Genomic DNA, 55,501 nt, shown 5'->3' on the forward strand with positions numbered 1-55,501 from the left:
GTCCCGGGCACGGCTTAGGGTGGAGCGGTGAAGGCAGACCAGTACGTGACGGTGGCCCGGGAGGGCGTGCACGAGGCGGAGATCAACCGCTCGCGGTTCCTGTGCTCGCTCGCGCCCGCCGCGACGGAGCAGGAGGCGCAGGAGTTCATCGCGCGCGTCCGCAAGGAGCACCCCACCGCCACGCACAACTGCTTCGCCTACGTCGTCGGGGCCGACGCCTCCGTCCAGAAGGCCAGTGACGACGGGGAGCCCGGCGGCACCGCCGGGGTTCCCATGCTGCAGATGCTGATGCGCCGGGACGTGCGCTACGCCGTCGCCGTCGTCACCCGCTACTACGGCGGCGTGAAGCTCGGCGCCGGCGGGCTCATCCGGGCCTACGGGGGAGTCGTGGGCGAGGCCCTCGACGCGCTCGGCACCGTCACCCGCAGGCGCTACCGGCTCGCCACCGTCACCGTGGACCACCAGAAGGCAGGCAAGACCCAGAACGACCTGCGCTCCACCGGCCGGACCGTGGTGGACCTGCGCTACGGGGCCGCGGTCGAGATCGAGGTCGCCCTGCCCGAGGCGGACCTGCCCGCCTTCGAGGCCTGGCTCGCCGACACCACGGCCGGGAGCGCCACCCTCACCCTAGGCGGGGAGACGTACGCGTCCTGAGGACGTGGCCCGGGGGCCCCGGTGACGCGTTAGCGTAGAGGGGCTCAGTGAGCGGGAGACGACCGGGACGACCAGGGGGACGGAAGAAACATGTGCGGCGAGACGTCCGGCGGGGCCGGCGAGTGAGGCTCCTGCACACCTCCGACTGGCACCTCGGCCGGTCCTTCCACCGCGTGAACCTGCTCGGGGCCCAGGCCGCGTTCATCGACCACCTGGTCGAGACCGTCCGCGAGCACGAGGTCGACGCCGTCCTCGTCGCCGGAGACGTCTACGACCGGGCCGTGCCCCCGCTGCCCGCCGTCGAGCTGTACGACCGGGCCCTGCACCGGCTCGCCGACCTCGGCGTGCCCGCCGTGATGATCTCCGGGAACCACGACTCCGCCCGCCGGCTCGGCGTCGGCGCCGGGCTGATCGGCCGGGCCGGGATCCACCTGCGGACCGACCCCGAGGGCTGCGCCGACCCCGTGGTGCTGGCCGACGTACACGGGGAAGTGGCCCTGTACGGACTGCCGTACCTGGAGCCCGCCCTGGTGAAGGACCGCTTCGGCGTGCGGAAGGTGAGCCACGAGGCCGTGCTGGGCGCGGCCATGGACCTGGTCCGGGCCGACCTCGCCACCCGCGCCCCCGGCACCCGCTCCGTCGTCCTCGCCCACGCCTTCGTCACCGGCGGGCTGGCCAGCGACAGTGAGCGCGACATCGCCGTGGGCGGGGTCGAGGCCGTGCCGGCCGCCGTCTTCGACGGGGTGGACTACGCGGCGCTCGGACACCTCCACGGCTGCCAGACGATCAACGAACGGGTCCGCTACTCCGGTTCCCCGCTCGCCTACTCCTTCTCCGAGGCCGATCACCGCAAGACGATGTGGCTGATCGACCTCGGCCCGGCCGGGGAGATCACCGCCGAGCGCATCGACACGCCCGTGCCGCGCCCGCTCGCCCGGCTCCGCGGGCGGCTCGACACGCTGCTGGAGGAGGCCGCGTACACCGCGTACGAGGACTCCTGGATCGAGGCCACCCTCACCGACCCGGTGCGCCCCGAGGACCCCATGGCCCGGCTCGCCGCCCGCTTCCCGCACACCCTCAGCCTCGCCTTCGACCCCGAGGGCCGCGAGGAGTCCGGCGCGGCCTCGTACGCCCAGCGCCTCAAGGGGCGCAGCGACCAGGAGATCGCCGAGGACTTCGTCGCCCACGTGCGCGGCGGCGGGGTCGCTGACGAGGCCGAACGGGCCGTGCTCCAGGGCGCCTTCGAGGCCGTACGGGCGGACGACAGCCGGCAGGAGACCCGCCGATGAGGCTGCACCGGCTCACGATCACCGCCTTCGGGCCCTTCGCCCAGCCCCAGGAGATCGACTTCGACGCGCTGTCCGGCGCCGGGATCTTCCTGCTCCACGGACCCACCGGCGCGGGCAAGACCTCCGTCCTCGACGCCGTCTGCTACGCCCTGTACGGATCGGTGCCCGGCTCCCGCCAGGCCCCCGGCACCAGCCTGCGCAGCGACCACGCCGACGCCGGGATCCCGACCGAGGTCACCCTCGAACTCACCGCGGGCGGGCGGCGCCTGGAGATCACCCGGCGCCCCGAGCAGGACCGGCCGAAGAAGCGCGGCACCGGCACCACCAAGGACAAGGCGCAGAGCTGGCTGCGCGAGCACGACGGGGAACGCTGGCAGGGACTCAGCCGTTCCCATCAGGAGATCGGCGAGGAGATCGAGCAGCTGCTCGGCATGAGCCGCGAGCAGTTCTGCCAGGTCGTCCTGTTGCCGCAGGGCGAGTTCGCCAAGTTCCTGCGGGCCGACGAGGCGGCGCGGGGCCGGCTGCTGGGCCGGCTCTTCGACACACGCCGTTTCGCCGCCGTCGAGCAGCTGCTCGCCGAGCGCCGCCGGGCCGCCGAGGCCAAGGTCCGGGCCGGTGACGAGAAGGTGCTCGGCACCGCCCAGCGGCTCGCCCAGGCCGCCGGGGACAGCGCCGACCTGCGCGCCTGGCCGCTGCCCGGACACCAGCCGGGCGACCCCGGGCTGGCCGGGGCCATCCGGGCCTGGGCCGCCGTCGCCCGCTGCGCGGCCAGGGAGCGGCTGACGGTCGCCGAGTACGCGCTGGCCGCCGTCGAGGGCCGGCACGCCGCCGCCCGGCGGGCCGCCGGGGAGGCGCGGGAGCTCGACCGCCTCCAGCGCCGCCACGCGGAGACCTCCCGCCGCGCCGCCCTGCTCGCCGAGGCGGAGCCCGAGCGGGAACGGGTCCGCGCCCTGCTGGACCGGGCCCGCCGGGGAGCCCTGGTGGCCCCCGCCCTGGAACTGCGCGGAGCCGCGTCGGCGGCCCACCTGTCCGCCGCCCACGCCGAGGCCGCTGCCCGCGCGGAACTCCCGCCGTCCCTCGCCGAGGCGGGCACCGAGCAGCTGTCCGCCGTGGAGCAGCGGCTGCGGGAGGACCTCGGTGCGCTCGGCGCCGCCCAGCGGGCGGAGCAGCGCAGCGCCGAGATCGGCCGCGAGCGGGCCACCCTGGAACGGGAGGCCCGCGACGCCGAGGAGCAACTGCGGGACTCCGCGGACTGGCTCGACCGCTGGGAGGCCACCCGGGCCGCGCTGGCCGAGCGCGTGGACGCCGCCCAGCAGGCCGCGACCTTGGCCGAGCAGCTCGCGGGCCGGCTGGAGCCGGCCCGGATGCACCTGACCGCGGCCCGTCGCCGGGACGAGCTGGACGGCGCCGCGGAGCGCGCCGAGGGCGAACTGCTCTCCGCGCGCGAGGAGTCGACCGCCGCCCGGGAGCGCTGGCTGGAGCTCAAGGAGGCCCGGCTGCGCGGGATCGCCGCCGAGCTCGCCGAGGCGCTGGTGGCGGGTCAGGCGTGCACGGTGTGCGGATCGGCGGAGCACCCCGCTCCGGCGCGGCCGGCCCCCGGGCACGTGGACCGGGCCGCCGAGGACGCCGCGCACGGCCGCTACGAGCAGGCCGAGGAGCGGCGGGCCGCCGTCGAGCGCAAACTCGCCGCCGTCCAGGAGGCCCGCGCCGAGGCCGCGGCCGCCGCGGGGGAGTCCACCACCGGTGAACTGCTCGCGCTGACCTCGGACCTGAGCTCCCGGCACGCCGCCGCCCATGCCGCGGCGGCCGGGCTGCACTCCGCCCGGGAGCGGCTGGCCGGCGCCGAGCGGGAGCACGCCGTACGCAGCTCCGACCGGCTCGACGCCGAGCGCCGGGCGGCAGGCAGGGCCTCCCGGCGCGAGGCCCTGGACCGGGAGCAGGCCGCGCTGGAGGCCGAGCTGGCCCTCGTACGGGGGGACGCGCCCACGGTGGCGGCCCGCGCCCGGACCCTGGAGGACCGGGTCCGGATGGTCACGGGCGCCGCCGCCGCGCTGCGCCGGGCCGAGGACACCGCCGCCCGGCTCAAGGAGGCCGACGCCCAGCTCGCCGACGCCGCCTTCAAGGCCGGCTTCGACACCATCGAGGCCGCCGCCGACGCGGTCCTCCCGGACTACGAACGCACCGCGCTCCAGCGGAGGCTGGACGCCTGGCAGGCGGAGGAGGCCATGCTGGCGGACCGCCTCGGCGAGACCGACACCGCCGCGGCCGCGACCCTGCCCCCGGCCGCGCCGGACGCCGCCGAGGCGTACGAGGCCCGGGCCGCGGCGAAGCTCCGCACGGCAGGATCCGCCGTGGACGCGGCCCGAGTGCGCTGCGCCGAGCTGGACCGGCTCTCCCGCCAGACGGAGCAGGAGCTGCGCGCGCTCGGCCCGCTGCGCGAGGCGTACGACCGCGTGGCCCGGCTGGCCGGACTGACCGCGGGCACCTCCGCGGACAACGAACGCAAGATGCGGCTGGAGGCGTACGTACTGGCCGCCCGGCTGGAGCAGGTCGCCGCCGCGGCGACGGTACGGCTGCTGCGGATGTCCGGCGGCCGCTACACCCTCGTCCACTCCGACGCCAAGGCGAGCGGACGCGGGCGCTCTGGCCTCGGGCTGCACGTGGTCGACGCCTGGACCGGCAGCGAGCGGGACACGGCGACGCTCTCGGGCGGCGAGACCTTCTTCGCCTCCCTCGCCCTGGCGCTCGGCCTGGCCGACGTGGTCACCGACGAGGCCGGCGGCATGCGCCTGGACACCCTCTTCATCGACGAGGGATTCGGCAGCCTCGACGACCAGGCGCTCGACGAGGTGCTCGACGTACTGGACTCGCTGCGCGAACGGGACCGCAGCGTAGGCATCGTGAGCCACGTCGCCGACCTCCGGACCCGCGTCCAGGCCCAGTTGGAGATCGTCAAACAACGCGGCGGCTCACTGGTCCGCCACCGCACCGCGTCCCTCACGGACTGAGCGGGCGGCGGGAGAGCGGCGAGGAGTAGACGATGCTGGTGGTGACGGAGCCGAGGCCCGCGATCCGGCCCGCGACCTCCTCCAGATGTCCCATCGAGCGGGTGGCGACCTTCAGCACGAAGCAGTCGTCGCCCGTGACGTGGTGGGCCTCCAGGATCTCCGGGGTGGCCTCCAGCAGGTCGTGGAAGGGCTTGTAGTTGCCGTGCGGATAGCGCAGCCGGACCAGCGCGAGGATGGACTTGCCCAGCTTCTCCGGATCCACCACGGCCGTGTACCCGGTGATCACGCCCGCCTCCTCCAGACGGCGCACCCGCTCGGTGACCGCGCTCGCGGACATCGAGACGGCGCGTGCGAGATCGGCGAAGCTGGCCCGGCCGTCCTCTTGGAGGGCGGTCAGAATGCGCCAGTCGGTGGCGTCAGGGGAATGATCGGTCATGAGCGAGGTGTAGCAGTGGAATCCCCGGTCGAACAAGAGGAAGGCCGGGGAAAGGCGCTTCCCGGGATGATCGGCGGCTCGTAGATTCGGAGCCATGACGACGACACCGAACAGCGCCGCCCCGGCCCCCGCCCCCGCCGCCACCCCCGCTCCCGCCGCCAACCCCGTGCTCCGGGTGCCCCCGGCCGCCCCGGCCGCGGCCGCCGCCTACTTCGCCGCGAGCCTCGCCTTCCACGCGGACGTGTCCGACGTCGCCGCCGCCTTCAAGGCCCACCGCGAGCAGGGCGCCGAGCTCGGCTTCCAGCTCGTCGACTCCCGTTCCACCCCGGCCTGGGACCAGGCCCACGTGCCCGGCGCGGTCCACCTGCCGACCGCCCTCATCCCCGAGCAGGCCGAGCGGCTCCTCGACAAGACCCTGCCCGTGGTCACGTACTGCTGGGGCCCCGGCTGCAACGGCGGCGCCCGCTCGGCGCTCGCCCTGGCCCAGCTCGGCTTCCAGGTCAAGGAGATGCTCGGCGGCATCGAGTACTGGATCCGCGAGGGCTTCGAGGTCGAGACCTGGCAGGGCAGCGAGCAGCGCGCCGAGGCGGACCCCCTGACCGCGCCGACCGACTCCGGCGACTGCGGCTGCTGAGGACGCGCTCCCGCGCCGGGAACGCCGTACGGGCCGCCCGCTCCCTCCACGGGGAGAGGGCGGCCCGTACGCGTGAGCGCAGCCGGTCAGAGCTTCGACAGCTCGTCCACCAGATCGTCCAGACCCAGCGAGCCCTGCGACAGCGCCGCCATGTGCCACGCCTTCAGGTCGAAGGAGTCCCCGTGCGCGGCGCGGGCGTTGTCCCGCCCGAGCAGCCAGGCCCGCTCGCCCAGCTTGTAGCCGATCGCCTGGCCCGGCATCGACAGGTAGCGGGTCACCTCGCTCTCGATGAAGTCCGCCGGCCGGCCGCTGTGCAGGCCGAAGAACTCCTGGGCCAGGTCCACCGTCCAGCGCTCGCCCGGGTGGAACGGCGAGTCCGCCGGGATCTCCAGGCCCAGGTGCATGCCGATGTCCACGATGACCCGCGCGGCGCGCATCATCTGGCAGTCCAGGTAACCCAGGCGCTGCTCGGCGTCCTTGAGGTAGCCCAGCTCGTCCATCAGGCGCTCCGCGTACAGCGCCCAGCCCTCGCAGTTGGCGCTGACCCAGCCGACGGTGGACTGGTAGCGCGAGAGCTGGTCCGCGACGTGCGTCCACTGCGCGAGCTGCAGGTGGTGGCCGGGAACGCCCTCGTGGTACCAGGTGGAGACCAGGTCGTACACCGGGAAGCGGGTCTGGCCCATCGTCGGCAGCCAGGTGCGCCCCGGACGGGAGAAGTCCTCCGAGGGGTTCGTGTAGTACGGGGCCGCCGCGCCGCCCGGCGGGGCGATCATGGACTCCACCCGCTTGACGCGTTCGGCGAGCTCGAAGTGGGTGCCGTCGAGGTTCTCGATGGCTTCGTCCATGAGGCCCTGGAGCCAGGCCCGGACCTCGTCCACGCCCTCGATGTGGGTGCCGTGCTCGTCGAGGTGGGCCAGCGCCTCCCAAGGACCCGCCCCCGGAAGAATCTTGGCGGCCTCGGCCTTCATCTCGGCGAGCAGCCGGTGGTATTCGGCCCAGCCGTAGGCGTACGCCTCGTCCAGGTCCAGGTCCGTTCCGTTGAAGTACCGCGACCAGCGGGCGTAGCGCTCGCGGCCCACCTGGTCCGGTGCATCGGCGACGGCGGGCGCGTACACGTCGCGCATCCAGTCGCGGAGCTCGGCGACGGCCGCCGTGGCTCCGGCGGCCGCCTCCTCCAGCCCGGCGAGCAGCGCTTCCGGGCCGCGGGACGCGAGTTCGCCGAAGAAGGCCTCTCCGCTGCCGTCCGCCCCGGCGCCGCCCTCGCCGTCTTCGCCCGCCCAGGTGGTGAGCTGGTCGATGAAGGTGGCGGTGGCGCGCGGACCCCCGTACAGGCCGCGCTGCAGGCCCAGTCCGAGGCTCTCGCGGTAGCCCGCGAGGGCGGCGGGGACCGCGCGCAGCCGCTCGGCGATCGCCGCCCAGTCCTCGTCCGTTTCGGCCGGGGTCAGGGTGAAGACGTCACGGACGGCGTGCGCGGGCGAGTGGATGTTGCTGACGGTCCGCAGGTCCTCGTCCGCCTCGTACACCGCGAGTTCCGCGGTGAGGCGCTCGCGCAGCAGGCGGCCGCAGCGGCGCTCCGCGTCGCTGTCCGCGCCGGGCAGCCGCTCGGCGGCGTCGAGGCGGGCGAGGGTGGAACGGGACAGCTCGGCGGCGGCCGCACGGCCGGCCGGTGAGAAGTCCGGGAGCCGGCTGGAGCACGCGGCGACACCGAGATAAGTGCCCGTGATCGGATCGATGGCAATGAGGTCGTCGACGTATGCGTCGGCGACCTGGCGGGGCAGCCGGGAGGCGCTGTCGCTGCGAAGGGTCTCTGACATGCCGCCATCTTCGTACGAGGGAAGGCCCCGCGTCATCACCGTTCGCTGTCAGCCTCCTGACGTGCACGGGAGCGGCGGAGCCCGGTTCCGCTCCCGTGCGGTCAACGGCGTTGGTCGGGGGTTGGGTTCACGCCGGCCGGCGGATCCCGGGCTTGGCCGGCTCAGCGCGGGTGCCGGCCGCCGTACGACTGCTGCGCGCGCGGGGCCTCGTACGGGCTCCGGGAGGCGACCGGCTTCGCGTCCAGCCGGGCCGTGATCACCAGAGTGCCGTCCTCGATCTGGTAGTCGAGGGGGAGGCCGAGGCCGCGCATCGCCGCGACCATGCCGGTGTTGGCGGCCTGGGTGACGGCGTACACGCTGTTGCAGCCGGTCTCGACGGCCATCGCGATCAGGCGGCCCAGGAGTTCGGAGCCGATCCCGCGGCGCTGCCAGTCGTCCTCGATCAGGAGCGCGACCTCGGTCTCGTCCCCGTCCCACAGCAGGTGACCGAGGGCGACGAGCTTGCCGGACGCGGTGGTGGCGGCGAGCGTACGGCCGAACCGGGGGCTCAGCAGGTGGCCGAGGTAGCGGTCGGCGTCGGCCACGGGCCCGTGGTAGCGCAGGCCCAGGGTGCGCTCGGAGCAGCGGTCGTGCATCGCGCGGGCGGCGGCGAGGTCGGAGCCGTCGGCCCGGCGGACGGTGATCTCGTTGCCCTCGGGCAGGGTCAGCACGTCCTGGCTGCGCGGGACGCGGGGGCCGAGCCGCGCGTCGAGCTCGACCAGGGCGCGGGCCCGGGCGAACTCGGTCGGGGTGAAGGGCAGGTAGGGGCGCTCCACGGTGATGGCGCCGCCCGAAGGGTCGCGCAGCCGCATCACCGTGGCCTCCAGGACGCCTTCGACCGGGGCGTCGGCGCCCGCGTTGGGGCGGCCGGAGAGGGTGGTGGCCGGGATCGAGTGGATGGTGCAGCGGCCGAGCAGCTGGCGCAGCGCGAGGGGCAGCTCGGCGGCGTCCAGGGCGGTGCGGGTGGCCAGGCCCAGGACGCGGGTCGGGGTGTCGACGAGGTCGTGCGCGTCGGCGCGTTCGATCCACGTGCTGCGGCCGCCGGACCCGGCGATGGCGCGCGAGAGGTCGGCGGCGGCCAGCCGCTGCGGGGCGCGCAGCAGGAACTCGTCGACGGTGCCGCCCTCGGGGAGCGGATGGGTCTGGAGGGTCAGGATGTCGACCTCGTGACGGGCGAGGGCGCTGCAGATCGCGGCCAGGCTGCCGGGCTCGTCCCGTACCGTCGTCCGCATCCGCCACAGGGAGGTCGTGGCGGCGGTGGCGCTCTCGGAGCCGGACTCCGACGCGTCCCCGGACGCGGCCGGGACGGCGCCCGGGGCCGGATCGGAGGTCGCCGTGGTCGGCGGCGGGGCGTGGCTGTTGTGGCGGCGTGCCCACCAGGTGTGGAAGGCCGTCGTGACGAGGAGCGCGACCGCCGAGGCGATGAGCAGGACCGGACCGTGGGGGCCGTGCGCGACGAGATTGGCGATGCCGTCGGCGACCGCGACGGCGCAGAACAGCGCGGCCAGTTCGACGAGGTCGCGGCGCCAGTGGTGGCGGTGGTGGCGGTGGGCGGCGGCGTGGTTGCGTTCAGTCATGCATGCCACTGTGACGCAGGGGTGTTGCGTGATCACGAACGATCTGTGTCCGCCTGGTTAAGTATCCGTCTGGCCGATTTCGCCCGGTTTTCGAGTGCGGTGCAGGCATCCGGAATCCGTGCGGCGGACGGTGGCCGGCGGATGCCGGCCCGGGTCCGGCGGCCCCGGGAATGCCGGGCCCCGGACGGGCGTCGCCGGGGTCCCGGGCAGGTCCAGGAGCCCCGGGACCGGCGGCCGTTACTGGCCCACGCGTCCTGGCTGCAGCGAGGTGGTGAAGAGTACGCCGCCTGACTGGCGCCGCAACCGGACGGTGAGCTCCCCGCTCTCGCCGTCGATCTGGATCTCCCCGTAGTACGGGGGGTTCTCGGACGGTGACATGTTGGCGAGCGGAGCCGACTGGACGTACGCGGTCTCGGGGCCGAAGGTGGCGTCGAGCTTCCCGGCGGGGAACCCGCCCGCGCCGATGGGACCGGAGACGAACTCCCAGAACGGCGCGAAGTCGGTGAACGCCGCCCGCTCCGGGGCGTAGTGGTTCGCGGCCGTGTAGTGGACGTCGGCGGTGAGCCAGAGGGTGCCCGTGATGCGCTGGTGCTTGATGTGGCGCAGGAGTTCGGCGATCTGGAGCTCACGGCCGAGCGGGGCGCCCGGGTCGCCCTGGGCGACGGCCTCGAAGTCCTCGGTGCCGTCGGCCACGACGATGCCCAGCGGCATGTCGGAGGCGATGACCTTCCACATGGCGCGCGAGCGCGACAGCTCGCGCTTGAGCCAGGTCAGCTGCTCCTGACCGAGGATGCCGATCGGGTCCACGGTCTGGCGGCCGGGGGAGTTGGGGTCGCGGTGGGTGCGCATGTCGAGGACGAAGACGTCGAGCAGCGGCCCGTACCGCATCACCCGGTACATCCGGCCCTCGGCGCGGCCGCCGCGGAGGTCGGTGACCGGGAAGTACTCGCCGAAGGCCCGGCGGGCGCGGCTCGCGAGGGTGTCGACGTCGCGCACGGTGTAGCGGGGGTCGTCGATCACCTGGCCGGGGTACCAGTTGTTGCGCACCTCGTGGTCGTCCCACTGGGCGAGGACCGGCACCTGGGCGTTGAAGTCGCGCAGGTTGCGATCGAGCAGGTTGTAGCGGAAGTTCCCGCGGAACTCGTCGAGGGTCTCGGCGACCTTGGCCTTCTCCTCGGTGGTGATGTTGCGCCAGATGCTGCCGTCGCGCAGGGGGACGGAGGCGAGGATCGGTCCGTCGGCGTAAATGGTGTCCCCGCTGAACAGGAAGAAGTCGGGGTCGCGCTGGCGCATCTCGTCGAAGACGCGGTAGCCGCCGAGGTCCGGGTTGATGCCCCAGCCCTGGCCCGCGAGGTCTCCCGACCACAGGAAGCGCACGTTGTGGCGCCGGGATGCGGGGGTGGTCCGGAACGTGCCGCGGACCGGCTCGCTCGTGCGGCGCGGGTCGTCCGGGTCGGCCAGGACCACCCGGTAGTGGATCTGCTGCCCGGGCGGGAGGTCGCGCAGGGTGGTGGTGCCGGTGAAGTCGGTGGCGGGGCCGAGGAACGGGCCGCCGTGCCGTCGCACGCCGTAGCGGAACGACTCGCTCGGGGAGGTCTCGGCGTACATCCGCGCCGGCCGGTCGGAGCGCGTCCATACGGTGGCCGAGTGCGCGGTGATCTCACCGGACTGGGTACCCCACGGCGCGCTCGGGCGCCCGGAGCGGGTGAACGCCGCGGCGGCGGTGGGCGCGGCGAACGCGGGCGCGGCGAGCGCCCCGGACAGGGCGAGGCCCACCGGAACGGCGAGTGAACCGCCGAGCAGGGACCGTCGGGTGTGCGGAATCGGTGCCATCGGAGCGTCTCCAGGGGCCGGCGGGGACGGGTCGGACCAGTGTGCCGTCGCACATCGGCCCGCCCGCGTCGCCCAACCGAACCGTGGATGAACAGCCGTCAGCCGCTCAGGCCGATTGGCCGGTTGTGGCGCGCACCGTGTCCAGAACCACCCGGCAGACCAGCGCCGGGTCGTCGTTCATCGGTACGTGGCCGCAGCCGCGCAGCCGGATCAGCCGGGCGCCCGGGACCGTGTGCTTGGCGCGTACGCCCTGGCGGGGCAGGAGCAGCCGGTCGCGGGAGCCCCAGGCGATGGTGACCGGCAGGCCGGGCACGTCCGAGGTGAACCGTACGGAGCGGCCGGCGGCCAGAGTCTCCTCGAAGCCGGTGGCCTCGCGCAGGGCGAGGGTCTCGGCGACCACGGCCTCGGGGGAACGGCGGGCCGGGTGGGCGTAGATGGTGCCGGTGAGCGCGGCCCGGCCGGCGGCGCTGCGCGAGAGCCGCTCGAGCGTGGAGTGGGGCAGCGTGAGCGCGCCGACGCGCATCGCGCGCAGGGTGGCGAAGGCGTACTTGCGCTCGGCCTCGGTCCAGAAGCCGGCGGGGGAGAGCGCGGTGACCGAGCGGGCCAGGTCGGCGCGGCCCATCTCGAGGGCGAGGAGCCCGCCGAGGGAGTTGCCCACGACGTGCGGGCGCTCGAGGCCGAGGGCCGCGCAGAGCGAGCCGAGCGCGGGGACGAAGGTGCTCAGGCTGTACGGGACCCCCTGCGGTAGCGGCTCCGAGGCGCCGAAGCCGGGCAGGTCGACGGCGATGACGTCGTGCTCGGCGGCCAGGATGTCGGTCACCGGGTGCCAGGCCTGGAGGTGGTGGCCGATGCCGTGCAGCAGGAGAAGCGGAGCGCCGGCGCCTTTGCGCTCGTAGGCGACGGTGGCGGTGCGGGGGCCCAGCGGCGATTCGATCGGGAAGGAGACCGTGGCGGTCATGCTGCTCCTTGCTCCTCGTGTGAGACAGGCTGTCAGTAATGACTACCGTCCGGTAGCCCGGCGGGACAAGCCTCTGGCGCGTGTCGGACGAGCGAGAACATCGCATGAACGGCTTGATACGTATGCCCGATGTGCCCGGTAAAGGGGTGAGGATTGGTCTTGACCAAGGGGGTGCGCCGTCCTATCGTCGCAGGGATAGTGCAGGAACCTTTAATAAACAAGGGCGCGGAACTGCCGCTGGAACACGGCGATTGCAGCGATGGCAGGAGGAGTCAGGGTGGGGACCACGCAGCTCGAAACGGTGCCGGAGCCTAAGTACTGGCACCTCAAGACCGTCCTCAGCGAGGCGCTCGACCAGGACTTCGCGGTGGGCGAGGTCCTGCCGAACGAGCGTGAGCTCGCCGCCCGCTTCGGAGTCGCCCGCGCGACCCTGCGCCAGGCTCTGGAACAGCTCGAACTCGAAGGACGGCTGCAGCGCCGCCGCGGGGTCGGCACCACCGTGGCCCCGCCCCGGGTCGGCGTGGCCGTCGCCAGCGCGGGACAGAGCTGGCCCGGCGAGAGCGCCGACGGCTGGGAGGTCGTGGACGCGGACGTGACCGACGCCGCCCTGCCGTCAGCCGCCGTCCTGAAGCTCCTGGGCGGTGCCGGCGCCGACCAGCCCGTGCACACCGTGCGGCGGACCCGGGTCTCCCACGGACAGGCCGTCGCCGCCGAGCTGCTGTACGTGCCGGCCGCATCCGTGCCCGGCCTCTCCGCCATCGACGCCCCGGCCGGACCGGCCCGCGCGCGGGCCGTGCTGCGCGAGCTCCAGCGGCTCGACCTGGACGGGCAGGACCGCTCGGTGGAGCTCGGCTCGGCGCGTGCCGACGACGCCAAGGAGCTGGACCGGTTGCCGGGTGCGCCGGTGCTCGTCGTCACCACCCGGTACTTCACGGCCGTGGGAACGGCCGCCGTCTCGGTGGCCACGTACCGCGCGGACACCTGCCGCCTGACCTTCGGCGACTCGGTCGACGTGGAGATAACGCACGAAGCCCGTGTAGCCTCCTGATCCCTGATCTCCGCGGCGGCCCCGCCCCGCCCGAAACGGCCCGTCCCGGCTCCGGCCCGGGCCGGGCCGTTCGCGTGTGCGGCTGACGACGGGGAAGGAGCGCCGCGCCGAGCAGGGGACGCCGTGTCCGCCGGGGAGGCGCAGTACCCGGCCGGCGGATCATGGCCGCGGGGGCGGCGCCTGGCACGGAGCCTCGCCGCGTTGCCGAAACATTCCGACAGCTCTGCTATCGAGACCGCTCCGGCGCCTGGCGACGCACCGGACCGGACGTCGCGACCTACCCGGGCCTGATCCGCCGGACGGCACCAGCCCGCGGGAGCCGGCCGCGACGCGATCGGCGCCGGGCAGCGGCCCGCACACGCCGGTGGCAGTGGCCGGATTTCGCCGGGGCGGGTCAGCGGCGGCGGGTCGTGACCGTCTTCTCCACCGCGAAGAGCTCTTCCTCCACGTGGTCCAGCGCCAGGCGCAGGGCTCCTGTGGCCACCGCGGCTTCGCCGAGCAGCGACTGCGCCACCCGCGGGGGGCGCAGGCAGTAGCGCTCCAGCTCGCGGCGCAGGGGGTCCAGCACGCCGGACAGGCCGGCTGCCCACCCGCCGACCACGACGAGCTCCGGATCCATGGCCAGGACCAGCGCCGCCACGTCGTGCACCAGCCTCTGGATGAAGCGCTCCACCGCGGCCACCGCCCGCTCGTCACCCCGGCGGGCCATCGCGAAGACCTCGGCCACCGCCTGCTCGTCCAGCGGGTGGAGCGGTTCCCCGGTCGTGGACAGCAGCTTCTCGGGCGTGACGTCGCGGCCCAGCAGGTGCAGGGCGCCGATCTCGCCCGCCGCCCCGCCGAACCCGCGGTGCAGTCGGCCCCCGATCAGCGAACCCGCGCCGGGGCTGAGCCCCGCCATCACGAACACGATGTCGTCGGTGTCCTGTGCGGCGCCCTTCCAGTGCTCGGCGACCGCGGCCGCGTTGGCGTCGTTCTCCACCCGCACCGGGCAGCGGAACGAGCGCCTCAGCCGCTCACCGAGGGGCAGTCCGGTCCAGCCGGGCAGGGCCGTGCCCAGGCGAACGGTGCCGTCCGCCTCCACGATCCCGGGGCTGCCGACGCCGACCGCCCGCAGGGAGTCCCGCGGTACGCCGGCCCGGCGCAGCAGATCCGCCACCGCCGCCCGCACACGCTCCAGCCGCTCGTCGGCGGAGGCGGTCTCGGCGACCTCCTTGGTGCCGGCGCCGATCACCCGCCCGTCCAGCCCGGACAGCAGCACAGCGATCCGGTGCGAGCCGATCTCGATGCCGAGCAGATGGCCCGCCTCGGCCCGGAACCGGTAGCGCCTGGCCGGCCGCCCCTGGCGCCGCGCACCCTCCTCCGCGCCGGCCTCGACGACGAGGCCGGTCCCGATCAGCCCCTCGACCACGCCTTCGACGGTGGGCCGGGACAGCCCGGTCACCCGGGTGAGGTCGGTGAGGGTCGGCGATTCGGCCGCCCGCAGTGCGCGCAGCACCACGGCCGAATTGATCCGCCGGAGCAGAGAGGGATCCCCGCCGGTCAGCTGCCCCAACGTGTGTCCTCCCAGCTAGCGAGCTTGTCTGCCGGATCGTACTGTGCCCCCGGGGTCACTGCGAGACGCAGCCCCCCATCGGCCGGAACCGGCCCCTCCCCTCAGGCCGGGGCAACGAATCCGGACTCGTAGGCAGTGATCACCGCCTGGGTCCGGTCCCGAGCCCCCAGCTTGCCCAGAATCGCGCTCACGTGGGACTTCACCGTCTCCGTGCCGACGATCAGCTCCTTGGCGATCTCGACGTTCGTCAACCCGCGCGCCATCGCCCGCAGCACCGCCTCTTCGCGCTCGGTCAGCGCCGCCTGCTTCAGCACCGCCCGCGCCTGCCGGTTCCCGTACTCCGCGGCCAGTGCCCGTACGGCCGCAGGGAACAGCAGCGTCTCGCCCTCGGCCACCAGCCGCACCGCGTGCACGATCTCGGAAGGCCGGGCCCGCTTCAGCAGGAAGCCGTCCGCCCCGGCCCGCAGCGCCTGGTACACGTACTCGTCGTTCTCGAACGTGGTCACCACGAGGATCTTCGGCGGGGAGTCCACGGTCCGCAGCACGGCCCGCGTTGCCTCGATCCCGTCGAGCAGCGGCATCCGAACGTCCATGGCCACCACGTCCGGCCGCAGCTGCCGCACGAGCGGGACCACGGAGGCCCCGTCGGCCGCCTCACCCACCACTTCGATGTCGGGCTGTGCATCCAGGACGGCGCGCAGACCCGCGCGCACCAGGGGTTCGTCATCGACGAGCAGAACGGTAACCGGCATCCCGTCAGCGTATTCGCTCCAACGGAAGCCGGGCGCGCACCCTCCAACTGCCCTCGAACGGCCCGGTCTCGGCCTCCCCGCCGAGCAGCGCGGCCCGCTCCCGCATGCCGCGCAGCCCGCTCCCGCCGCCGGGGACATAGGTGGGTCCCTCCGGCAGCGGGTTCGTGACCTCCATGTCCAGCCTGCCGACGGCCATCTCCACCCGGACCCGGACCGGCACCGGTCCGCAGTGCCGCAGCACGTTCGTGAGCGCCTCCTGCAGGATCCGGTAACCCTCCCGGGTGACCGGGCCCGGCAACTGCTCCAGCGGCCCCGTCAGTTGTGCGTCGACCTCCGACCCCGAGGCCCGGGCCGACTCCAGCAGCCGGTCGGCCTCCGCGAGCGTCGGCCGCTGGGAGACGGGCCGCGCCGACTCCCGCAGGACCAGCAGGACCCGCTCCAGGTCCTCCAGCGCGGCCCGTCCCGTCTCCTCGATCGCGCTCAGCGCCCGGTCGGTGAACTCGGGATTGCCGGCGGCCCGGGCCGCACCCGCCTGCACCACGGCCACCGTCAGGGCGTGCCCGATCGAGTCGTGCAGCTCCCGCGCGATGCGCGTGCGCTCCAACAGCTGCTCGGTGCGGGCCTCCAGGACCGTGAGCCGCTCGGCGGCCGAAGGCCCCAGGAGCCGGCGCGCGACCGCGGTGACCAGCTCGCCCAGCAGCACGACGATGACGATGAGAAGGACCAGGGGCACCGGAACGAGCAGTGCGGCGGCCCAACGCGGCGGAGAGTAGGGGATCATGAGGTCTGAATTGAGCGGATGCCCGAGCGCCGCCGCGACCAGTTCGACCGTCGCCACCGGGAGCCACACGGTCGCGGCCATCGCGGCGAGCGCGATGACGAGCCGGGCCTCGAGCCAGAGCAGCGTCCGCCACCGGTCGCCCCACCGTGCCGACGGCGCGGCACTGATGCCGCTGTCGGGGTTGCCGTGGCCGTGCGGGGTGAGCAGGAACTGGGCCTGCAGCCCCTCCGCCAGCCGTACCCACGGCACCAGGCCGAACGGTATGACGATGACCAACGGCATCCACGGCCACGCCGGCTCTATGAACATCCACAGGGCCAGCAGCAGCACGGGCACGCACAGGTGCAACCAGCGGGAGTAGGTCACCGGTTGGAGCGGGGCACGGAGCAGTCGGTACATGCCCCCATCGTGGCAGTGACCGGCCCGGACGCGTCTCCCCCACGTGGGGGAGACGGGACCCTCGCATGGGGGAGGAAGGGGGGTGGGGCGGGCGGCGAGTCTTGAGCCATGAACAGCATCGAGATCCGAGAACTGACCAAGGAATACGGCCGCACCCGGGCCGTGGACCACCTCACCTTCGATGTCCTGCCCGGGCGGGTCACCGGATTCCTCGGCCCCAACGGCGCCGGCAAGTCCACCACGATGCGCCTGCTGCTCGGCCTGGACCGGGTCACCTCCGGGACGGCCACGATCGGCGGGGCCCGGTTCACCGACTTCCCCGACCCGCTCCACCGGGTCGGCGCACTCCTGGACGCCCAGGCGGCCCACGGCGGGCGCACCGCCCGGGACCACCTCCGCTTCCTCGCCGCCGCCAACCGCATCCCGGTGCGCCGGGTCGAAGAGGTACTGGAGCAGGCGGGAATCGCCTCGGCGGCGAAGCGGCGGATCAAGACCTTCTCGCTCGGCATGCGCCAGCGCCTGGGCATAGCGGCCGCGCTGCTGGGAGACCCCGCCGTGCTGCTGCTGGACGAGCCCACCAACGGGCTCGACCCCGAAGGCATCATCTGGATCCGCGAGCTGATGCGGGGCCTCGCCGCCGAGGGCCGCACGGTGCTCGTCTCCAGCCATCTGATGTCCGAGACGGCGGCGCTCGCCGACCATCTGGTCGTGCTGGGGCAGGGCAGGCTGCTCGCCGACTCCTCCATGGAGGAGTTCATCGAAGCCCGCAGCACCCCGAAGGTGCGCCTGCGTACGTCGGACCCCGTACGGCTCCGGGCGGCCCTGGCCCGGGACGGCTTCGAGATGGCGAGCGCCGACGACGGGCGCTGGACCGTTGAGGGCATACGGGCCGAGCAGCTCGGCGGCATGGCCGCCCGCGAAGGCATCCCCGTCCTGGAACTCTCCGACGAACGCGCCTCGCTGGAGCGGGCCTACCTCGACCTCACCGCCGATCACGCCCAGTTCGCCGCCACCCACTGACTTTCCCCCACCATCCAAGGAGGCTTCGCCATGAGCGCCGCTCTGCCCACCGTCCCCGTCCTGCACTCGGAATGGATCAAGATACGGTCCCTTCGCGGCACGTTCGGGGCGCTGATCGCCATACTCGTGGCCACGGCCGGGATACAGGCCCTCGCGGCCGCAGCCGTGGGGCAGGCCGAGGCCGGCAGCATGGGGGAGGACCCGCTTCTCGGAGCCTTCTACGGCATCAACTTCGGCCAGATAGCGGCCTTCACCTTCGGGGCGAGCGCGCTGTCCGCCGAATTCCACAACGGCGCCCTGCGCACGACGCTGACCGCGGTGCCGAACCGTACGCGTTTCTACCTGTCGAAGATCGCCCTGATCGGTGGGCTCGCCTTCCTGATGGGCCAGGTCACCGGAGTGCTCACCTTCGTCCTGGGCCAGGCGTTCATGGGCGAGTACGCCCTGTCGCTGGGGGACCCGGGCACCCTCCGTGCCGTCTTCGGCAGCGGTGTGTACCTCATGCTCATGGCCCTGTTCGCGGCCGGTCTGACGGCGGTGCTGCGCAGTGCGGCGGTCGTGCTGAGCGTGCTCATACCCTTCGTCGTCATGGTGCCGTTCATCGTCGGCCAGGCGGCGGGCGGTGTGGCCGAGTTCCTGCCGGACCAGGCGGGGCAGCTCGTGATGCATCTGGAGTCCACGGGCCGGCTCGGTCCCTGGAGCGGTCTCGGGGTGCTGGCGCTGTGGGCGGCGGCCGCGCTGGCCGGCGGCTGGCTGGCGGTGCGCCGGCGGGACGCGTGACGCCGGGCCAGTTGTCAGACCTCGACGCGATACTGACGGCATGACCACGGCAGAGCATCTCGACACGATCGACCGGCTCCGGACGCGTGCTTTCCCCGACGTCCGGGGCAGGTCCGAAGTGGGCACCAGTGGGCCCGGCTACCACCTCGCCGAGCTGGGCGGCAGCCGGTGGTACGGGGACGAGGACGCGGTCGATCGGCTGGGGCACGAAGACCAGGTGGCCGCCGAATTCGACGCCCTGGCGCACCGGTTGGAGGAACGCTGGGGCAAGCCGGACCGGTTCACGCTCGACAGCCTGACACTGCGCACGGAGGCAGGGGAGGTCGCGCAACCGTGGCAGGAGATCAGCGACACCAGCGACCACCTCCACCTGTGGCGGGCGGGAGAGCGCTGGGTCGCCGTCTACGAGGCCCGGTGGGGGGCCGACCACTCACCGCAGCTGATGGCCGTGGTGACCGTGATCGACCCGCCCTAGGGGGTGTCCGGGCTCTGGTCGGACGTCGATTCGGCGGCCGTGCGGAGGCGGGCGTACTCCTGGGCCATGGACTCCGCGGTCCAGTGCGCGTTGAGGCCGCTGGGGTTGGGAAGCGCCCAGATGCGGGTGGAGCCGATGGTCCGGTCCTGGGGGCCGATCTGCGCCCTGCGTTCGCCGAAGGCCGTGCGGTACGCGGTGACTCCGACCACCGCCAGCCACTGCGGGCGCAGCAGTTCCACCTTGGCGGTCAGGATGCGGCCGCCCTCGTGGAACTCCTCGGCACTCAGCTCGTCGGCCCGGGCCGTGGCGCGGGCGACGACGTTGGTGATGCCGAGCCGGTAGGTCAGCAGCTCCTCCTGCTCCGCGGGGTCCAGGCGGCGCGGAGTGAAGCCGGACAGGTGCAGGACCGGCCAGAAACGATTGCCGGGGCGGGCGAAGTGATGGCCCGTCGCGGCGGAGAGGAGACCCGGATTGATCCCGCAGAACAGCACACGCAGACCGCCCGCGACCACGTCCGGGAGGACGCGGTCACGGGCGGCGCTCAGCTCCTCGGGGGTCAGAGGATCGACCCCGGCGTGTACCCGGCGGCCTCAGGGTGCTGCTTGGCGATCGCCTCGATACGGGAGACCACGGCGGCCACCTGGTCACCGGCCGCGCCCGTGAAGGACAGCTTGTCGGCCATCAGGGCGTCGAGCTGGGCCCGGTCGAGCGGCATCCGCTCGTCGGCGGCCAGCTTGTCCAGCAGCTCGTTGCGCTCGGCGCCCTGCTCGCGCATGGCGAGTGCGGAGGCCACCGCGTGCTCCTTGATGACCTCGTGGGCGGCCTCGCGGCCGACACCCGCCCGCACCGCGCCCATCAGGACCTTGGTGGTCGCGAGGAACGGCAGGTAGCGGTCCAGCTCGCGGGCCACGACGGCCGGGAAGGCGCCGAACTCGTCGAGCACCGTCAGGAAGGTCTCCAGCAGGCCGTCGAACGCGAAGAACGCGTCGGGCAGGGCCACCCGGCGGACCACGGAGCAGGACACGTCGCCTTCGTTCCACTGGTCGCCGGCCAGCTCGCCGGTCATCGAGGCGTAGCCGCGCAGGATGACCATCAGGCCGTTGACGCGCTCGCAGGAGCGGGTGTTCATCTTGTGCGGCATCGCGGAGGAGCCGACCTGGCCGGGCTTGAAGCCCTCGGTGACCAGCTCGTGGCCGGCCATCAGGCGGATCGTCTTCGCGATCGACGAGGGAGCGGCGGCCAGCTGCACGAGGGCGGTGACCACGTCGTAGTCGAGCGAGCGCGGGTAGACCTGGCCGACGGAGGTGAAGGCCTGGGCGAAGCCGAGGTGGGTGGCGATCCGCTGCTCCAGGTCGGCCAGCTTCGCGGCGTCGCCGCCCAGCAGGTCGAGCATGTCCTGGGCGGTGCCGACCGGGCCCTTGATCCCGCGCAGCGGGTAGCGGCCGAGCAGGTCCTCCAGCCGGTCGTAGGCGACGAGCAGCTCGTCGGCCGCCGTCGCGAAGCGCTTGCCGAGGGTCGTCGCCTGCGCGGCGACGTTGTGGGAGCGGCCGGCCATGACCAGCTCGGCGTGCTCGCCGGCCAGCTTGCCGAGGCGGGTGAGGACGGCGACCGTACGGTCGCGGGCCAGCTCCAGGGAGAGTCGGATCTGGAGCTGCTCGACGTTCTCGGTGAGGTCGCGGGAGGTCATGCCCTTGTGGACGTGCTCGTGGCCGGCGAGGGCGTTGAACTCCTCGATGCGGGCCTTCACGTCGTGCCGGGTGACCTTCTCGCGCTCGGCGATGGAGGCGAGGTCGACCGTTTCCAGGACGCGCTCGTAGTCGGCGAGGGCGGCGTCCGGGACCTCGATGCCGAGGTCCTTCTGGGCGCGGAGTACGGCGAGCCACAGCCGCCGCTCCAGCGTCACCTTGTACTCGGGGGACCACAGGACGGCGAGCTCCGCGGAGGCGTAGCGGCCGGCCAGGACATTGGGGATGCGGGGCTTGGCTGTCACGTGTAGGGAGTTTACCTGTCGTCCGTGGAGGTACGCACAATTCCGTGGCGACCATGAAAGTGCAGGTCACGAGGCCATTACGAAGCCCCGCACGCGTATGACTGTGAGACGAGTGTGAGACGTCCGTCGTAGCAACAAACGAAGGCCCCGCCGGACGTCCGGCGGGGCCTTCGTTGCGTTCACGCGGCGAGGACGCGGAACCATCCTCCGCCCTTCTCGTCGAGTCGTCGCTCGCGGACCAACCCCAGGAAGGCGTCCCTGGCGGTGGCGGGAGCCACGTCCAGCGCCCGGGCGACGCGACTGGACTTGATCGAACCGCCGGCCTGTAGGCGGCCCGCCTCGATCTCTGCGAGGACATGGGAGCGGACGGCGTCGCGGCCTGCGCTGTCGTCGATCCGTAGCCGCGGAACGGTGTGCTGGCCCTTGCCGAGACGTGCGGTCTGGTCGTAACGCGGGCGCTCCTCACGCGAGGCCCGCACCTCGGCCTCCTTGGCCTGCTCGCGCGTGTCGAACCACTCCACGGTCTTGGCGGCGACGAGATGCCACCACTTCTTCTGCATCGCGTGCTGCGTCCACCTGGCCTCCGGGTAGTGAGAGATCCCGGCATACAGCAGTGCGCCCTTGGCGTCCCATAAGCGGTACAGGGCGGTACGCCCGGGGCTGTGGTTAGAGGTCACCGTCTGCGCTCGCCTTCACGATCCGCCGGACCTGCTGACGGGTGTAGCCGGTGGCCTCGCACATGTCCTTCTGAGGCACGCCATCGGCGTCCGCCTCGCGGATTGCGGCCGCCAGCTCCTGCCGCAGGATCTCGGTCCTGAGCTCGGCCTCTCTGAACCGCCGCGCCAGGTGCTCCAGTGATCGCTTATCCATGACACACAGTGTCCCATTCAGGTTCATGGAACATGACGTTACCTAGATGCGGCGCGATTGACTAGGTCGCAGGGCGTTGACAATGGAACACGATGTTCCCTACGGTGAGTGCATCGCCTCGGAAACGAGGACGGCCCCGGGAGGCGCTACCAACGCCTGTCCGGGGCCTGCGATCCGAACCCCTCCGCAAAGGGAGTCGAACCATGAGCAACACCGTACCTGCTTCCGTCCGTCCGACGCTGCCGGCGATGCCGGCCCAGCCGACGGCCCGCCAGCGTGAGGCCCTCCCCGCCGACCGGGCGGACCGCCTGCACATGACGGCCACGCGGGTCCCCGTCGAGCACAAGACGTTCGACTACATCTTCGAGACCGACCTGGACGCCCTGCTCGCCGAGTACGAGACGCGGGTCGTCGTCGCCGACGAGCTCACCGACCCCGCGTTCTTCGGCTGCGTCGTGGTCCGCACCAGCAGCATCGCCATACTCCTGTCCCCGAACCTGAGCGAGTACGAGCGGGACTTCTTCCCGCGGTACCTGATCTGCCAGGCCCTCGGCCTCGACCTGACCCCGCTCCCGACGCCGTTCGCCGTCAAGGTGACCGACATGACCGAGGCGGCGACCGCGTGAACGCCTTCGACTTCTCCCGCTGGGCATTCTTGTCCGAGCCGCTGCCGGCCGTCTTGGCCGAGTGCGGCGCGGTCGTCGAGGAGACCAGCGATGGCGGCTGGTTCATGGGTGGTATCCGGCCCGACACCGCCCGCCTGTCCGTGGTCATCTCGGACGAGGTGCAGGGCGTAGAGCGCGACCTGGTCGTGCGCGGCCTGCTCGCCGCCTGGCACTACGTGGACGTCTCCGACTGGCCCGTCCCGATGTTCGTCCAGGGCGGCCAGTCGTGAGCGCCCCGCGCATCGTGTCGGTGCGGACGGTGGACCACGGTGTGGTCGAGCTGCCGGAGCCGGCCTGGTGCGTCAAGGTCCACCGGGACGACGTGTACCGGGCGGACATCCACCACCAGGGCGTCGAGCAGTCGGCCGTCGTGGATGTCCCCGGTACCGGCCCGGTCCGCTTCCTGACGGCGTTCCTGTCGCAGTACCCGTTCGCCGAGCACGGTCACCGGAATGTGGCTGTCGCCGTGGAGATCGATGGCGAGCACTACGAGTTCGACCCGGCCGGCCTCGGCGACCTGGCCGCCACCCTCACCGCGCACGCCCTGTACACGCTGCTGCCGCTGCGGGCCCGCCTGCAGTCGCTCAGCGAGGAGCTGTGAGCTCGCACTGGCCGATCCGCCGGCCGACGGAGAACGCCGCGCTGCGTTCCCTCGGCCGGTCGGCCCGGCCCCTCCCCGGCGTCCCGGCCCTGATGGCCGCCCTCATCGTCGCGAACCGTGCCGCTGACCGGCACGGCGCCAACCTGGCCGCCCACCGCGTGGTGCGCGTAGCCGAAGGAGTCACCGAATGAGCCTGCCTGACGACCTTGAGCCCGACGACCGGTCCTTCATCTGGGTCTTCGGCGACCTCGACGACCCGCAGCCCGACACCGAGCCGGATGGAGAAGAGCAGTGAAGTTCCTTGAGGAGGTCCGGACCCGTCTGGTCGACCGCACCATCGACGGCACCACGAACCAGGTGTCGGAGCCGTACACGGTGCGGATGCCGAAGTTGCCGCGGGACAAGGACCAGATGGCTCTGATCGGCGTCTCCGGCCTGGTCCTGGCTCTCACCCTCGTCGCGATCATCTGGTCGACGCACAGCATCGGCACCCTGCTGGGCGGGGGCGTCGGCTACGCGGCCGGTGTCGTCTTCGACGTCGCCTGGCTGGCCGTCCTGCTGCTGGAGTGGATGGCCCGCTTCGATCCGGCAAAGCGGGAGTTCCCCCGCAAGGTCGGCTGGGGCCTGGCCCTCGTTGCTGCGGGCGCCATCTTCCTCGAGGGCATGCTGGCCGGCGGCTGGCAGATGGCCACGGTCGGAGCAGCGGTATCCGTGGTCGCCAAGATCCTGTGGTGGGCCGTGTTCAAGCACATCGACAAGGACCTGTCGCCGGCGGACTCCCAGTGGGTCGCCGCGGAGATGAGCAAGGCGAACGCGAAGCTGGCGATCGCCGGTGTCCGGCGCCAGGCCGCGAAAGCGGAAGTGGCAGCGCGCCTCGAGCTGCTGGCCGCCGAGCGCGACCTGAACGAGATCGCAGGGCTTGATCACTCTGCGGGTGCCCATGAAGTGATCGGGGCCGAACAGGTCCGCGAACACGACCAGGCTTCGCGGCACCGGGAACCCGAGTTGAACAGGGCGAACACGGTTCACGAACCGGCCGAACAGGCGCCGTCGCTCGCCCACCTGGCCCGGGTGGAGCTCACCTCGGGGGCCTCGAATCCCGACGCGGTCGAGGCGATCCTGCAGCGCGTCCCCACCGCGAAACCGGCCTCGGTAGAGGCAACCGTCCGGCGTGAGCGGAACCGACTCGACAGTGCGGGGTACCGGTAATGGCCGATCCGAAGTTCACCCCGGGGGAGATCGCCAAGATCGCGTGGCTGACGGCCCGCATGGCCAAGCGTGGGATCGCCTCCCAGACCGTCCACCTGGGCGACCTCGAGCGGAAGGTCGACAAGGTCATCGACGGCGCCCGCAAGCGCGAGGAACAGCAGCGCAAGCCCAAGTAGCCCGCCCGGGGCGGCCGGATGCCGGCCGCCCCCTCGATCAGGAGACAGCACCATGACCGACACCATCGTCGGCCCGGTCAACGGCCACCGGATCGTCAACCTCCTCAAGCCCGTCCCCGTCCCCGCCCCGACCGCTTCGGAGCGCCCCGAACCGCCCGCCCCCGTCGTCGAGGCCGTCGACCGCCCCGACAACCCCCTCGCGGACTGGCTGACCGTCCCCGACGTGCCCGTGCTGCCCGCATGGGCCCGCACCCCGGCGCTGCTGAAAGCCAACGCGGTGGCCCTCGGCCGGCTGTGCTGGTGGCACACCCGCTTCCACGGCATCCGAGTCCCCAAGTACGCGGTGAAGACGGCGTGGCTGGCCTCCCGCGGCTTCTACCGGGCCACCGTGGGCCTGTGGCCGACGCTGTCGGCACAGGACCACACGGCCGCCGTGAAGGCCCTCAAGGCGCAGGCCAAGCTGAAGCCGGAAGACGTCGACCTGGCGGTCCGGCTGCAGATGGCCCACGCCGCCCGCACCCAGACGCGCCGCTGGCGCTTCAGTGCCGCCGCCGTCGGTGTTACAGCCGCCGCGCTCGGCTTCTACCTGGCGCCGCCGCTGCTGCTGACCGGCATGACCGGTGCCGTCGTCACCCCGCTCGCCTACCTCGGCCGCGGCGACAAGACGCAGCTCCTCGACCACGGTGTCCCGCCGCTGCGCGTCGACATGAACGCCCAGCAGCTCAACGACGCGCTGCGCGCCGCCGGCCTCCTCAAAAGCGGCAAGGGCGACGAGGAAGGACCCAAGGTCACCTGCGTCATGGGCCCGGTCCGTGACGGCCGCGGCTGGGCGGTGGTCTTCGACCTGCCGAAAGGCGGCGGGAAGACTGCTGCGGACGTCCTCGCCAAGCGGACCACCCTCGCCGCCGAGCTCGGCGTAGACGAAATCCAGGTGGTCATGTCCCGCGTCCGCGCAGCCCAGGGCGGCAACGCGTCGCGGGTGTCGATGTGGGTGGCCGACGATGATCCGTACCTGGCCGACCCGACACCGTCGCCGCTGGTCAAGCTGGACCGGTTCTCCGTGTGGGACGCGGTCCCGTTCGGGCAGGACGCCCGCGGCAACCGGGTGGCCGTACCGGTGGTGTGGCAGTCGATGTTCTTCGGCGGCCTGCCCCGCCGCGGCAAGACGTTCACGCAACGCCTGCTGACGGCGGCCGGCCTCCTCGACCCGTGGGTGCGGCACTACGTGGCCGACTTCAAGGGCGGGCAGGACTGGATGCAGATGCGGCAGGTCGCGCACCGCCTGGTCCTGGGCGCCGAGGACGACGCGATCGAGGCGTTCAAGGCGATGCTGCAGGAGCTCCTCGCGGAGATGGAGCGCCGCTTCGCGATCCTGCGGGAGCTGCCCACCTCGATCTGCCCCGAGGGCAAGCTGACCCCGTACATCGTCGAGCACTACAAGATGCCGTTCGTGTTCTTCACCGTCGATGAGCTGCAGGAAGCGTTCATCGCGATCGGCGACGAGAAGGAACGCAAGCAGGTCATCGACGACATGGCCCGCATCGCCCGCCGCGGCCCGGCCGCCGGGTTCATCTCCAACTACGCCAGCCAGCGCCCGGACGCCGAGTCCGTCCCGACGAAGCTCCGCGAGATCATCACCATCCGCGCCTGCACTCAGGTCACGGACCAGACGTCCTCGGACATGGTGCTGGGCAAGGGCAAGGCCTCGATGGGCGCGGACGCGTCGGTCCTGTCGGAGGACCACAAGGGCGTCGTCGTCCTGGTCACCGGCCCGGCCTCGTTCGCGACGGTCAAGAACGACCTGCTGACCACCGCCGAGTTCAACGCCATGTGCGCCAAGGGCCGCGCCATGCGGAAGGACATCGGCCAGCTGACAGGGGACGCAGCAGGCGACGTCGTCACCGGGGCCGAGGAGCTGGGGTTCCGCGTGCCGGCGATCATCTCCGACGTCCTCGAGGTCATGAAGCACTCACCGCGCATGTTCACCCGGGACCTCCTCGACCGCCTCGCGAACATGGACGAGGACACCTACGGCGACTACGACGCCGAACGCCTCGCCAAGGAGCTCGACCAGGCGGGCGTGAAGCGCTCCAGCAAGCAGGTGAAGATCGAAGGAGTCAACGGCGCCGGCTACCAACGCCGCGACGTCGAAGGCGCCGTGCCCTTCACCGGGTAGCGGGGAGGGGCCCTACTTCACCCCCGGGCCGGGCCTGCGTTACACAGGTCCGGCCCCCTTCCGGGAGGGCCCCAAAGTAGCGGGACCTCTTTACCCCGGTAGCGGGGCGGGTGGAGGCCGCTGACCTGCAAGGTAGCGACGGTAGAGGGGCCCCGTGGCAGTACGCCACGAGGCCCCAGGGTTGAGGGTCTAGCCAGCTTTGCCGCGGCTCGCGGGAGGCAGGAAACCGCGTAGCCGCGCCTCACGCACCCAGCCGTGAACCGTCGGCGACTTGACCCCGGCATCCGCTGCCATAGCCGCCACGGGGTGGGCGACGATGGCCGCCCAGGCCTTGTAGTGCTCAGCAACAAGACGGGCGAACTCTTCAGGGGTACGCCCTTCCCGAATCAGCTTGGGGAGGGCTCGGATGTCCTCGCGAGCATCAGCGTTCCTCGTGAGACTCCAGCTGTTCTCTAGCGCCCGCACAGGAACCGACTTGAGTCGGTCCGTTGTGATCGCGTCATCGAGCACGAGCAGACCGGTCATCACCAGCCGCCCGTCCTTCCCCTCGGTGAACTGTGCGACCGACCGCCGGAACGGCGCCTTGTCGGAATTCCAGGAGCGCCAGAGTCCGCCGAACTGCTCGGTGAGGGTCTCCTCGATCTCGCCCTCATTCATGTCCTGCCAGCGATCAGCCATGCCCGCACCGTAGGCCCGTCCGGCATGTTGCGTCAACGTCCGTGAAGACAAGGATGAATCCCCGTGGACTTACACATGACACTCCGTGTACTCTGCCGATCAATCGCACAACAGGCTCCGTGGACTCATGGGAGGTCCGCAGTGCACGTGACCAACGAGTTGCTCAAGGCGCCCGAGGTTGCCGACCAGCTCCGGGTTTCCGTCGGAACTCTCGCCAACTGGCGACACCAGGGCATCGGCCCCCGGTACATCAAGCTCTCTCCGAGCGGACGGGTCCGGTACATGCGGGCCGACGTCGATGCCTACCTGAACCGGACTCAGGGAGACGTGGCCGCATGACGAAGCCCTCTCAGCCCAGCTTGGCCGACATCCGCAAGTGGCCCGCAACCGTCAGCATCCCGCAGGCCGCCCAGGCCCTCGGGTGCAGCAAGTCCTACCTGCACGAAGCCGTCAAGCGGGGCGAGTCGCCCGTCAAGACGATCCCGTTCGGCAGCCGGCGCGTGGTCATCACAGCAGACCTTGTTCGTCTGCTCTCCGGGGAGGAGCGGGAAGCATCGTGACCCAGAACGCAGAGAAGCCCCGCGGCCTAGGCGGGGCATCTCAAGAAGTCTCCGCGGCTGGCGGGTGGACTGCATCCACCGTAGCTCAGTCGCAGCCCCCGCGTGTAGAGGGTCGGCTCGACACCTATCGCTCGCGGTCCTGGAAGTGGCACCGACAGGTCAAGGTGGAGCGCTGCCCCGGCTGCGGATATCCGCACCTGCATCGCGCGCCCCTTCCGCTGGTCCGTTCCGTCCTCAAGACCGCCCCATGCGGAACCACGTACATGGTGGTCCTGCGGACCGATCCGGCGGTGGCCGCATGAGCGCATACGGGCGCGTCATCGACGCGCTGAACGCCCATGGCAGCAAGGGCAGGGGCAACGCGTGGCAGTGCGTCGCGCACGAGGATCGGTCCCCCTCGCTCGCCGTCACCAATGGCGCCAAGGGCGTCGTCCTCAACTGCCACGCCGGTTGCGCGCCCCAGGACGTTGTCGCGGCCCTCGGCCTCACCATGGCGGACCTCTTCGACGAGCCGCTGCAGAAGCGGGAACGGCCCCAGGTCGTCGCCGAGTACCCGTACACCGACGAGCAGGGGGAAGTGCTGTACGTCGTCCGGCGGATCGAGCCGGGCTACAACGGGGAGCGCAAGACGTTCCGGCAGTTCAAGCCGGACGGCACTCCGGGCGTCGCCGGCATCCGTCGAGTGCTCTACCGGCTCCCCGAGGTGCTGGCTGCTGCCGCAACCGGCGGCCCGGTGTTCGTGGTCGAGGGCGAGAAGGACGCCGACAATCTGCGGGCCACGGGCGCTACCGCCACCTGCAATGTGGGAGGGGCGGGTAAGTGGAGCGACGAGTACACCCGCGCTCTGGCCGGCGTCTCCGAGGCCATCGTGATCCGGGACCGCGACGAGCCCGGCGCCAAGCACGCTGCGGCCGTAGCGGCGTCGCTTCAGGCGGCCGGGATCCCGTTCCGGGTGCTGGAGCCGGCCCGGGGCAAGGACGTCTCCGACCACTTGGCGGCCGGGCTCGGGTACGAGGAGCTGCTCACCCCGGATTCGCATCCCACAAATCCCACAATGACGGTGCCGCCTCAGGGGTCGGGACCGGATTCGAGTTCTGGGATTTCTGGGACGCAGATCCTTGATGGGGGGTGGGACGAGCCGGTCTCGCTGGCCGCCGCCCCGGTGCCGCCCTTTCCTGTGGCCTCCCTGGGCAGCCTAGGGGAGTTCGTCACTGCCGCGGCCGAGTCCCTGCAGGTGCCAGTCGACCTCGTCGCGTTCGCCGCACTGGCCACCATCAGCACGGCGACCGGCGGCCGGCGGCGCGTACAGGTGAAGTCCGACTGGCAGGAGTCGACGGCCCTGTACCTGGCGGCCCTGGCGGACTCCTCTGAGAAGAAGACGCCCGCCCTGAACGCCGCCGCGAATCCTCTGCGCGAGATCGAGGAGGAGCTGATGGAGGCGGCTCGTCCCGACGTCGAGGCGACCGCCCAGGAGATCCGCATCACCACGGCCCGCATGACCAAGGCCGAGCAGAGCGCCGCCAACTCCGACAGTGAGAAGCGGCTCTCCGCCGAGGCAGACGCCGAAGCGGCTCGGGTGAAGCTGCTGGAGCTGGGGGACGCTCCCGAGCTGCCCAGGCTCCTGGTCCGCGACATCACCCTCGAAGCCCTCGCCAAGCGCATGTACGAGCAAGGCGGCCGGATCGGCTCCCTCGCCTCCGAGGGCGGCCTGTTCAAGGTCGCGGCGGGCCTGTACGGCAACAACGGCAAGGCCAACACTGACCTGCTGCTGGAGGCGTACACGGGCGGCCCGTACACCATCGACCGCACCGGCCGTGCGTCCGCGCGCATGGCGCACACGTTCCTGGCGCTCGGGCTGATCGTGCAGCCCGGCATCATCTCCGGGCTGGAGAAGCAGAACCCCGAGTTCAGGCAGTCCGGCCTCCTGGGGCGGTTCCTGTACGCCAAGCCCGCCCCCACGGAGGAAGACACCTTCGATAGTCCGCCGATCCCCTCCCACGTCACCACGACCTACGACCACCGGATCCGCGACCTCATCAAGCAGGTATGGGCCAGCCCCGACGTGCTCACCATTGAGCTGTCGGCACCCGCCAGGACTGCCTTCGGCGAGTTCTACAACGCGTTCGCCAAGCGCCGTAAGCCCGGCGGCGACCTGCACGACCTGGCGGACTGGGCCGGCAAGCTCCGCGGCCAGCTCATCCGTGTCGCCGCCTGCCTGACCCTTTACGAGGACCCTGGCGCCCGGGAGATCAGCCACCAGCGCATCACGGACGTCCTCGCCATGGCCCCGTACTTCATCGCTCACGCCCGAGCCGTGTTCGACCTCATGGGTAAGAACCGCGAAGGCGCGGTGAAGCCCCTCAGGGACGTCGTGGCGTGGCTCAAGGGCCGCAGTAGCCCCGGGGATTCCTTCTCCGCCCGCGATGCCTGGCAGGCCCTCAAGGGGCGCGAGTGGGCCACGGAGATGGACGTCATGAACGACGTGCTGCTCCAGCTGGAGGAGTACGGCTGGCTCGCCCTGATCCCCCCGCCCGAGACAGGCCGGCGCGGCCGCAAGCCTTCCCCTCGCTTCGACGTCCACCCCTACATCGCCACCCCCAAGGAGGACGCGCGATGACTCGGCCGCGGCGGAAGATCCCGCGCAACTGCGACGCGTGCGGCGCTGTCATCCGCCGCGGCAAGTCCCGGCCCTGCAGCCGGAACTGCGGCGCCTGGCTCCACGCCGACCGGCGCAGCCCCTGCAGCGACGCCCACGCCCCCATCTGCCCCAACCACCAGCCCCACCCGGAGGCCTTGGAGGAACCCGTGACCGAACCCCCCGACATCACCGACCAGGACATCCTCAACGCGGCAGCAGCCATCGACCTGTTCCACGCCGACGCGCTCATCGAGGACGCCCTCAACCCCAAGCCCCTCCCGCCCGACACGCTCGCCCTCGTCGAGGCCGGCCTCAACAGCAGCGACCGCCGGGAAGCGCGGATGACGCAGCTCCTCGTCGACATGTACCGCCTGGGCGTGTTCGCGGAGAAGGGCGAACAGGATGGCTGACCGCACCGTCCGGGTAGTCCTCACCGGCATCACCGCCCCGTTCACGACCGCCATGCAGCAGGCGGCGCGGACCACGCAGACCACCGCCCGCCAGATCGACACCTCCATGCGGCAGACCGCGGCCCGCTCCGAGGCGGCCCTCGGCTCGGCCAGCCGGGCCGCACAGCAGCACGCCGCCCGCACAGGCGCAGCCTTCGACCAGATGGCCGCCCGCTCCCAGGTGGGCATGGGCCGGCTCGGCGAGCAGGGCGCCGCCGCAGCATCCCGCGCCGGGCAGGCCGCCCACTCTGCCGCAGGCACGTTCGGCAGCATCGGCGCCGCCGCAGCGCAGTCGGCGACTACCGCCAGCAGCCGCTGGTCGTCCGCCTCCGCAGCCATATCCAGCGCCTTCGGCTCAGCCCGCCTGGCCGTCTACGACATGGGCTCCAGCGTCCTGTACGCCGCGAACAACGGGCAGAAGGCCCTCAAGGCCATGCAGGCCGCTTCGCTGGGCCTGGTCGCCGTGTTCGGCCTCGCCGCAGTAGCCGCGGCCCGCTTTGAGAAGGCCATGAGTGAGGTACGGGCCGTCACCAACGGCAACGCCTCCGACATGAAGGCCCTGTCGAAGGCTGCCCTGGACGCCGGCGCGGCCACCGTCTACTCCGCCACCCAGGCAGCCAACGCGGAAGCGGAGCTGGCGCGTGCCGGTGTCACGACGGCTGACATCGTCGGCGGTGCCCTCAAGGGCTCCCTCGACCTCGCCGCATCCGGGCAGCTGGAGCTCGGCGAGTCCGCCATCATCAGCGCGCAGGCTATGAACGCCTTCAAGCTGACGGGCCGGGACGTGGGCCACATCGCTGACGTCATCTCCGCCGGCGCCGGCAAGAGCGCCACGAACGTCCACCAGATGGGTATGGCCTTCCGCCAGGCAGCGCTCCTGTCATCGCAGACCGGTCTCAGTCTTGAGCAGACCGTTGGCACCCTGTCCCTGTTCGCTCAGAACGCCCTGACGGGCAGCGACGCCGGTACCAGCCTCAAGGTCATGTTGCAGCGGCTCGTACCCCAGTCCAAAGAGGCCGCGAACACCATGGACGCGATCGGGTTCTCCGCCTACGACGCTGCAGGCAACTTCATCGGCCTCTCGGCCCTGGCCGACAACATGAAGACGTCGTTCTCCAAGCTCACCCCCGAGGCCCGCAACGCGGCCATGGCCACGATCTTCGGCAGCGACGCGGTCCGCGCGGCGACGATCCTGTACCAGGCCGGCTCCTCCGGCGTCGACCAGTGGGTCAGCTCCGTCAACGATGCCGGCTACGCGACCCGCGTTGCCGCCACCATGACGGACAACCTGTCCGGCGACCTGGAGCGTCTCCAGGGTGCCTTCGAGACCGCCCTGATCGGGTCCGGCAGCGGCGGCAACAAGGTGCTGCGGGAGATGGCCCAGGCGGTCACCTCTCTCGTGAACTGGTACAACCAGCTGTCGCCCGCCATGCAGTCCAACGTCACCATCGCTGCGGGCCTGGCAGGCGTCTTCGGGTTCGTCGGTACCAGCCTCCTCCTGATGCTGCCTCGCATCATGGCGGTCCGCGCCGAACTGGTGGCCCTCGGCGTCACGGCCGCCCGCACCCGGGCCGCGTTCGCAGGCTTCACGGCCTTCGGCGGTGTCGTCGCCGGCCTCGCCGCCATCAGCTTCGGCATCAGCGAACTCAAGAAGCAGATGGAAGACGCCCCGCCCAGCGCCGACAAGATGACCAACTCGCTGGTGCACTTCACGCAGACCGGCAAGGCCAGCGGCGAACTCGCCAAGACCTTCGGCGGCGACCTGATGAAGCTGAAGGAAGCGATGCGGCAGGTCGGCGACCCGTCGTTCACCGACCGCATCGCGCACATCAGCGAGTCCATGCGCAGCCTGAACGAGAGCGGCTGGGGGACAGGCGTCGACCAGAGCCGCATGAAGCTCAAGGACGCCCAGGAAGCCATCAAGGGCATCGACCAGGCCCTGGCCAGTCTCGTACAGACCGCGTCCCCCGCGGAGGCCGAGGCGGCGTTCCAGAAGATCGCCACGCAGGTCGGTCTGACGGGCAAGGAGACGGAGAAGCTCAAGAGCCTCCTTCCCGGCTACACCGACGCCCTGGCCGCCGCGGACACGCAGACACAGCTGGGCGCCAAGGGTCAGGACGGTCTGAAGAACGCCATCTCCATGACCAACGACGAGATCAAGGACCAGCGCACCCAGGCCGAGAGGCTCAAGGACAGCCTTAACGCCCTCAACGGGGTGGCGATCTCGGCAGCCGAGAAGGAGATCAGCTTCCGGGCCTCACTGGCCGATCTCACCGACACGGTGCGGGAGAACGGCCACAGCCTCGATGTGACATCGGAGGCCGGCCGCAAGGTGAAGGGGGCGTTCCTCGACGCGGCCCAGGCGGCCATGGCTCACGCCCAGGCCGTCACCGAGCAGCAGAACAGCGTGGAGGCCGGCAACGCCGTACTGGAGCAGGACATCGCTGTCCTGAAGCGACAGATGGTCCAGGCCGGCTTCTCCACGGAGGCCATCAACGGCCTGATCGGCGCCTACGCCCAAGTCCCCACGCAGGTGGTGACGGACATCAAGGCGCAGACCGACCAGGCGGTCGCCGACCTGCAGAACGTGCAGGCAGAGCTCCGCAAGACCAACGGCAAAGAGATCACCATCGCGGCCCTCACCGCGCAGGCCGAACAGAACCTGAAAGACCTCGGCTTCTCCGTGAAGCGCCTCCCTGACGGGCACGTCACGGTCTCCATCCCCACCGGCCCGCCCAGCGCCGCCATCAACACCATCCAAGACCGCATCAACAACATCCACGGAACCCAGGTCGGCGTCGGCGTCTACCTGCGCGCCACAGCGTCCGACCAGGACGCCAACGGCATCCCCGACCTCATTCAGGCGGCCCGCCGAGACGGCGGCTACGTCGGCTATGCCAGCGGCGGGCGGGTGCGCGGCTACCCGACCGGCGGCGCGGTCCGCGGACCGGGCTCCGGCACCTCGGACAGCATCCTCGCCCGCATCAGCAACGGCGAGTACGTCATCAAGGCCGCCTCGGTCCGCCAGTACGGCGTCGGCCTGCTCGATCAACTGAACGCGGGTCGGCTGTCTACGGCCGGCTACACGGCCCGTCCCGCCGCCCAGTACGGCAGCAGCCACAGCACCAGCAACGTCACCAACAACAAGACCAACAACGTGACCCTGAACGGGGCCAAGCAGTCCTCGGCCGAGCAGGCCGCCGACCTCGTGCGCCACCTCGACTTCGTCAGCTAGGAGACCCCCATGACCGACCAGCCCGAGACCCCCAGCACACCCGAGAGCAGCAACAAGCCCGAGAGCAAAAGCATGATGATGAGCCGCCTCATCCGAGAACTGCCCCAGCGCGATGCCGCCGAGCAGATGCGCGAGAGCATCCGCCGCTCCGTCGCCCGCCGCAAGAACGGAGAGAACAAGTGACCGGACTCCCGAGCCTCCCCCTCTTCGACGGCCACGACGCCGGCGCGTACACCCTCCCCGAGGCCCTGGTGCGCGCCCGCGAAACCCACCGCAAGATCCACGCCCAGCCGTACCCGGCCCCGCCCGAGCGGCCCGGGGTCGTCATCGAGCGCCTCATCCAGGAAGTCGTCGACGCCGTCCACAACGACACCGACCTCCCCGACCTCACGCAGGTCCAGGCCGCACGTGTCGCAGAACAGACCTACCAGGACGCCCTGGACATCACGGCCGGGTGCGAGGTCATCGCCGCCGACCGCATCCGCAGCCAGCTGCGCGAGCACGGCCTGGCCGTCATCACCGACCACCTCAAGCCCGCCCACGCCGAGACCTGGAACGGCTTCAAGACCGCCTGGCAGACGCTGAAGGAACACGGCGACACCGAACCCCGTCACCTCCTCTCCGCCCCCGCCAAGGTTCGCAAGGCATCCGACACCTGCGACCAGCTGGCCGAGCGGTACGCCCGCATCACCGCTGCCCGGACCGCACTGACGATCTTCGGGTTCAGCTGCCCCGACGACCCGCGCGGCAAGTACGAGCAGATCCGGAACTACCACGAGCTGCACCCCAGCCGCATGGCCATCGGCCGGCCGCCGTGGTTCGGACTCAGCACCCGCCAGTTCCTCGGCTGGCACACGGAGCATGGCGGCCAGCTGTGGATGCCCACGCCCGACGAGCAGAAGGAACAGGTCTGGGCCGAGGCCGAAGCCAACCCGATCAAGCGAGCCGTCGGGTTCTGATCCCACAGACAGGCGTCAAGGTCACCTGCCGGGCCACGTGTTGTAGGCCGCCCGACCAGGAGCCATGGCCAGAGAGCGGGTCTCCTTTCCCCGCAGTGACCTGACCAGCGCCACCAGCCGGGCCAGGCGGTCCTAGTGGTCGACCGCCGGCCCGGCTGACACACAGAGTGACCAGACCCCTGGCCAGGGCCTCCCCTTGATCATCCCGCCAGGACCGCCGGGGAGGTGCGCGCCACCACGAGCAATGCGGCACTGATCGTTTTTGGGAACCAAGATCACAGAGCACAGCAGAGAGTGAGGTACGTGATGGCTGCACCCGAGGGTCTCGCCGCGGCCGGCCAAGGGCTCTGGCAGCAGATCACCAAGGACTACGAGCTGTCCCCCGACGAGCTGGCCCTGCTCGGCCAGACCTGCCGGACCCTCGACGAGCTGGAAGCGATCAGCGCGGCCCTGGCCGCGGGGCCGGCGGTGGTGGAGGGCAGCATGGGCCAGCCGAAGGCGTCGGCCCTGTTCGCCGAGGCCCGCGCTCACCGCCTGGTCCTGGCTAAGCTCCTCGACCAGCTGGCGCTGCCAGCCGAGGGTGAGGAGGTCGGCAAGACCCCGAACCAGGAGCGCGCTTCGAAGGCTGCGAACGTTCGCTGGGACCTGGAGAGGCGTCGTCGTGGCACGGCGTAGGCGCCCCGAGGCTCCGCCGGCCGATGACGGCGTACCTGATTGGCTGTGGGGCGAGCCCATGGGGCGGATCGTGGCGCGTACCCGAGTCCAGGGCGGGGAGGACTGGATCGCCGCGGTCATCCGCACCCGCCGTGAGTGGCGGGTCAAGCGTGACGACTGGCTGGAGGAACGCGGCATGGTCGTGGACGGCATGCGCGGGCTGTCGCACCAGGAGTTCAAGCGGATCGAGCGGGAGGAGCCGCACCGGATCCTTCGGCGGCCTACCCCGCCCACGGAGTGAGGAGAGAAGGAAGAGATGTCGGACCCGGTCAAGAAGATCACGCTGCGGAACGGCACCGTGCGGTACCGCACGGTCATTGATGCCGGCCGCGATGAGAACGGCAAGCGCATCCAGCTCACGATCACCAAGGACTCCAAGAAGGAAGCCCTGGCGGAGCGTTCCCGGATCATCTCGGAGCGGTCTGCAGGGACGCTCATTGCCCCGAACTCCATCACGCTGAAGGAATGGCTCGACCGGTGGCTGGAGTACAAGCAGCGCGACGTCGAGGCTACGACTATCCGCACGTACAAGCTCGCCCTGGTGCACGTCTACGACCGCCTGGGGCACGTCCGCCTGCAGTCGCTTACCGAGGACCAGGTGCAGGACTTCGTCGACGAACTCGTGTCCAGCGGCCGGCGGAAGAGCGGCAAGCCAGGGTCGCGTCTTGCCGTATCCACGGTGGACGGGATCCTGACCAGGCTGCGAGAGGCCCTGGGGCGAGCTGTGGTCCGTCGGCTCATCCCTGTTAGCCCCGCTCAGTACGTGCGGGTCGCCCTTGCCGACAAGAAGATCGACAAGCGCGAGCGGCAGCGGCCTGCCCCCTGGACGGTCGCCGAGGTACAGCGGTTCATCAAGGCCATTGAGGACGACCGGCTGTACGCGCCGCTCCTGCTGTCCCTCATGGGCCTTCGGCCGGCCGAAGTCTGCGGGCAGCGCTGGCAGGACATCGACCTGCAGCTGGCCACGCTGGAGATGACGAACACCCGCACGATGCTAGGTAACGGCACCGTCCTCGAGAAGGACGCCAAGACGGCGGCCGGGGAGCGGGTACTGCCGCTGCCCTCGAAGGCTCTGGATGCCCTGAAGAGGCTTCGGGCTCAGCAGGCACGCGAGAAGCTGGCCGCGGGGGAGGGGTACACCGACACCGGGTACGTGGTCGTGGACGAGGTCGGCATGCCGCGGAACACCCGCCAGTTGCGCGAGCGCGCGTACAAGGCCATGGAGAGCAGCGGCTTGCGGAAGGTGCGGCTGTACGACGCGCGGCACTCCTGCCTGACCTACCTGGCTGTGAACGGCGTCCCTGACGTCGTCCTGGCAGCGTGGGCCGGGCACACGAATGCGACCTTCACCAAGCTGAAGTACGTGCGTCCGGGGGTCGAGGATCTGCGTTCCGCGGCCGATGCCTGGGACAACTTCCACAGCGGCGACGGAGGGGCAGTGTGAGAAATTGTGAGAGATGATCTCGTTTTTTCCCCGTGGTAAGCCTCTGACCTGCTGCTATACCTTGGAAAGCAGAACAGTGTAGGGATTCTACTTGGGCCGCAGCTGTGCGTTTACGCAGGTAGGGACCCCACCTCGGATTGTGCCTTGCTACGAGAGCGGCTCGCCCGCCGTGGCCCCGTACGGCAGCAGCTCCGGGCGCTTGGCCGGGCGGCCGTCCCCGGAGGAGCGGCCGGTCAGGCGGCGGCCGACCCACGGCAGCAGGTGCTGCCGGGCGAAGCTCAGGTCCTGGGACCGGCGCACGGCCCAGCCCGGGGGCACCGCCGCCGGGAGCTCGGCGCGCCAGTCCTGCTCGGGAGGCAGGCCCAGCGTCTGCCAGACCGCCTCGGCCACCCGACGGTGGCCTTCCGCCGTCAGGTGCAGCCGGTCCACGTCCCACATCCGCGGGTCGGCCAGCACGCCGGCCCCGTACAGGTCCACGACCAGGGCCCCGTGTCGGGCGGCCAGCTCCTCGATGATGCCGAAGAGCTCCTCCATGCGCGGCCGGAAGCGGTCCATCACCGGCCCGTTGCGGCCGGGAGAGCGCATCAGCACCAGCGTCTTGCACGTGGGGGCCAGCAGTCCCACGGTCTCCTCCAGGTGCCCGCGCACCCGACCCATGTCGACCTTGGGCCGCAACGCGTCGTTCAGACCGCCGACCAGCGTCACCACGTCCGCGCCCATCTCCGCCGCGACCGGGGCCTGGTCCTCGGCGATCTGCCCGATCAGCTTTCCGCGGACCGCGAGGTTCGCGTAGCGGAAACCGGGCTCGCGCGCCGCGAGGCGGGCGGCCAGCAGATCGGCCCAGCCGCGGTAGGAGCCGTCGGGCAGCAGGTCGGACATGCCCTCGGTGAAGGAGTCGCCGACCGCGACGAAACTGGTGTAAGAGGCATTCATCTCCATGGCGCAGCGATGCTACCGCGCGGTACCCCGGCCGCGCAGGGCCGGGGCACCGCCGCGGTGGCAGCGGTGTCAGGCGGAGGCCGGCTTGCCGAACAGCTCGCGCAGCACGTCCTCCATCGTGACCAGGCCCGTCATCGCCCCGCCGGAGCCCATGACCGCCGCAAGGTGCGTCCGGCTGCGCCGCATCGCGGTGAGCACGTCGTCGAGCGGGGTCTCCGCCCGGACCTGCGCGATCGGACGCAGCGCGGACACCGGGAACGGCTGGTCCCGCTCCGGCCCGTCCGCGTCGAGGGCGTCCTTGACGTGCAGGTACCCGAGGATCCCGGCCTGTGCGTCGATCACCGGGAAGCGGGAGTAACCCGACTCTGCCGACAGCTGCTGCAGGGCCGCCGGCGTGAAGCCGTCCCGGGCCACGACGACCCGGTCCAGTGGCAGCACCACGTCGGTGACGGGCCTGCGACCCAGCTCCAGGGCGTCGTGCAGCCGCTCGCTCGCCCGGTCGTCGATCAGCCCCGCGTCGCTGGAGTCCTTCACGATCCGGGCCAGCTCGTCGTCGGAGAACGTCGCCGAGACCTCGTCCTTCACCTCCACCCGCAGCAGCCGCAGCAGGAGGCTGGCGAAGGCGTTGATCGCGAAGATCACCGGCCGCAGCGCCCGGGTCACGGTCACCAGCGGCGGTCCGAGCAGGAGCGCGGTGCGCACCGGCTCGGACAGGGCCACGTTCTTCGGCAGCATCTCGCCGAAGAGCATGTGGAGGTACGTGGCCAGCGTCAGCGCCACCACGAACGAGATCGCGTGGGTCAGCCCCGAGGGCACCCCGACGAGGTCGAACAGCGGGGTCAGCAGGTGGGCGATGGCCGGCTCGGCCACCACACCCAGCACCAGGGTGCACAGCGTGATGCCCAGCTGGGCCGCCGCCATCAGCGCCGACACGTGCTCCAGGCCCCACAGCACGGCGCGGGCCCGCCGGTCGCCCTGCTCGGCGTACGGCTCGATCTGGCTGCGCCGCACCGAGATCAGTGCGAACTCGGCGCCGACGAAGAAGCCGTTGACGACCAGGGTCGCCAGGCCGATCAGCAGTTGGAGCACCGTCATCGCGCTCCCTCCCCACCCTGGTCCGAGGACTGCTGCGCGGGCTCGGCCGGCGCGTGCAGCAGCACCCGCGCGGCCCGCCGCCCACTGGCGTCCTCCACGTCGAGCCGCCAGCCGGCCAGCTCCATGCTGTCGCCGACCGCCGGGATCCGCCCCAGCTCGGTCGCTATCAGCCCGGCGAGGGTCTCGTACGGGCCGTCCGGCACGCGCAGTCCGATCCGCGCCAGCTGGTCGGTGCGCACGGCGCCGTCGGCGGAGTAGAGGCGGCGCCCGGAGGCGTCCGTACCGGCGGGGGCCAGGTCCGAGGTCTCGTGCGGGTCGTGCTCGTCGCGCACCTCGCCGACGACCTCCTCGACGATGTCCTCCAGGGTCACCACGCCGGCGGTGCCGCCGTACTCGTCGATCACCACGGCCATCGTCTGGCGGCCGGACAGCAGGTCCAGCAGCCGGTCCACGGTCAGCGACTCCGGTACCAGGAGGGGCTCGCGCAGCAGCCGGGAGACCGGACGGCGGTGCCGCTCCTCGGCGGGCAGGGCGAGCACGTCCTTGATGTGGACGGTGCCGACGACGGTGTCGAGGCTGCCCCGGTAGACCGGGAAGCGGGACAGGCCGGTCGCGAGCGTCGCGTTCGCCACGTCCTCGGCGGTGGTCTGCACGTCGAGGGCCGTGACCTGGACCCGCGGGGTCATGACGTTCTCGGCGGTCAGGTCGGCCAGGTTCAGGGTCCGTACGAACAGCTCGGCGGTGTCCTTCTCCAGCGCGCCCGCCTTCGCGGAGTGCCGGGCCAGGGCCACCAGCTCCTGCGGGGTGCGCGCCGAGGCCAGTTCCTCGGCCGGCTCCATGCCGAGCCGGCGGACCATGTGGTTCGCCGTGGTGTTCAGGTGGCTGATGAACGGCCGGAAGGCACGGCTGAAGACCCGCTGCGTGGTGGCCACGCGCTTGGCGATGGCGAGCGGCGAGGAGATCGCCCAGTTCTTGGGCACCAGCTCGCCGACGACCATCAGGACGACGGTCGACAGCACCGTGCCCAGGACCAGGGCGGTGGAGGCGGCGGCGGAGGCCGACAGCCCCATGGCCTCGAACGGGCCCTGGAGCAGGGCGGAGATCGAGGGCTTGGAGATCATGCCGATGACCAGGCCGGTCACGGTGATGCCGAGCTGGGCGCCGGAGAGCTGGAACGTCAGGCTCCGGACGGCCGCGAGGGCACTCTCGGCGCCGCGCTCGCCGCGCTCGGCGGCCTGTTCGAGCTCGCTGCGCTCGACGGTGGTCAGCGAGAACTCGGCCGCGACGAAGACCCCGCAGGCGAGGCAGAGCAGCAGCGCCACGAGGAGCAGGAGCACTTCGGTCATCGGTCGGTCACCTCCGTCCCATGATCAGCCAGGAGGAGGGGTATCGCGCGATGTCGGGTACTGGGGGGCTCGCCCATGGGCGGACGCTCACACCTTTCGCTCGGGTCGGTTTCGGGTCGGTCGACCACTGGCCACCATGGTAAAGGAAAGGCAAAGGGATCGGGTCATTCTTTTGGCGGAGCGCGACCGGATGATGGGATCCGGCCATGAGTGATCTTCAGATAGGTCCCGCGTCCTCGGCCGATCTCACCGCCGTGCTCGACTTCTGGAAGACGGCTGCCGAGGGAACGAGTATCAGCGACGACCTCGCCGGGGTCGAGCGGCTCCACGCCCGCGATCCGCACGCCCTGCTGCTGGCCCGGCGCGAGGGCGAACTGGTCGGCACGGTGATCGCGGGCTTCGACGGCTGGCGCTGCCACCTCTACCGGCTCGCGGTGCACCCGGACCACCGCCGCAGGGGCATCGGATCGGCGCTGCTGGCCGCCGCCGAGGAGCGGTTCCGCGAGCTCGGCGGACGGCGCGCCGATGCCATGGTGCTGGACCGCAACGAGAGGGCGCACGGCGCGTGGGCGGCGGGCGGGTACCACCGCCAGGACCAGTGGACGCGCTGGGTCAAGCCGCTGGGCTGAAGGGTTCAGGCGGGACCGCGGCGGGCCGTACCGAGCACGCAGTACGAGCTCGGGAGCGCCGGGCCGCGTTCCGGCAGCCGCAGGGTGCGGCAAGAGGTGACCCGGAAGCCGGCGGCCTCGATCGCGGCGACCGGATCCCGGGACGTGTGGCACCCGCCGAAGAGGCGGGGCCAGACGGTCCGGTCCAGCGTGCGCTGGACGGCGGCCATCCCGGCGCTGGGCGCGCGGCCGTGCTCGAAGAAGCGGAGTTCGGCGTCCGGGCGGAGCACCCGGTGGAGCTCCGCGAGCGCGCGCGGCAGGTCCCGTACGGTGCACAGCACGAGGGAGGCCACAGCGGCGTCGAAGGCCTCGCTCTTCACGGGCAGGACCTCCGCGACGCCCGGCACGACATCGACCGGGGCCTCGGCGCGCCGGGCCGCGTCGGCCGCGAGCCTTCGCAGGCTCCGCTCCGGTTCGACGGCGACGACCTCGGAGACGGCCCGCGGGTAGTGCGCGAAGTTCAGGCCGTTGCCGGCGCCGATCTCGATGACCCGGCCGGACACCCCGTGCAGGAGCTCGCGGCGCAGTTCGCGCACGCCGCCTCGGGTGTCGGCGGTGGTGCTGAGCCTCGCGTAGAACCGGGCGAAGAGCGGATGCTCGACGGAATCCGGGTCGCGGTGCGGTGAGCGCATGGCGGACCTCCGGGCGGGGTGGCTACGGGTGCGGGTGCCCTGCCGGGCTGTTCCCCATGCGCGTGGCGGGCAAAACCGGCCCGGCGGACGGCTGCGTACGCGTACTCGAGGATTTCGGGGCGGCGCAGTGACGACAATCGGGTGACCCGATCATGCGAGCCCCGGCCGCCGGGGCCCGCCCCGGGAAGTGGAGACCCAGTGACATCCCGTACGACACCCGCCCGTGCCGTGCTGCTCGCCGCGGCACTGCTCCTCATGACCGCCTGCGGCACCACGGTGTCCGGGAGCGGCGCGGTCGCGGACCCGTCCCCGGTGCCGAGCCGGACCCCGGACCACGCCGCCCAGGAGGCGGCCGCGGTGGCCCGGCACGACAAGCTCTTCCCCGAGGTGGCCGCGGCGTGCGAGGGCAGGGCGAGCGTGACGCCGACCGGGTCGGCGGCGCCGGACGACGTGCCGACGGACCCCGCGGCGCGCAAGTACGCGGAGAACCACGCGTACAGGAACGAGGCGGTGCTCACGCCCTCCGCCCGGTGCCGGGGTGACGCGCACGCCGCACGGATCAAGGCGGCGCTGGCCGGCTCCGGCGGGAAGGGCGCCCCGCAGACGGCCCAGGAGCTCGGCGGGCTCCTGACCGGGATGGGCTACAAGGTCGAGACGGGCGACGTGTCCGCATCGAGTACGGGCGGCCCCTCGTTCGTCCTGTCGATTCCGGAGAGCGGGCCCTGCGTGACGGGCCAAGTGGGCCCGCCCGTGAGCGTGAAGGCGCACGGCCCCTACATGGAGGGTGGCTGCCACGAGCCGCGCGGCGGCCACTGAAGGCACCCCGGTTCGCGAGCGCGCCGCGCACGACGCGGCCCGGCCGGGCCGTCCGGCCCGCCGGGCCGCGTCGTCCGCGGGTGCCGGTCAGGGCTGCCAGGTCTCCAGGAAGGATTCCGGGGACCACGTGCCCGAGAGGCCGGCGGCGAGCCACGTGGGGGCCTCCGCGCGGAAGGACTCCGGGGACAGGGATCCCGAGGATTCCGGCACGACGCCCAGCAGCGGGAGCCCCGAGGAGGAAGGCAGGTCCGCCAGGTTGCAGCGGCAGGCCAGGTCCGGCTCCGCCGGCCAGCTGCCGATGACCACGCCCGGCGACTGCAGCCCCCGGGCCCGGAGGGCTTCCGCCGTCAGGGTGGTGGAGTTGAGGGTGCCGAGGGCCGGCGGGGTGACCACCAGGACCGGCGCGTCGAGCAGACGGGCCGCGTCGGCGAGGGTGTGGCCCGCCTCGTCGAAGCGGACCAGCAGCCCGCCCGCCCCCTCCACCAGGACCAGGTCGTGCGAGCGGGACAGCTCCCGCGCCGCGTCCGCGATCTCGCCGGGCGAGAGCGTCGGCAGGCCCGCGCGGCGGGCCGCCGTGTCCGGGGCCAGCGGCTCGGGATAGCGGGCCAGTTCCACCGCCGTGATCATCGGTCCGGCCAGACGGACCACCTCGGCCGCATCGCCCGCGGCGCCCGGCTCCATGCCCGTCTGAGCCGGCTTCAGGACCGCGACCGAGCGGCCCGCCGCCACCGCCGCGGCCGCGACGGCCGCCGTGACCACCGTCTTGCCGATCTCCGTGCCCGTGCCCGAGACCATCAGTACGGTCATGTCAGCCCTCCTGCGCGGCCGCGCACACCGCACGACAGATGCGGGCCACGTCGCCGTCGCCCGTGACGAACGGCGGCATCACGTAGATCAGGTCCCGGAAGGGGCGTACCCACACGCCTTCGCGGACCGCGGCCCGGGTCGCCGCCGCCACGTCGACCTCGTGCGTCAGCTGGACCACGCCGATCGCGCCCAGGACCCGTACGTCCCGCACACCGGGCAGCTCCCGTGCCGGAGCCAGGCCCTCCAGCAGGCCCGTCTCGATCCGCTTGACCTCCCGCTGCCAGTCCTGGCCGAGGAGCAGGTCGATCGAGGCCAGCGCCACGGCCGTGGCCAGCGGGTTGCCCATGAACGTCGGCCCGTGGGCGAGGACCGGGACGGCTCCCCGGGAGATCCCGTCCGCCACCCGCTCCGTGCACAAGGTGGCCGCCAGCGTGAGGTAGCCACCGGTCAGGGACTTGCCGAGGCACATCACGTCCGGGGTGATCCCGGCGTGGTCCGCCGCGAACAGGGCGCCGGTGCGGCCGAAACCCGTCGCGATCTCGTCCAGGATGAGCAGGACGTCGTACTCGTCGCACAGCTCGCGCATCACCCGCAGGTATCCCGGGTTGTGGAAGCGCATGCCGCCCGCGCCCTGCACCACCGGTTCCAGGATCACCGCGGCCAGCTCGTCCGCGTGGGCGGAGAGCAGGGAGCGCAGGTGCTCGACGTACGCGGGGTCCACGGGCGCGTCGAAACCGCTCGGGGGGACGTCGGCGAAGAGCTGCTGCGGGAGGATCCCCGACCACAGCTCGTGCATGCCGCCCTCGGGATCGCAGACGCCCATCGGCGTCCAGGTGTCCCCGTGATAGCCGCCGCGCCAGGTCAGCAGCCTGGTCTTGCCGGACCGGCCGATGGAGCGCCAGTACTGGAGGCACATCTTCACCGCGACCTCGACCGAGACCGACCCCGAGTCGGCGAGGAAGACGTGCTCCAGGCCGGGCGGGGTGATCTCGACCAGCCGGGCGGCGAGGCGGACGGCGGGCTCGTGGGTGAGTCCGCCGAACATCACGTGTGACATCCGGCCGAGTTGGTCGGTCACGGCCTCGTTCAGCGCCGGGTGGTTGTACCCGTGGATCGCCGACCACCAGGAGGACATGCCGTCGACCAGCTCGTCGCGGCCCTGCGCGGGCTCGGCCAGCCGCAGCCGCACGCCCGAGGCGGAGGAGACCACCAGGGGCTCCTGCCGCCCGGGCATCGGACCGTACGGGTGCCAGACGTGCTGCCGGTCCAGCGCGAGCAGTTCCGCGGCCGGCAGCGAGTGGTGCTGGTCAGGCATTGGGGGCGAGGTCCGTTCCCGCGCCCCGGCGCCGGACCGCCACCAGGTCCGGACGGACATCGCCGGCCGGAGCCTGGGCCGGAGCCCCGGCCGTCACGGGAGCCGACGCCGCGACCGGAGCCTGGGCCGGGACGGCCTCGTGGCCCGAGCAGCCGCCGCACGCGGAACCACAGCCCGCCTCGGCCGCCGAGGACCCGCACGGGCCCTGACCGGCCGCGGCCCTGGCCGCCGCCAACGCGTCCGCGCGGTGCGCCGGCAGGGTCGTCGTACCGGCGCCCTCCACCTCGAAACCGGCGTCCGCGATCATGTCGAGGTCGGCCTGGCCGGCCTGGCCCTCACTGGTGAGGTAGTCACCGAGGAAGATGGAGTTGGCGATGTTCAGCGCGAGCGGCTGCATCGAGCGCAGGTGCACCTCGCGGCCGCCGGCGATCCGGACCTCCACGTCGGGGCAGACGAAGCGGACCATGGCCAGGATCCGCAGGCAGCGCTGCGGGGTGAGGTTCCACTCCTTGGCCAGCGGGGTGCCCTCGAAGGGGATCAGGAAGTTCACCGGCACCGAGTCGGAGTCCAGCTCGCGCAGCGAGTAGACGACGTCGACCAGGTCCTCGTCGCTCTCGCCCATGCCGGCGATCAGGCCGGAGCAGGCCGACAGGCCCGCCGCGTGCGCCTTCTGCACCGTGTCGACCCGGTCCGCGTAGGTGTGGGTCTTGGTGATCTGGCCGTACGTGGCCTCGGACGTGTTCAGGTTGTGGTTGTAGGCATCGGCGCCCGCGTCCTTCAGGCGCTCGGCCTGGCCGTCCGAGAGCAGGCCGAGGCAGGCGCACACCTCGACGCCCTCGTTCTGCTCCTTGATCGCCTCGATCGTCTTGCCGACCCGCTCCACGTCGCGGTCCGTCGGGCCGCGCCCGCTCGCCACCAGGCACACGCGCTTCGCGCCGCCGGCGACTCCGGCCGCGGCGGCCTGCGAGGCCTCGTCCGGCTTGAGCCACGTGTACTTGAGGATCTCCGCCTTCGACCCCAGTCGCTGGGAGCAGTAGGAGCAGTCCTCGGGGCAGAGCCCGGACTTCAGGTTGACCAGGTAGTTCAGCTTGACCCGACGCCCGAACCACTGGCGGCGCACCTTGCCGGCCGCGGCCACCACGTCGAGCAGTTCATCGTCAGAGGTCGCCAGTACGGCAAGCGCCTCTTCGCGGGTCGGCAGCTCGCGCCGCAGCCCCTTGTCCACCAGGGTGTTCAGCAGGTCCATGACGCCGATCCTGGACTACACGGGCACTCCCGGCCAAGGAGAGATCGCACAACATGGCCGGAACGGAGTGTGTGGATCGCCACACCTGGCACTCAAGTGACGGCCGTTAGGGTCAGGCAGGTCTGTGGACTGCCGACAAAAAACGAGGACCCGCCGATGAGCCAGCACAGCCCCGAGCCCGATGACGTGTTCGCCTGGATCGACGACGCGGAGCGGGCCCGTGAGCAGGCCGGACTCGTCCGGACGCTGCGCCCCCGCCCGGCCGCCTCGCCGCTGCTGGACCTCGCGAGCAACGACTACCTCGGCCTGTCCCGGCACCCGGAGACGGTGCGCGGCGCGCGCGAGGCCGCCGAACGGTGGGGGGCCGGGGCCACTGGATCACGCCTGGTGACCGGTACGACCGAGCTTCATGCGGAGCTCGAGCGGGAGCTGGCGGCGTTCTGCGGGTTCGAGGCCGCGCTCGTCCTGTCCTCCGGGTACGCCGCCAACCTGGCGGCGGTCACGGCGCTCAGCGACCGCGGCACCCTCGTCGTGTCCGACGCGGGCAACCACGCCTCGATCGTCGACGGCTGCCGGCTCTCGCGCGCCGGGATCGAGGTGATCCCGCACTCCGATCCGGAGGCCGCGCGCAAGGCGCTCGGCGCGCAGGAGGGCCGGTCGATGCTGGTCAGCGACTCGGTGTTCTCCGTCGACGGGGACGCCGCCCCGCTCGCCGCGTACGCGGCGGCCTGCCGGGAACGGGGCGCGGCCCTGGTCGTGGACGACGCGCACGGGCTGGGCGTTCTGGGGGAGGGCGGCCGGGGCGCCCTGCACGCCGCCGGACTCGCGGGCGCGCCCGGGGTGGTCGCCACCCTCACGCTCTCGAAGTCGCTGGGCAGCCAGGGCGGGGCCGTGCTCGGTCCGGCCAAGGTGATCCGGCACCTGGTCAACACGGCCCGGACGTTCATCTTCGACACCGGGCTGGCACCGGCCGCCGCGGGTGCGGCGCTGGCGAGCCTGCGCCTGCTCCGGCGGGAGCCGGAGCGCGCCGGCCGGGGGCGGGAGCCGGAGCGCGCCGGCCGGGCCCGCGAGGTGGCCGACCGGCTGTACGGGCGGCTCACCGCGTCCGGCCTGACCGCGGCCCGGCCGGACGCGGCCGTGGTGTCGGTACGGGCCCCGTCGGCCGCGGCGGCACTGCGCTGGGCCGCCGACTGCCGCGAGGCAGGTCTGTCCGTGGGGTGCTTCCGTCCGCCGTCGGTGCCGGACGGCATCTCCCGGCTGCGGCTGACAGCGCGGGCCGATCTCACGGGGGACGAGATCGACCGGGCCGTCGAGACGATCCTGAGGACCGCCCCCGCCGGAGCCACGGACTGCTAGGGGGTGTCCGCAAAGTCCCGCCTGCCCCGCGACGCCCGGCGCTACTTTGCGGACACCCCCTAGGGCTTCACGCGAGCACGTCCGCGTCCGCCCGTACGGCTGCGAGGAAGCCGTCCCAGGCCGGCCCGGTGAAGAGCACGGCCGGGCCGTCCGTCCGCTTCGAGTCGCGGACGGCCAGCAGGCCGCCGCCACCGAGGACGGCGGTTTCCACGCAGTTGTTCATTCCGGTGCTGCGGCTGCTCCGCCGCCACCGCGCGCTGATCAGAAGTCCGCTGGTGGAGAGGGGGGTTGCGGACACGGGGGTGCCTCCTTACGCGTCGTCAGCGAGTGAGCTGATGAGATCCGACGAGTCCTGGGGCGGGAGGGCGTGCGCCTGGATGGTGCGGAATGCGGCGCTGTACGCCTCGAGGTCTTCCTTCCGCTCCAGGTAGAGGCTACTCGTCAAATGGTCGAGTACCACCACGTCCAGATCGGCGATGTTCGGAAATGAGAAAATTACGAACGGTCCTGTCAGGCCGAGATGACCCCCCACGCTGAACGGCAGTACCTGCAGCCGCACTTGCGGCAGCCGGGCCACCTGTCCCAGGTGCCGCAACTGCGCCGCCATCACCCCCGGCCCGCCGATCTGCCGCCGCAGCACCGCCTCGTCCAGTACCGCGCTCAGCTCCAGCGGCGGATCCGCCCGCAGCACCGACTGCCGGGCCAGCCGTACGTCGACCAGCGCGTCCACCTTGGGCTCCGGCAGCCCGCCCAGCGCGGCCCGGGTCACCGCCCGCGCGTACTCCGGGGTCTGCAGCAGGCCCGGCACCACGGAGAGCTCGACCGTGCGGGCCGAGCGGGCGCTCGCCTCCAGGCTGATGAAGTCCCGGTACTCCTGGGGCAGCAGGCCCCGGTAGTCGTGCCACCACTGGCGGCCGCGCCCCGCCTCGCCACCGCCCGCCGCGGGTCCGGCCGCCGAGGCGGACAGGGCCTCCAGCAGCGCCCGTTGCTCGGGGCTGACGACCTTCGCGTACACGTCGAGGAGGAGGCGGATGTCCTCCGGTTTCACGCCACTGCGCCCCGTCTCGATGCGGCTGATTTTCGATTGGTGCCACCCCGCGATCCGGGCGGCCTCACCACTGGTGAGTCCGGTCCGGTCGCGCAGCGCGCGCAATTCCTCGCCGAGCTTGCGCCGACGCACCGCGGGACCGTGCTGCATACCCGCCTCCTTCCACCGGCACAGCTCGCACCAGTCTGCCGTCCAAATACGCTCTTCCGTAGCAGAGTTCACCGCATTGGGCGACAGATATATGCATATCTTGAGGGAACGGCCGCACCGGCGGGACGATGGGTGGCACTCTGGCGTCCAGCACAGATCCGGGGCGTTTCGCCCCGGTGGGAAAGGGACCGTCGCCATGGCAGACCACCAGGAAGCATCCGTCACTCTGCCGAGCGATCCCGCCTCGGTCGCCACCGCCCGCCGCTACGTCGCGGAGGTGCTCGGTGAATGGGGACTGCCCGACGAGGCCGACACCGCGGACAGCGTCCGGCTGATCGTCTCGGAGCTCGCCACCAACGCCGTCCAGCACACCTTCGGCCAGTCGCCCAGCTTCACCGTCGACGTCCGCCTGGAGCGAGGGGAGTGGCTGCGCGTCGGCGTGACCGACAGTCACCCGCGCTGGCCCAGGCGCCTGCCGGCCGCCGTCCAGCAGGACAACGGGCGGGGGATGGTCATCATCCGCTGGCTGACCGCCGAGGCGGGTGGCCGGCTCTCGGTCAGCCCCACCGAGGACGGCGGCAAGACCGTCTGGATCGCCCTTCCCTGGCCCGTCGGGGCCGCCGCGGAGAGCGTCTCGGGCTGTTGATCCCGTACGGCCACGGGGCCGGTGCGCGTTCCGTATACGGAACCGGGTGCGGGCGGCCCGGGAGTTGAACCGGGTGCCTTCCCGAAACGTGGGTTAACGCGGCGGAAAAACACGCCGCCTAGCGTGGCGGACACGGGCTTCCGTCAATGATCACCCATCCTTCGGCAAAGCGCCGGTGCGCGGGACGGAAAGCCTTTCTCTGCGTTGGGCAAGAGAGGCTTGGCTCGGATATGCGCAGGTCAACAAAGTGTTGAAGGCCGCTAACGTCGGCCCGGCGCGACGCTGATCTGGTCCCCGGAAACTTGGTGATACGAGTGCAACTGACACCTCACGAGCAGGAACGGCTGCTCATCCACGTGGCCGCGGACGTGGCCGAGAAGCGCAAGGCGCGCGGCGTGCTCCTCAACCACCCCGAGGCGGTCGCCCTGATCACCTCGCACATCCTCGAAGGGGCCCGCGACGGGCGGACCGTGGCCGAGCTCATGGCCTCCGGCCGCACCGTCCTCGGCCGCGACCAGGTGATGGAGGGGATCCCCGAGATGATCCACGACGTCCAGGTCGAGGCGACCTTCCCCGACGGCACCAAACTCGTCACCGTCCACGACCCGATCGTCTGAAGGGGAGAACCCGCATGATCCCCGGCGAAATCGTCCACGGGGACGGCCCGGTGCGCCTCAACGAGGGCCGGCCCGTCACCCGCCTCACCGTGCTCAACGCCGCCGACCGGCCCGTCCAGGTCGGCTCCCACTACCACTTCGCCGAGGCCAACCCCGGCCTCGACTTCGACCGCCCGGCCGCCCGCGGGCTGCGGCTCAACATCGCGGCCGGCACCGCCGTGCGCTTCGAGCCGGGCATCCCGGTCGCCGTGGAACTCGTACCGCTGGGCGGGCTGCGCACCGTACCCGGCCTGCGCGGGGAGACCGGGGGGCCGCTCGATGGCTGAGCTCGACCGCCGCGCGTACGCCGACCTCTTCGGGCCGACCGCGGGCGACCGCATCCGGCTCGCCGACACCGACCTGTTCGTGGAGATCGAGCGGGACCTCAGCGGAGGCCCCGGACGCTCCGGCGACGAGGCCGTGTTCGGCGGCGGCAAGGTGATCCGCGAGTCCATGGGCCAGGCCCGCACCACGCGCGCCGAGGGCGCACCGGACACGGTGATCACGGGAGTCGTCGTCCTCGACCACTGGGGCATCGTCAAGGCCGACATCGGCATCCGGGACGGCCGCATCTGCGGCATCGGGAAGGCCGGCAACCCCGACACGATGGACGGGGTGGACCCCGCCCTCGTGATCGGCCCCGAGACCGAGATCATCGCGGGCAACGGGAAGATCGTCACGGCGGGCGCCATCGACGCCCACGTGCACTTCATCTCGCCGACCGTCGTCGACGAGGCCCTCGCCTCCGGCATCACCACCCTGGTGGGCGGTGGCACCGGACCCGCCGAGGGCACCAAGGCCACCACCGTCACGCCCGGACCCTGGCACCTCGCCCGGATGTTCGCGGCCCTGGAGTCCTACCCCGTCAACATCGGCCTGCTGGGCAAGGGCAACACCATGTCCCGGGAGGCCATGCACTCGCAGCTGCGCGGCGGCGCCCTCGGGTTCAAGATCCACGAGGACTGGGGGGCCACCCCCGCCGTCATCGACGCCTGCCTGAGCGTCTGCGAGGAGACCGGCGCCCAGGTCGCCATCCACACCGACACCCTCAACGAGGCCGGATTCGTCGGCGACACGCTCGCCGCCATCGCCGGACGGACGATCCACTCGTACCACACCGAGGGTGCGGGCGGCGGGCACGCACCCGACATCATCACCGTGGTCTCCGAGCCGAACATCCTGCCCAGCTCCACGAACCCGACCCGGCCGCACACCGTCAACACCATCGAGGAACACCTCGACATGCTGATGGTCTGCCACCACCTCAATCCGGCCGTCCCCGAGGACCTGGCCTTCGCCGAATCCCGGATCCGGCCCTCGACCATCGCCGCCGAGGACGTCCTGCACGACCTCGGCGCGATCTCCATCATCTCCTCCGACGCCCAGGCCATGGGCCGCGTCGGCGAGGTCGTGATGCGCACCTGGCAGACCGCCCACGTCATGAAGAAACGGCGCGGCTTCCTGCCCGGCGACGGACCGGCCGACAACCACCGCGCCCGCCGCTACGTCGCCAAGTACACGATCAACCCCGCCGTGGCCCAGGGCCTCGCGCGGGAGATCGGCTCGGTGGAGACCGGCAAGCTCGCCGACCTCGTGCTGTGGACGCCCGCCTTCTTCGGGGTGAAGCCCGAAGTGGTCATCAAGGGCGGCCAGATCGCCTACGCGCAGATGGGCGACGCGAACGCCTCCATCCCGACCCCGCAGCCGGTGCTGCCCCGCCCGATGTTCGGAAGCCACGGCCGGGCACCCGGCCTGAACTCGGTCAACTTCACCGCGCAGGCCGCGCTCGACGACGAGCTGCCCGAACGGCTCGGACTCGGCAAGCGGTTCGTGGCCATAGAGAGCACCCGCAAGGTGGGCAAGGCGGACATGCGCAACAACGACGCCATGCCGAGGGTCGAGGTCGACGCCGACACCTTCACCGTCACCATCGACGGCGAGGTGGTGGAGCCCGCGCCCGCCACGGAGCTGCCCATGGCGCAGAGATACTTCCTCTTCTGACATGGAGCCCCTGCTGACGGCGGTGGCCCGATGAGCCTCGCCGCCCTCCTCGTCCTCGCCGACGGACGCTTCCCCGCCGGCGGCCACGCCCACTCCGGCGGGGCCGAGGCCGCCTGCAAGGCCGGCCGGATCCACGACGCCGCCACCCTGGAGGAGTTCTGCCGCGGCCGGCTGCACACGGCCGGACTCACCGCCGCCGGGCTCGCCGCGGCCGCGGCACTCGGGCTCGACCCGGCGGTCCTCGACGCCGCGGCCGACGCCCGCACGCCCTCGCCCGCGCTGCGCGCCGCGGCCCGCCGGCTGGGCCGGCAGCTGTTGCGGGCCGCCCGGGCCCCCTGGCCCGCCGCCGAACTCGACGCGCTCGCCGCGGCCTTCCCGCGCGGGGCGCACCAGCCGGTGGTGCTCGGGCTCACCGCCCGGGCGGCGGGGCTCGGGCCGCCGGAGGCCGCACACGTGGCGGCGTACGAGAGCGTGAGCGGTCCGGCGACCGCGACGGTGCGGCTGCTCGGCCTGGACCCCTTCGAGGCGAGCGGGGTCCTGGCCCGCCTCGCCCCCGAGCTCGACGCGGTCTCGGACCGGGCCGCGCGAGCCGCCCACCGGGCCCGGCGGGAAGGCCCGGGCGCCCTGCCCGCGGCCTCCTCGCCGCTGCTGGACATCGCGGCGGAGGTCCATGCCGACTGGCCGGTCCGGCTGTTCGCCTCCTGACTTCCCTCCCCACACCTCCACGACCGGAGACCCCCATGCACCTCGACCACGGCGTGACCTACCCCCAGCGCCACACCCACAGTGCCGAGCCCGTACGGGCGGACGGCTCGCGCCGCGCCCTGCGCATCGGACTCGGCGGCCCCGTCGGCTCCGGGAAGACGGCCACCGTCGCCGCGCTCTGCCGCGTCCTGCGCGCCGAGCTGTCGATGGCCGTCGTCACCAACGACATCTACACCCGGGAGGACGCCGAGTTCCTGCTCCGCGAAGCCGTCCTGCCGCCGGAGCGGATCAGCGCGGTGGAGACCGGTGCCTGCCCGCACACCGCCATCCGCGACGACATCTCCGCCAACCTGGAGGCGGTGGAGGAGCTGGAGGAGACGGTCGGCCCGCTCGACCTGATCCTCGTCGAGTCCGGAGGCGACAACCTGACCGCCACCTTCTCGCGCGGCCTCGTCGACGCCCAGATCTTCGTCATCGACGTCGCGGGCGGGGACGACATCCCGCGCAAGGGCGGCCCGGGTGTCACCACCGCCGACCTGCTCGTCGTCAACAAGACCGACCTCGCCCCCTACGTGGGCTCCGACCTGGACCGGATGGCCCGCGACGCCGCCGACCAGCGCGGTGAACTCCCCGTCGCCTTCCAGTCGCTGCGCGGCGCCGAGGGCGTGGCTCCGGTGGCCGCCTGGGTGCGCGAGCGGATCGCCGCCTGGGCCGCCCGGTGAGCCTTACGGTGGCCGGAGCGCCTCCCGCCGCACCGCCGGCCCCGGCTCCGCCCGGCCCGGCCCCGTCGGAATCGGACGCTCCGGCCAGGCCCTCTCCGACCGGGCCCGCTCCGGCCCGTACCGCCCCGGCCCGCACCGGGGTACGGGCCACGGCCCGGATCTCCGCGGTCGCCGACGGCCGCGGCGGAACCGCCCTGCCCCTGCTGGCCGGCGAGGGACCGCTCGCGCTGCGCCGCACCCGCGGCACGGCCGCCGAGGCCGGCGTGATGCTGGTCGGCGCGATGAGCGCCCCGCTCGGCGGGGACCACCTCACGGTCGAGGCCGCCACCGGTCCCGGGGCCCGGCTCGCCCTTGCCTCGGCGGCCGCCACCCTGGCGCTGCCCGGCCGGGGTGGCGCGCCCGCGCGGTACGACGTACGGCTGACCCTGGCCGGGGACTCGGCGCTGCGGTGGCTGCCGGAGCCGCTGGTCTCCGTACGCGGCAGCGACCTGCGGGTGCGCACCCGCGCCGAACTCGCCCCCACGGCCCGGCTGCTGCTGCGCGAGGAGCAGGTGCTGGGCCGTACGGGGGAGGCGCCGGGGCTCCTGCGCAGCCGGCTCACCGTGACCCGGGACGGGCGCCCCCTGCTGGACCAGGAGCTGGCCTGTGGACCGGGCGCACCCGGCGGCTGGGACGGCCCGGCGGGGCTCGCGGGCCACCGGGCGCTCGGTCAGCTCCTGGTCGTGGACCCGGCGTTCGCCGCATCGGCGCCGACCGCCGCGGTGCTCGGGGAGTTCGCGGCCGTCACCCCGCTGGCCGGTCCGGCCGTCCTCGTGACGGCCCTGGCGCCCGACGCGCTGCGGCTGCGCGAGGTACTCGACGCGGCGTGTCGCACGTACGGCTGGTAATCGCTGAGCGAACCTGGGACGAATGGGACACCGCTCAGCGGTACACGCCTTTCCGGTTATCGGGTTGGCAAAGAACGCGACCTTGCCCTGTTGTCAGGTGTTGGTCAGGCGAAAGGATCCCACTGTTCGACCGACCGACCCGACCAACCCGGCCTCCTCCGGCCGGGTCTGACGCAGGGGGAACAACCACGTGATACGCACTGCAGCGCTGGGGAGCGCTGCCACTCTGATCACCGGAGCGCTGGCCGCCGGCCTGCTGCTGGCCCCGCCGGCCGCAGCGGCTTCGTCCAGCCAGAACAGCGGGTTCCCGGAGGCGCTGGGCGTCCAGCTCGCCGCCGCCCGCGCGGCCGCCACCGGCGTCGAGTGGAAGGACTGCCCCGCCGACTGGGGCTTCGAGGCCCCGATCCAGTGCGGCTGGGTCAAGGTCCCGCTGGACTACGCCAAGCCGTTCGGCAAGACCATCGACCTCGCGGTCGACCGGATCGGCAGCACCGGCACCAAGGAGGAGCGCCAGGGCGCGCTCATCTACAACCCCGGCGGCCCCGGCGGTTCCGGCATGCGCTTCCCGCGCCGGGTCACCACCAAGAGCCCGCTGTGGGTCAACACCTCCAAGGCCTACGACTTCGTGGGCTTCGACCCCCGCGGTGTCGGCCACTCCGCCCCGATCTCCTGCATCGACCCGCAGGAGTTCGTCAAGGCGCCCAAGGCCGACCCGGTCCCGTCCAACGAGGCGGACAAGCGTGCCCAGCGCAAGCTCGCCGCCGAGTACGCGGACGGCTGCAAGGAGCGCAGCGGCGAGATGCTGCCGCACATGACCACGCCGAACACCGCGCGCGACCTGGACGTCATCCGGGCCGCCCTCGGTGAGAAGAAGCTGAACTACCTCGGCGTCTCCTACGGCACCTACCTCGGCGGCGTCTACGCGACGCTGTTCCCGACCCACGTGCGCCGCATGATCGTCGACAGCGTGGTCAACCCGGACACCGACAACATCTGGTACGAGGCCAACCTCGGCCAGGACGTCGCCTTCCAGACCCGCTGGAACGACTGGCA

The 55,501-nt window shown here is 72.1% G+C and carries 58 protein-coding genes (1 of these 58 only partly in view); 36 read left to right on the plus strand and 22 right to left on the minus strand.

What is annotated here, in order from left to right; translation table 11 throughout:
- The first annotated feature begins 27 nt into the window (after positions 1-27).
- The 3 genes from K7B10_RS32760 (at position 28) to K7B10_RS32770 (ending at position 4,951) form a co-directional block, all read left to right on the plus strand.
- Entirely contained in the window at positions 28-654 is a 627-nt protein-coding gene (locus K7B10_RS32760) for a YigZ family protein (protein ID WP_229342258.1), read from the plus strand.
- A 122-nt stretch (positions 655-776) separates the two neighbouring features.
- The gene (locus K7B10_RS32765; RefSeq protein WP_229342261.1) at positions 777-1,943 is read left to right on the plus strand and encodes an exonuclease SbcCD subunit D; all 1,167 of its coding nucleotides are present in this window, start codon (positions 777-779) and stop codon (positions 1,941-1,943) included.
- A complete protein-coding gene (locus tag K7B10_RS32770) occupies positions 1,940-4,951 on the plus strand; it encodes an AAA family ATPase (protein ID WP_229342284.1) in 3,012 nt (1,003 codons plus the stop codon). Before K7B10_RS32765 ends, K7B10_RS32770 begins: the two co-directional genes overlap by 4 nt.
- Here K7B10_RS32770 and K7B10_RS32775 read toward each other — a convergent pair.
- Positions 4,941-5,387, minus strand: coding sequence for an Lrp/AsnC family transcriptional regulator (locus tag K7B10_RS32775; RefSeq protein WP_229342287.1), 447 nt, complete (start codon positions 5,385-5,387; stop codon positions 4,941-4,943). The two genes, K7B10_RS32770 and K7B10_RS32775, sit on opposite strands and share 11 nt — an antisense overlap.
- Before the next feature lie 94 nt (positions 5,388-5,481).
- On the opposite strand from K7B10_RS32775, the gene K7B10_RS32780 reads away from it, so the two are divergent.
- Entirely contained in the window at positions 5,482-6,021 is a 540-nt protein-coding gene (locus K7B10_RS32780; protein WP_229342290.1) for a rhodanese-like domain-containing protein, read from the plus strand.
- An 86-nt stretch (positions 6,022-6,107) separates the two neighbouring features.
- On the opposite strand, the gene K7B10_RS32785 is transcribed toward K7B10_RS32780, so the two are convergent.
- From K7B10_RS32785 to K7B10_RS32800, 4 genes are all read right to left on the minus strand, one after another.
- On the minus strand, positions 6,108-7,835 hold the full coding sequence (locus K7B10_RS32785) for a DUF885 domain-containing protein (RefSeq protein WP_229342293.1): 1,728 nt from the start codon (positions 7,833-7,835) through the stop codon (positions 6,108-6,110).
- A 161-nt stretch (positions 7,836-7,996) separates the two neighbouring features.
- The gene (locus tag K7B10_RS32790; protein ID WP_229342296.1) at positions 7,997-9,451 is read right to left on the minus strand and encodes a GNAT family N-acetyltransferase; all 1,455 of its coding nucleotides are present in this window, start codon (positions 9,449-9,451) and stop codon (positions 7,997-7,999) included.
- Positions 9,452-9,688: 237 nt separating this feature from the next.
- A complete protein-coding gene (locus K7B10_RS32795; protein WP_229342298.1) occupies positions 9,689-11,284 on the minus strand; it encodes an alkaline phosphatase D family protein in 1,596 nt (531 codons plus the stop codon).
- Positions 11,285-11,390: 106 nt separating this feature from the next.
- Positions 11,391-12,242 carry an alpha/beta fold hydrolase gene (locus tag K7B10_RS32800; RefSeq protein ID WP_229342302.1) on the minus strand — a complete coding sequence of 284 codons (852 nt, stop codon included), beginning with the start codon at positions 12,240-12,242 and terminating at the stop codon, positions 11,391-11,393.
- Between the two features lie 277 nt (positions 12,243-12,519).
- Here K7B10_RS32800 and K7B10_RS32805 point away from each other — a divergent pair, with 277 nt between their 5' ends.
- Positions 12,520-13,290: a GntR family transcriptional regulator gene (locus K7B10_RS32805; protein ID WP_229342304.1), complete on the plus strand. Its 771-nt coding sequence runs from the start codon at positions 12,520-12,522 to the stop codon at positions 13,288-13,290.
- 394 nt (positions 13,291-13,684) lie between these two features.
- On the opposite strand, the gene K7B10_RS32810 is transcribed toward K7B10_RS32805, so the two are convergent.
- The 3 genes from K7B10_RS32810 to K7B10_RS32820 form a co-directional block, all read right to left on the minus strand.
- Complete coding sequence (locus K7B10_RS32810; RefSeq protein ID WP_229342307.1) at positions 13,685-14,842, minus strand: ROK family transcriptional regulator; 1,158 nt, start codon at positions 14,840-14,842, stop codon at positions 13,685-13,687.
- A 101-nt stretch (positions 14,843-14,943) separates the two neighbouring features.
- Positions 14,944-15,594: a response regulator transcription factor gene (locus K7B10_RS32815; RefSeq protein ID WP_229342311.1), complete on the minus strand. Its 651-nt coding sequence runs from the start codon at positions 15,592-15,594 to the stop codon at positions 14,944-14,946.
- 4 nt (positions 15,595-15,598) lie between these two features.
- On the minus strand, positions 15,599-16,774 hold the full coding sequence (locus tag K7B10_RS32820) for a sensor histidine kinase (RefSeq protein ID WP_229342331.1): 1,176 nt from the start codon (positions 16,772-16,774) through the stop codon (positions 15,599-15,601).
- 108 nt (positions 16,775-16,882) lie between these two features.
- On the opposite strand from K7B10_RS32820, the gene K7B10_RS32825 reads away from it, so the two are divergent.
- The 3 genes from K7B10_RS32825 to K7B10_RS32835 are packed head-to-tail and all read left to right on the plus strand — an operon-like array spanning position 16,883 to position 19,049.
- Positions 16,883-17,794: an ABC transporter ATP-binding protein gene (locus K7B10_RS32825; protein ID WP_229342349.1), complete on the plus strand. Its 912-nt coding sequence runs from the start codon at positions 16,883-16,885 to the stop codon at positions 17,792-17,794.
- Between the two features lie 30 nt (positions 17,795-17,824).
- Positions 17,825-18,574 carry an ABC transporter permease gene (locus tag K7B10_RS32830; RefSeq protein WP_229342352.1) on the plus strand — a complete coding sequence of 250 codons (750 nt, stop codon included), beginning with the start codon at positions 17,825-17,827 and terminating at the stop codon, positions 18,572-18,574.
- Positions 18,575-18,614: 40 nt separating this feature from the next.
- The gene (locus K7B10_RS32835) at positions 18,615-19,049 is read left to right on the plus strand and encodes a hypothetical protein (protein WP_229342367.1); all 435 of its coding nucleotides are present in this window, start codon (positions 18,615-18,617) and stop codon (positions 19,047-19,049) included.
- Here the strand turns inward: K7B10_RS32835 and mug are convergent.
- From mug to K7B10_RS32855, 4 genes are all read right to left on the minus strand, one after another.
- The gene (gene mug / locus K7B10_RS32840; protein ID WP_229345589.1) at positions 19,046-19,609 is read right to left on the minus strand and encodes a G/U mismatch-specific DNA glycosylase; all 564 of its coding nucleotides are present in this window, start codon (positions 19,607-19,609) and stop codon (positions 19,046-19,048) included. The genes K7B10_RS32835 and mug overlap by 4 nt on opposite strands.
- Positions 19,606-21,039, minus strand: a complete 1,434-nt coding sequence (purB, locus tag K7B10_RS32845; RefSeq protein WP_229342370.1) for an adenylosuccinate lyase — start codon at positions 21,037-21,039, stop codon at positions 19,606-19,608. Before purB ends, mug begins: the two co-directional genes overlap by 4 nt.
- A 179-nt stretch (positions 21,040-21,218) precedes the next feature.
- Positions 21,219-21,716 (minus strand): GIY-YIG nuclease family protein, encoded by a 498-nt coding sequence (locus K7B10_RS32850; RefSeq protein ID WP_229342373.1) that lies wholly within the window; start codon positions 21,714-21,716, stop codon positions 21,219-21,221.
- Positions 21,706-21,909 (minus strand): hypothetical protein, encoded by a 204-nt coding sequence (locus K7B10_RS32855; protein WP_229342376.1) that lies wholly within the window; start codon positions 21,907-21,909, stop codon positions 21,706-21,708. Before K7B10_RS32855 ends, K7B10_RS32850 begins: the two co-directional genes overlap by 11 nt.
- 203 nt (positions 21,910-22,112) lie before the next feature.
- Between K7B10_RS32855 and K7B10_RS32860 the strand changes: the two genes are divergently transcribed.
- The 7 genes from K7B10_RS32860 (at position 22,113) to K7B10_RS32890 (ending at position 26,736) form a co-directional block, all read left to right on the plus strand.
- Positions 22,113-22,535 (plus strand): hypothetical protein, encoded by a 423-nt coding sequence (locus tag K7B10_RS32860; protein WP_229342379.1) that lies wholly within the window; start codon positions 22,113-22,115, stop codon positions 22,533-22,535.
- Entirely contained in the window at positions 22,532-22,804 is a 273-nt protein-coding gene (locus K7B10_RS32865; protein ID WP_229342382.1) for a hypothetical protein, read from the plus strand. The genes K7B10_RS32860 and K7B10_RS32865 overlap by 4 nt, the downstream gene beginning before the upstream one ends.
- Positions 22,801-23,175: a DUF6907 domain-containing protein gene (locus tag K7B10_RS32870; RefSeq protein ID WP_229342385.1), complete on the plus strand. Its 375-nt coding sequence runs from the start codon at positions 22,801-22,803 to the stop codon at positions 23,173-23,175. Before K7B10_RS32865 ends, K7B10_RS32870 begins: the two co-directional genes overlap by 4 nt.
- Positions 23,172-23,366: a hypothetical protein gene (locus K7B10_RS32875; RefSeq protein ID WP_229342388.1), complete on the plus strand. Its 195-nt coding sequence runs from the start codon at positions 23,172-23,174 to the stop codon at positions 23,364-23,366. Before K7B10_RS32870 ends, K7B10_RS32875 begins: the two co-directional genes overlap by 4 nt.
- A gap of 100 nt (positions 23,367-23,466) precedes the next feature.
- Entirely contained in the window at positions 23,467-24,384 is a 918-nt protein-coding gene (locus K7B10_RS32880; RefSeq protein ID WP_229342391.1) for a hypothetical protein, read from the plus strand.
- Positions 24,384-24,560: a DUF6257 family protein gene (locus K7B10_RS32885; protein WP_229342394.1), complete on the plus strand. Its 177-nt coding sequence runs from the start codon at positions 24,384-24,386 to the stop codon at positions 24,558-24,560. Before K7B10_RS32880 ends, K7B10_RS32885 begins: the two co-directional genes overlap by 1 nt.
- 52 nt (positions 24,561-24,612) lie before the next feature.
- On the plus strand, positions 24,613-26,736 hold the full coding sequence (locus tag K7B10_RS32890; RefSeq protein ID WP_229342397.1) for a cell division protein FtsK: 2,124 nt from the start codon (positions 24,613-24,615) through the stop codon (positions 26,734-26,736).
- A gap of 189 nt (positions 26,737-26,925) precedes the next feature.
- Here K7B10_RS32890 and K7B10_RS32895 read toward each other — a convergent pair whose 3' ends face one another.
- On the minus strand, positions 26,926-27,414 hold the full coding sequence (locus K7B10_RS32895; RefSeq protein ID WP_229342400.1) for a hypothetical protein: 489 nt from the start codon (positions 27,412-27,414) through the stop codon (positions 26,926-26,928).
- A gap of 147 nt (positions 27,415-27,561) precedes the next feature.
- Between K7B10_RS32895 and K7B10_RS32900 the strand changes: the two genes are divergently transcribed.
- The 10 genes from K7B10_RS32900 (at position 27,562) to K7B10_RS32945 (ending at position 37,413) form a co-directional block, all read left to right on the plus strand.
- Positions 27,562-27,753: a helix-turn-helix transcriptional regulator gene (locus K7B10_RS32900; protein ID WP_229342403.1), complete on the plus strand. Its 192-nt coding sequence runs from the start codon at positions 27,562-27,564 to the stop codon at positions 27,751-27,753.
- Positions 27,750-27,974, plus strand: a complete 225-nt coding sequence (locus tag K7B10_RS32905) for a DNA-binding protein (RefSeq protein WP_229342406.1) — start codon at positions 27,750-27,752, stop codon at positions 27,972-27,974. Before K7B10_RS32900 ends, K7B10_RS32905 begins: the two co-directional genes overlap by 4 nt.
- Positions 27,975-28,272: 298 nt before the next feature.
- Positions 28,273-30,591, plus strand: a complete 2,319-nt coding sequence (locus tag K7B10_RS32910; RefSeq protein WP_229342413.1) for a DUF3987 domain-containing protein — start codon at positions 28,273-28,275, stop codon at positions 30,589-30,591.
- A gap of 188 nt (positions 30,592-30,779) precedes the next feature.
- Positions 30,780-31,022, plus strand: coding sequence for a hypothetical protein (locus K7B10_RS32915; protein ID WP_229342416.1), 243 nt, complete (start codon positions 30,780-30,782; stop codon positions 31,020-31,022).
- Complete coding sequence (locus K7B10_RS32920) at positions 31,015-34,296, plus strand: phage tail tape measure protein (RefSeq protein WP_229342418.1); 3,282 nt, start codon at positions 31,015-31,017, stop codon at positions 34,294-34,296. The genes K7B10_RS32915 and K7B10_RS32920 overlap by 8 nt, the downstream gene beginning before the upstream one ends.
- A gap of 9 nt (positions 34,297-34,305) precedes the next feature.
- Positions 34,306-34,479, plus strand: a complete 174-nt coding sequence (locus K7B10_RS32925) for a hypothetical protein (protein WP_229342421.1) — start codon at positions 34,306-34,308, stop codon at positions 34,477-34,479.
- Positions 34,476-35,255 (plus strand): hypothetical protein, encoded by a 780-nt coding sequence (locus tag K7B10_RS32930; RefSeq protein ID WP_229342424.1) that lies wholly within the window; start codon positions 34,476-34,478, stop codon positions 35,253-35,255. The genes K7B10_RS32925 and K7B10_RS32930 overlap by 4 nt, the downstream gene beginning before the upstream one ends.
- Before the next feature lie 306 nt (positions 35,256-35,561).
- Entirely contained in the window at positions 35,562-35,930 is a 369-nt protein-coding gene (locus K7B10_RS32935; protein WP_229342427.1) for a hypothetical protein, read from the plus strand.
- 70 nt (positions 35,931-36,000) lie between these two features.
- Positions 36,001-36,210, plus strand: coding sequence for a hypothetical protein (locus K7B10_RS32940; protein WP_229342430.1), 210 nt, complete (start codon positions 36,001-36,003; stop codon positions 36,208-36,210).
- 15 nt (positions 36,211-36,225) lie between these two features.
- A complete protein-coding gene (locus K7B10_RS32945) occupies positions 36,226-37,413 on the plus strand; it encodes a site-specific integrase (RefSeq protein ID WP_229342433.1) in 1,188 nt (395 codons plus the stop codon).
- 147 nt (positions 37,414-37,560) lie between these two features.
- On the opposite strand, the gene K7B10_RS32950 is transcribed toward K7B10_RS32945, so the two are convergent.
- The 3 genes from K7B10_RS32950 to K7B10_RS32960 form a co-directional block, all read right to left on the minus strand.
- The gene (locus K7B10_RS32950) at positions 37,561-38,352 is read right to left on the minus strand and encodes an SGNH/GDSL hydrolase family protein (RefSeq protein ID WP_229342435.1); all 792 of its coding nucleotides are present in this window, start codon (positions 38,350-38,352) and stop codon (positions 37,561-37,563) included.
- A gap of 69 nt (positions 38,353-38,421) precedes the next feature.
- Positions 38,422-39,447: a hemolysin family protein gene (locus K7B10_RS32955; RefSeq protein ID WP_229342437.1), complete on the minus strand. Its 1,026-nt coding sequence runs from the start codon at positions 39,445-39,447 to the stop codon at positions 38,422-38,424.
- Positions 39,444-40,793 (minus strand): hemolysin family protein, encoded by a 1,350-nt coding sequence (locus K7B10_RS32960; protein WP_229342439.1) that lies wholly within the window; start codon positions 40,791-40,793, stop codon positions 39,444-39,446. Before K7B10_RS32960 ends, K7B10_RS32955 begins: the two co-directional genes overlap by 4 nt.
- Positions 40,794-40,999: 206 nt before the next feature.
- On the opposite strand from K7B10_RS32960, the gene K7B10_RS32965 reads away from it, so the two are divergent.
- Positions 41,000-41,422, plus strand: coding sequence for a GNAT family N-acetyltransferase (locus K7B10_RS32965; protein ID WP_229342448.1), 423 nt, complete (start codon positions 41,000-41,002; stop codon positions 41,420-41,422).
- 5 nt (positions 41,423-41,427) lie between these two features.
- Here the strand turns inward: K7B10_RS32965 and K7B10_RS32970 are convergent, their stop codons facing one another.
- Positions 41,428-42,093 carry a class I SAM-dependent methyltransferase gene (locus K7B10_RS32970; protein WP_229342451.1) on the minus strand — a complete coding sequence of 222 codons (666 nt, stop codon included), beginning with the start codon at positions 42,091-42,093 and terminating at the stop codon, positions 41,428-41,430.
- Positions 42,094-42,291: 198 nt separating this feature from the next.
- Here K7B10_RS32970 and K7B10_RS32975 point away from each other — a divergent pair, with 198 nt between their 5' ends.
- Positions 42,292-42,909: a hypothetical protein gene (locus tag K7B10_RS32975; RefSeq protein ID WP_229342453.1), complete on the plus strand. Its 618-nt coding sequence runs from the start codon at positions 42,292-42,294 to the stop codon at positions 42,907-42,909.
- Positions 42,910-42,996: 87 nt separating this feature from the next.
- Here K7B10_RS32975 and bioD read toward each other — a convergent pair whose 3' ends face one another.
- From bioD to bioB, 3 genes are read right to left on the minus strand one after another with little or no spacing between them, the layout of a single operon-like run.
- Entirely contained in the window at positions 42,997-43,716 is a 720-nt protein-coding gene (gene bioD / locus K7B10_RS32980) for a dethiobiotin synthase (RefSeq protein WP_229342455.1), read from the minus strand.
- Position 43,717: 1 nt separating this feature from the next.
- Positions 43,718-45,031 carry an adenosylmethionine--8-amino-7-oxononanoate transaminase gene (locus K7B10_RS32985; RefSeq protein WP_229342457.1) on the minus strand — a complete coding sequence of 438 codons (1,314 nt, stop codon included), beginning with the start codon at positions 45,029-45,031 and terminating at the stop codon, positions 43,718-43,720.
- The gene (gene bioB / locus K7B10_RS32990; RefSeq protein ID WP_229342459.1) at positions 45,024-46,277 is read right to left on the minus strand and encodes a biotin synthase BioB; all 1,254 of its coding nucleotides are present in this window, start codon (positions 46,275-46,277) and stop codon (positions 45,024-45,026) included. Before bioB ends, K7B10_RS32985 begins: the two co-directional genes overlap by 8 nt.
- Positions 46,278-46,433: 156 nt before the next feature.
- Here bioB and K7B10_RS32995 point away from each other — a divergent pair, with 156 nt between their 5' ends.
- The gene (locus K7B10_RS32995) at positions 46,434-47,633 is read left to right on the plus strand and encodes an 8-amino-7-oxononanoate synthase (RefSeq protein ID WP_229342464.1); all 1,200 of its coding nucleotides are present in this window, start codon (positions 46,434-46,436) and stop codon (positions 47,631-47,633) included.
- 67 nt (positions 47,634-47,700) lie between these two features.
- On the opposite strand, the gene K7B10_RS33000 is transcribed toward K7B10_RS32995, so the two are convergent.
- Together K7B10_RS33000 and K7B10_RS33005 are read right to left on the minus strand one after the other, a co-directional pair.
- Positions 47,701-47,931, minus strand: coding sequence for a DUF397 domain-containing protein (locus tag K7B10_RS33000; RefSeq protein WP_229342465.1), 231 nt, complete (start codon positions 47,929-47,931; stop codon positions 47,701-47,703).
- 12 nt (positions 47,932-47,943) lie between these two features.
- Complete coding sequence (locus tag K7B10_RS33005) at positions 47,944-48,831, minus strand: helix-turn-helix domain-containing protein (protein ID WP_229342466.1); 888 nt, start codon at positions 48,829-48,831, stop codon at positions 47,944-47,946.
- A 196-nt stretch (positions 48,832-49,027) separates the two neighbouring features.
- Between K7B10_RS33005 and K7B10_RS33010 the strand changes: the two genes are divergently transcribed.
- The 8 genes from K7B10_RS33010 to K7B10_RS33045 form a co-directional block, all read left to right on the plus strand.
- Complete coding sequence (locus K7B10_RS33010) at positions 49,028-49,477, plus strand: ATP-binding protein (protein WP_229342467.1); 450 nt, start codon at positions 49,028-49,030, stop codon at positions 49,475-49,477.
- 314 nt (positions 49,478-49,791) lie between these two features.
- The gene (locus K7B10_RS33015) at positions 49,792-50,094 is read left to right on the plus strand and encodes an urease subunit gamma (RefSeq protein ID WP_030860669.1); all 303 of its coding nucleotides are present in this window, start codon (positions 49,792-49,794) and stop codon (positions 50,092-50,094) included.
- Between the two features lie 14 nt (positions 50,095-50,108).
- A complete protein-coding gene (locus K7B10_RS33020; RefSeq protein ID WP_030860667.1) occupies positions 50,109-50,420 on the plus strand; it encodes an urease subunit beta in 312 nt (103 codons plus the stop codon).
- Positions 50,413-52,134, plus strand: coding sequence for an urease subunit alpha (locus tag K7B10_RS33025; protein WP_229342468.1), 1,722 nt, complete (start codon positions 50,413-50,415; stop codon positions 52,132-52,134). Before K7B10_RS33020 ends, K7B10_RS33025 begins: the two co-directional genes overlap by 8 nt.
- Before the next feature lie 30 nt (positions 52,135-52,164).
- A complete protein-coding gene (locus K7B10_RS33030; protein ID WP_229342470.1) occupies positions 52,165-52,839 on the plus strand; it encodes an urease accessory protein UreF in 675 nt (224 codons plus the stop codon).
- A gap of 35 nt (positions 52,840-52,874) precedes the next feature.
- Entirely contained in the window at positions 52,875-53,561 is a 687-nt protein-coding gene (gene ureG / locus K7B10_RS33035; RefSeq protein WP_229342472.1) for an urease accessory protein UreG, read from the plus strand.
- Positions 53,562-53,719: 158 nt separating this feature from the next.
- Entirely contained in the window at positions 53,720-54,448 is a 729-nt protein-coding gene (locus K7B10_RS33040; protein WP_229345590.1) for an urease accessory protein UreD, read from the plus strand.
- A gap of 190 nt (positions 54,449-54,638) precedes the next feature.
- A protein-coding gene (locus K7B10_RS33045; protein WP_229342474.1) for an alpha/beta hydrolase crosses the window boundary here: on the plus strand, positions 54,639-55,501 show its 5' portion. Its footprint extends 802 nt past the window's final position; 863 of the gene's 1,665 nt are visible here — the first part of the coding sequence; the start codon lies at positions 54,639-54,641; the stop codon falls past the right edge of the window.

Source organism: Streptomyces flavotricini, from assembly GCF_020639365.1.
In the GTDB taxonomy this organism is placed as follows: Bacteria; Actinomycetota; Actinomycetes; order Streptomycetales; family Streptomycetaceae; genus Streptomyces; species Streptomyces flavotricini.

Coding starts and splice junctions, on each gene's coding strand:
- K7B10_RS32965 (WP_229342448.1), top strand. CDS start 41,000: ATGAGTGATCTTCAGATAGGTCCCGCGTCCTCGGCCGATCTCACCGCC.
- K7B10_RS32905 (WP_229342406.1), top strand. CDS start 27,750: ATGACGAAGCCCTCTCAGCCCAGCTTGGCCGACATCCGCAAGTGGCCC.
- K7B10_RS32920 (WP_229342418.1), top strand. CDS start 31,015: ATGGCTGACCGCACCGTCCGGGTAGTCCTCACCGGCATCACCGCCCCG.
- K7B10_RS32945 (WP_229342433.1), top strand. CDS start 36,226: ATGTCGGACCCGGTCAAGAAGATCACGCTGCGGAACGGCACCGTGCGG.
- ureG (WP_229342472.1), top strand. CDS start 52,875: ATGCACCTCGACCACGGCGTGACCTACCCCCAGCGCCACACCCACAGT.
- K7B10_RS32830 (WP_229342352.1), top strand. CDS start 17,825: ATGAGCGCCGCTCTGCCCACCGTCCCCGTCCTGCACTCGGAATGGATC.
- K7B10_RS32925 (WP_229342421.1), top strand. CDS start 34,306: ATGACCGACCAGCCCGAGACCCCCAGCACACCCGAGAGCAGCAACAAG.
- K7B10_RS32935 (WP_229342427.1), top strand. CDS start 35,562: ATGGCTGCACCCGAGGGTCTCGCCGCGGCCGGCCAAGGGCTCTGGCAG.
- K7B10_RS32775 (WP_229342287.1), bottom strand. CDS start 5,387: ATGACCGATCATTCCCCTGACGCCACCGACTGGCGCATTCTGACCGCC.
- K7B10_RS32785 (WP_229342293.1), bottom strand. CDS start 7,835: ATGTCAGAGACCCTTCGCAGCGACAGCGCCTCCCGGCTGCCCCGCCAG.
- K7B10_RS32910 (WP_229342413.1), top strand. CDS start 28,273: ATGAGCGCATACGGGCGCGTCATCGACGCGCTGAACGCCCATGGCAGC.
- K7B10_RS32885 (WP_229342394.1), top strand. CDS start 24,384: ATGGCCGATCCGAAGTTCACCCCGGGGGAGATCGCCAAGATCGCGTGG.
- K7B10_RS32790 (WP_229342296.1), bottom strand. CDS start 9,451: ATGACTGAACGCAACCACGCCGCCGCCCACCGCCACCACCGCCACCAC.
- bioD (WP_229342455.1), bottom strand. CDS start 43,716: ATGACCGTACTGATGGTCTCGGGCACGGGCACGGAGATCGGCAAGACG.
- K7B10_RS32800 (WP_229342302.1), bottom strand. CDS start 12,242: ATGACCGCCACGGTCTCCTTCCCGATCGAATCGCCGCTGGGCCCCCGC.
- K7B10_RS32815 (WP_229342311.1), bottom strand. CDS start 15,594: ATGCCGGTTACCGTTCTGCTCGTCGATGACGAACCCCTGGTGCGCGCG.
- K7B10_RS32860 (WP_229342379.1), top strand. CDS start 22,113: ATGAGCAACACCGTACCTGCTTCCGTCCGTCCGACGCTGCCGGCGATG.
- K7B10_RS33010 (WP_229342467.1), top strand. CDS start 49,028: ATGGCAGACCACCAGGAAGCATCCGTCACTCTGCCGAGCGATCCCGCC.
- K7B10_RS32855 (WP_229342376.1), bottom strand. CDS start 21,909: ATGGATAAGCGATCACTGGAGCACCTGGCGCGGCGGTTCAGAGAGGCC.
- K7B10_RS32825 (WP_229342349.1), top strand. CDS start 16,883: ATGAACAGCATCGAGATCCGAGAACTGACCAAGGAATACGGCCGCACC.
- K7B10_RS32820 (WP_229342331.1), bottom strand. CDS start 16,774: ATGTACCGACTGCTCCGTGCCCCGCTCCAACCGGTGACCTACTCCCGC.
- K7B10_RS32950 (WP_229342435.1), bottom strand. CDS start 38,352: ATGGAGATGAATGCCTCTTACACCAGTTTCGTCGCGGTCGGCGACTCC.
- K7B10_RS32835 (WP_229342367.1), top strand. CDS start 18,615: ATGACCACGGCAGAGCATCTCGACACGATCGACCGGCTCCGGACGCGT.
- K7B10_RS33025 (WP_229342468.1), top strand. CDS start 50,413: ATGGCTGAGCTCGACCGCCGCGCGTACGCCGACCTCTTCGGGCCGACC.
- K7B10_RS32960 (WP_229342439.1), bottom strand. CDS start 40,793: ATGACCGAAGTGCTCCTGCTCCTCGTGGCGCTGCTGCTCTGCCTCGCC.
- bioB (WP_229342459.1), bottom strand. CDS start 46,277: ATGGACCTGCTGAACACCCTGGTGGACAAGGGGCTGCGGCGCGAGCTG.
- K7B10_RS33020 (WP_030860667.1), top strand. CDS start 50,109: ATGATCCCCGGCGAAATCGTCCACGGGGACGGCCCGGTGCGCCTCAAC.
- K7B10_RS32795 (WP_229342298.1), bottom strand. CDS start 11,284: ATGGCACCGATTCCGCACACCCGACGGTCCCTGCTCGGCGGTTCACTC.
- K7B10_RS32780 (WP_229342290.1), top strand. CDS start 5,482: ATGACGACGACACCGAACAGCGCCGCCCCGGCCCCCGCCCCCGCCGCC.
- K7B10_RS32985 (WP_229342457.1), bottom strand. CDS start 45,031: ATGCCTGACCAGCACCACTCGCTGCCGGCCGCGGAACTGCTCGCGCTG.
- K7B10_RS33005 (WP_229342466.1), bottom strand. CDS start 48,831: ATGCAGCACGGTCCCGCGGTGCGTCGGCGCAAGCTCGGCGAGGAATTG.
- K7B10_RS32890 (WP_229342397.1), top strand. CDS start 24,613: ATGACCGACACCATCGTCGGCCCGGTCAACGGCCACCGGATCGTCAAC.
- K7B10_RS32995 (WP_229342464.1), top strand. CDS start 46,434: ATGAGCCAGCACAGCCCCGAGCCCGATGACGTGTTCGCCTGGATCGAC.
- K7B10_RS32970 (WP_229342451.1), bottom strand. CDS start 42,093: ATGCGCTCACCGCACCGCGACCCGGATTCCGTCGAGCATCCGCTCTTC.
- K7B10_RS32955 (WP_229342437.1), bottom strand. CDS start 39,447: ATGACGGTGCTCCAACTGCTGATCGGCCTGGCGACCCTGGTCGTCAAC.
- K7B10_RS32895 (WP_229342400.1), bottom strand. CDS start 27,414: ATGGCTGATCGCTGGCAGGACATGAATGAGGGCGAGATCGAGGAGACC.
- K7B10_RS32770 (WP_229342284.1), top strand. CDS start 1,940: ATGAGGCTGCACCGGCTCACGATCACCGCCTTCGGGCCCTTCGCCCAG.
- K7B10_RS33030 (WP_229342470.1), top strand. CDS start 52,165: ATGAGCCTCGCCGCCCTCCTCGTCCTCGCCGACGGACGCTTCCCCGCC.